This is a genomic window from candidate division WOR-1 bacterium RIFOXYB2_FULL_36_35, from assembly GCA_001771505.1.
GTDB lineage: Bacteria > Margulisbacteria > WOR-1 > XYC2-FULL-46-14 > XYC2-FULL-37-10 > XYB2-FULL-36-35.
Window position 1 is genome coordinate 1 of the sequence record MEUA01000005.1, and the last position, 57,671, is coordinate 57,671.

At 31.0% G+C, this 57,671-nt stretch carries 55 protein-coding genes (1 of these 55 running past the window's edge); all 55 read right to left on the reverse strand.

From position 1 onward, the window contains the following. Positions 1–148: 148 nt before the first annotated feature. Positions 149–1,072: a hypothetical protein gene (locus A2290_03335; protein ID OGC16622.1), complete on the reverse strand. Its 924-nt coding sequence runs from the start codon at positions 1,070–1,072 to the stop codon at positions 149–151. Further along, positions 1,073–2,380: a hypothetical protein gene (locus tag A2290_03340; protein ID OGC16623.1), complete on the reverse strand. Its 1,308-nt coding sequence runs from the start codon at positions 2,378–2,380 to the stop codon at positions 1,073–1,075. It lies immediately after the preceding gene. Positions 2,381–2,396: 16 nt separating this feature from the next. Beyond that, a complete protein-coding gene (locus tag A2290_03345; GenBank protein OGC16624.1) occupies positions 2,397–2,768 on the reverse strand; it encodes a hypothetical protein in 372 nt (123 codons plus the stop codon). Next, positions 2,768–3,490, reverse strand: coding sequence for a hypothetical protein (locus A2290_03350; protein OGC16625.1), 723 nt, complete (start codon positions 3,488–3,490; stop codon positions 2,768–2,770). The genes A2290_03345 and A2290_03350 overlap by 1 nt, the downstream gene beginning before the upstream one ends. Beyond that, positions 3,487–4,455, reverse strand: a complete 969-nt coding sequence (locus A2290_03355; protein ID OGC16626.1) for a hypothetical protein — start codon at positions 4,453–4,455, stop codon at positions 3,487–3,489. The genes A2290_03350 and A2290_03355 overlap by 4 nt, the downstream gene beginning before the upstream one ends. Before the next feature lies 1 nt (position 4,456). Further along, positions 4,457–5,878, reverse strand: coding sequence for a hypothetical protein (locus A2290_03360; GenBank protein OGC16627.1), 1,422 nt, complete (start codon positions 5,876–5,878; stop codon positions 4,457–4,459). A gap of 1 nt (position 5,879) precedes the next feature. Next, complete coding sequence (locus A2290_03365) at positions 5,880–6,935, reverse strand: hypothetical protein (GenBank protein ID OGC16628.1); 1,056 nt, start codon at positions 6,933–6,935, stop codon at positions 5,880–5,882. 10 nt (positions 6,936–6,945) lie between these two features. Continuing rightward, on the reverse strand, positions 6,946–7,608 hold the full coding sequence (locus tag A2290_03370; protein OGC16629.1) for a hypothetical protein: 663 nt from the start codon (positions 7,606–7,608) through the stop codon (positions 6,946–6,948). Further along, positions 7,595–9,067 (reverse strand): magnesium-protoporphyrin IX monomethyl ester oxidative cyclase, encoded by a 1,473-nt coding sequence (locus A2290_03375; protein OGC16630.1) that lies wholly within the window; start codon positions 9,065–9,067, stop codon positions 7,595–7,597. Before A2290_03375 ends, A2290_03370 begins: the two co-directional genes overlap by 14 nt. Beyond that, positions 9,064–10,419 (reverse strand): hypothetical protein, encoded by a 1,356-nt coding sequence (locus A2290_03380; protein OGC16631.1) that lies wholly within the window; start codon positions 10,417–10,419, stop codon positions 9,064–9,066. The genes A2290_03375 and A2290_03380 overlap by 4 nt, the downstream gene beginning before the upstream one ends. Before the next feature lie 5 nt (positions 10,420–10,424). Continuing rightward, on the reverse strand, positions 10,425–11,852 hold the full coding sequence (locus A2290_03385; GenBank protein OGC16632.1) for a hypothetical protein: 1,428 nt from the start codon (positions 11,850–11,852) through the stop codon (positions 10,425–10,427). Between the two features lie 7 nt (positions 11,853–11,859). Next, positions 11,860–12,546: a hypothetical protein gene (locus A2290_03390; GenBank protein OGC16633.1), complete on the reverse strand. Its 687-nt coding sequence runs from the start codon at positions 12,544–12,546 to the stop codon at positions 11,860–11,862. A 4-nt stretch (positions 12,547–12,550) separates the two neighbouring features. Beyond that, positions 12,551–13,471, reverse strand: coding sequence for a hypothetical protein (locus A2290_03395; GenBank protein ID OGC16634.1), 921 nt, complete (start codon positions 13,469–13,471; stop codon positions 12,551–12,553). Continuing rightward, positions 13,464–14,579 (reverse strand): hypothetical protein, encoded by a 1,116-nt coding sequence (locus A2290_03400; protein OGC16686.1) that lies wholly within the window; start codon positions 14,577–14,579, stop codon positions 13,464–13,466. Before A2290_03400 ends, A2290_03395 begins: the two co-directional genes overlap by 8 nt. Positions 14,580–14,586: 7 nt before the next feature. Beyond that, positions 14,587–15,420: a hypothetical protein gene (locus tag A2290_03405; protein ID OGC16635.1), complete on the reverse strand. Its 834-nt coding sequence runs from the start codon at positions 15,418–15,420 to the stop codon at positions 14,587–14,589. Then, the gene (locus A2290_03410) at positions 15,396–16,766 is read right to left on the reverse strand and encodes a hypothetical protein (GenBank protein OGC16636.1); all 1,371 of its coding nucleotides are present in this window, start codon (positions 16,764–16,766) and stop codon (positions 15,396–15,398) included. Before A2290_03410 ends, A2290_03405 begins: the two co-directional genes overlap by 25 nt. Next, positions 16,757–17,584: a hypothetical protein gene (locus A2290_03415; protein ID OGC16637.1), complete on the reverse strand. Its 828-nt coding sequence runs from the start codon at positions 17,582–17,584 to the stop codon at positions 16,757–16,759. Before A2290_03415 ends, A2290_03410 begins: the two co-directional genes overlap by 10 nt. Then, positions 17,577–18,689 (reverse strand): aminotransferase DegT, encoded by a 1,113-nt coding sequence (locus A2290_03420; protein OGC16638.1) that lies wholly within the window; start codon positions 18,687–18,689, stop codon positions 17,577–17,579. Before A2290_03420 ends, A2290_03415 begins: the two co-directional genes overlap by 8 nt. Positions 18,690–18,741: 52 nt before the next feature. Further along, positions 18,742–19,725, reverse strand: a complete 984-nt coding sequence (locus tag A2290_03425) for a hypothetical protein (GenBank protein ID OGC16639.1) — start codon at positions 19,723–19,725, stop codon at positions 18,742–18,744. 27 nt (positions 19,726–19,752) lie between these two features. Further along, positions 19,753–20,598 carry a hypothetical protein gene (locus A2290_03430; GenBank protein OGC16640.1) on the reverse strand — a complete coding sequence of 282 codons (846 nt, stop codon included), beginning with the start codon at positions 20,596–20,598 and terminating at the stop codon, positions 19,753–19,755. Continuing rightward, the gene (locus A2290_03435; GenBank protein OGC16641.1) at positions 20,595–21,821 is read right to left on the reverse strand and encodes a hypothetical protein; all 1,227 of its coding nucleotides are present in this window, start codon (positions 21,819–21,821) and stop codon (positions 20,595–20,597) included. Before A2290_03435 ends, A2290_03430 begins: the two co-directional genes overlap by 4 nt. A 34-nt stretch (positions 21,822–21,855) precedes the next feature. Next, positions 21,856–22,950: a hypothetical protein gene (locus tag A2290_03440; GenBank protein OGC16642.1), complete on the reverse strand. Its 1,095-nt coding sequence runs from the start codon at positions 22,948–22,950 to the stop codon at positions 21,856–21,858. A 48-nt stretch (positions 22,951–22,998) separates the two neighbouring features. Beyond that, the gene (locus A2290_03445) at positions 22,999–23,766 is read right to left on the reverse strand and encodes an imidazole glycerol phosphate synthase subunit HisF (protein ID OGC16643.1); all 768 of its coding nucleotides are present in this window, start codon (positions 23,764–23,766) and stop codon (positions 22,999–23,001) included. Further along, the gene (locus A2290_03450; GenBank protein ID OGC16644.1) at positions 23,760–24,377 is read right to left on the reverse strand and encodes an imidazole glycerol phosphate synthase, glutamine amidotransferase subunit; all 618 of its coding nucleotides are present in this window, start codon (positions 24,375–24,377) and stop codon (positions 23,760–23,762) included. The genes A2290_03445 and A2290_03450 overlap by 7 nt, the downstream gene beginning before the upstream one ends. After that, positions 24,374–25,858 carry a hypothetical protein gene (locus tag A2290_03455; GenBank protein ID OGC16645.1) on the reverse strand — a complete coding sequence of 495 codons (1,485 nt, stop codon included), beginning with the start codon at positions 25,856–25,858 and terminating at the stop codon, positions 24,374–24,376. Before A2290_03455 ends, A2290_03450 begins: the two co-directional genes overlap by 4 nt. Continuing rightward, positions 25,833–26,987 (reverse strand): hypothetical protein, encoded by a 1,155-nt coding sequence (locus tag A2290_03460; protein OGC16646.1) that lies wholly within the window; start codon positions 26,985–26,987, stop codon positions 25,833–25,835. The genes A2290_03455 and A2290_03460 overlap by 26 nt, the downstream gene beginning before the upstream one ends. Then, the gene (locus A2290_03465) at positions 26,987–28,063 is read right to left on the reverse strand and encodes a hypothetical protein (GenBank protein OGC16647.1); all 1,077 of its coding nucleotides are present in this window, start codon (positions 28,061–28,063) and stop codon (positions 26,987–26,989) included. The genes A2290_03460 and A2290_03465 overlap by 1 nt, the downstream gene beginning before the upstream one ends. Before the next feature lie 26 nt (positions 28,064–28,089). Next, positions 28,090–28,983 (reverse strand): hypothetical protein, encoded by an 894-nt coding sequence (locus A2290_03470; protein OGC16648.1) that lies wholly within the window; start codon positions 28,981–28,983, stop codon positions 28,090–28,092. Next, positions 28,961–29,815 (reverse strand): dTDP-4-dehydrorhamnose reductase, encoded by an 855-nt coding sequence (locus A2290_03475; protein OGC16649.1) that lies wholly within the window; start codon positions 29,813–29,815, stop codon positions 28,961–28,963. The genes A2290_03470 and A2290_03475 overlap by 23 nt, the downstream gene beginning before the upstream one ends. Before the next feature lie 24 nt (positions 29,816–29,839). Beyond that, the gene (locus tag A2290_03480; protein ID OGC16650.1) at positions 29,840–31,672 is read right to left on the reverse strand and encodes a hypothetical protein; all 1,833 of its coding nucleotides are present in this window, start codon (positions 31,670–31,672) and stop codon (positions 29,840–29,842) included. Continuing rightward, positions 31,665–32,402, reverse strand: coding sequence for a 3-deoxy-D-manno-octulosonate cytidylyltransferase (locus tag A2290_03485; protein OGC16651.1), 738 nt, complete (start codon positions 32,400–32,402; stop codon positions 31,665–31,667). The genes A2290_03480 and A2290_03485 overlap by 8 nt, the downstream gene beginning before the upstream one ends. A gap of 7 nt (positions 32,403–32,409) precedes the next feature. Next, on the reverse strand, positions 32,410–33,177 hold the full coding sequence (locus A2290_03490; protein OGC16687.1) for a hypothetical protein: 768 nt from the start codon (positions 33,175–33,177) through the stop codon (positions 32,410–32,412). A gap of 18 nt (positions 33,178–33,195) precedes the next feature. Then, positions 33,196–33,951 carry a hypothetical protein gene (locus A2290_03495; GenBank protein OGC16652.1) on the reverse strand — a complete coding sequence of 252 codons (756 nt, stop codon included), beginning with the start codon at positions 33,949–33,951 and terminating at the stop codon, positions 33,196–33,198. Further along, positions 33,944–34,948 (reverse strand): hypothetical protein, encoded by a 1,005-nt coding sequence (locus A2290_03500; protein ID OGC16653.1) that lies wholly within the window; start codon positions 34,946–34,948, stop codon positions 33,944–33,946. The genes A2290_03495 and A2290_03500 overlap by 8 nt, the downstream gene beginning before the upstream one ends. Next, on the reverse strand, positions 34,945–36,660 hold the full coding sequence (locus A2290_03505) for a hypothetical protein (protein OGC16654.1): 1,716 nt from the start codon (positions 36,658–36,660) through the stop codon (positions 34,945–34,947). The genes A2290_03500 and A2290_03505 overlap by 4 nt, the downstream gene beginning before the upstream one ends. Beyond that, a complete protein-coding gene (locus A2290_03510) occupies positions 36,650–38,488 on the reverse strand; it encodes a hypothetical protein (protein OGC16655.1) in 1,839 nt (612 codons plus the stop codon). Before A2290_03510 ends, A2290_03505 begins: the two co-directional genes overlap by 11 nt. Before the next feature lie 10 nt (positions 38,489–38,498). After that, positions 38,499–39,509 carry a hypothetical protein gene (locus tag A2290_03515; GenBank protein ID OGC16656.1) on the reverse strand — a complete coding sequence of 337 codons (1,011 nt, stop codon included), beginning with the start codon at positions 39,507–39,509 and terminating at the stop codon, positions 38,499–38,501. A gap of 61 nt (positions 39,510–39,570) precedes the next feature. Next, a complete protein-coding gene (locus tag A2290_03520) occupies positions 39,571–40,620 on the reverse strand; it encodes a pseudaminic acid synthase (protein OGC16657.1) in 1,050 nt (349 codons plus the stop codon). Then, a complete protein-coding gene (locus A2290_03525) occupies positions 40,617–41,297 on the reverse strand; it encodes a GlcNAc-PI de-N-acetylase (GenBank protein ID OGC16688.1) in 681 nt (226 codons plus the stop codon). The genes A2290_03520 and A2290_03525 overlap by 4 nt, the downstream gene beginning before the upstream one ends. 1 nt (position 41,298) lies before the next feature. Beyond that, positions 41,299–42,150, reverse strand: a complete 852-nt coding sequence (locus tag A2290_03530; protein OGC16658.1) for a hypothetical protein — start codon at positions 42,148–42,150, stop codon at positions 41,299–41,301. Next, entirely contained in the window at positions 42,147–42,665 is a 519-nt protein-coding gene (locus A2290_03535) for a hypothetical protein (GenBank protein ID OGC16659.1), read from the reverse strand. The genes A2290_03530 and A2290_03535 overlap by 4 nt, the downstream gene beginning before the upstream one ends. Next, positions 42,658–43,422 (reverse strand): hypothetical protein, encoded by a 765-nt coding sequence (locus tag A2290_03540; protein OGC16689.1) that lies wholly within the window; start codon positions 43,420–43,422, stop codon positions 42,658–42,660. Before A2290_03540 ends, A2290_03535 begins: the two co-directional genes overlap by 8 nt. Continuing rightward, positions 43,422–44,126 carry an acylneuraminate cytidylyltransferase gene (locus A2290_03545; GenBank protein ID OGC16690.1) on the reverse strand — a complete coding sequence of 235 codons (705 nt, stop codon included), beginning with the start codon at positions 44,124–44,126 and terminating at the stop codon, positions 43,422–43,424. Before A2290_03545 ends, A2290_03540 begins: the two co-directional genes overlap by 1 nt. A 1,799-nt stretch (positions 44,127–45,925) precedes the next feature. Continuing rightward, positions 45,926–47,095, reverse strand: a complete 1,170-nt coding sequence (locus A2290_03550; GenBank protein ID OGC16660.1) for a UDP-4-amino-4,6-dideoxy-N-acetyl-beta-L-altrosamine transaminase — start codon at positions 47,093–47,095, stop codon at positions 45,926–45,928. Continuing rightward, positions 47,096–48,064: a UDP-N-acetylglucosamine 4,6-dehydratase (inverting) gene (locus A2290_03555; GenBank protein OGC16691.1), complete on the reverse strand. Its 969-nt coding sequence runs from the start codon at positions 48,062–48,064 to the stop codon at positions 47,096–47,098. 39 nt (positions 48,065–48,103) lie between these two features. Further along, positions 48,104–49,873, reverse strand: coding sequence for a hypothetical protein (locus tag A2290_03560; GenBank protein OGC16661.1), 1,770 nt, complete (start codon positions 49,871–49,873; stop codon positions 48,104–48,106). Positions 49,874–49,881: 8 nt separating this feature from the next. Then, on the reverse strand, positions 49,882–50,631 hold the full coding sequence (locus tag A2290_03565) for a hypothetical protein (protein OGC16662.1): 750 nt from the start codon (positions 50,629–50,631) through the stop codon (positions 49,882–49,884). Between the two features lie 15 nt (positions 50,632–50,646). After that, complete coding sequence (locus A2290_03570) at positions 50,647–51,936, reverse strand: hypothetical protein (protein OGC16663.1); 1,290 nt, start codon at positions 51,934–51,936, stop codon at positions 50,647–50,649. After that, on the reverse strand, positions 51,914–52,903 hold the full coding sequence (locus A2290_03575; GenBank protein OGC16664.1) for a hypothetical protein: 990 nt from the start codon (positions 52,901–52,903) through the stop codon (positions 51,914–51,916). The genes A2290_03570 and A2290_03575 overlap by 23 nt, the downstream gene beginning before the upstream one ends. Beyond that, positions 52,896–53,627: a hypothetical protein gene (locus A2290_03580; protein ID OGC16692.1), complete on the reverse strand. Its 732-nt coding sequence runs from the start codon at positions 53,625–53,627 to the stop codon at positions 52,896–52,898. The genes A2290_03575 and A2290_03580 overlap by 8 nt, the downstream gene beginning before the upstream one ends. Before the next feature lie 35 nt (positions 53,628–53,662). Beyond that, positions 53,663–54,685 carry a hypothetical protein gene (locus tag A2290_03585; protein ID OGC16665.1) on the reverse strand — a complete coding sequence of 341 codons (1,023 nt, stop codon included), beginning with the start codon at positions 54,683–54,685 and terminating at the stop codon, positions 53,663–53,665. Between the two features lies 1 nt (position 54,686). Beyond that, on the reverse strand, positions 54,687–55,292 hold the full coding sequence (locus tag A2290_03590) for a hypothetical protein (GenBank protein OGC16666.1): 606 nt from the start codon (positions 55,290–55,292) through the stop codon (positions 54,687–54,689). Between the two features lie 3 nt (positions 55,293–55,295). After that, the gene (locus A2290_03595) at positions 55,296–56,375 is read right to left on the reverse strand and encodes a hypothetical protein (protein OGC16667.1); all 1,080 of its coding nucleotides are present in this window, start codon (positions 56,373–56,375) and stop codon (positions 55,296–55,298) included. Then, positions 56,362–57,096, reverse strand: coding sequence for a hypothetical protein (locus tag A2290_03600; protein OGC16668.1), 735 nt, complete (start codon positions 57,094–57,096; stop codon positions 56,362–56,364). The genes A2290_03595 and A2290_03600 overlap by 14 nt, the downstream gene beginning before the upstream one ends. Positions 57,097–57,098: 2 nt before the next feature. After that, positions 57,099–57,671: the end of a hypothetical protein gene (locus tag A2290_03605; GenBank protein OGC16669.1), read on the reverse strand. 801 nt of this gene lie beyond the right edge of the window; 573 of the gene's 1,374 nt are visible here — the last part of the coding sequence; its start codon lies off the right edge, out of view; its stop codon occupies positions 57,099–57,101.

Sequence of the window (57,671 nt, forward strand, 5' to 3'; positions counted from 1 at the left end):
ATTTGAAGAAGAAAGAGTATGATGCTTTAAGGCAAAATATAATAGAAAAAGTTTTCTTTTGTCTGAATGTTGGGTGAGGGCTGTTGTCTGTGATACACAAAAGAGAAAGGCAGGAAAATGTTGCAAAACAAAAGTCAAGTAATTAAAGTTATTTTTGTTCTGAACCCCGCTTAGGATAATCGGGGTTAAAATGTTTTATGATTTCCAAGATGCCTTTATTAATAACAAGTAATATCATTCCAACGTAAGTAATTATTGCCATTGGATGGAAGATGTTTTTATATAAATGTTTTAAAAAATAATAATATGCGGATTTGTGCATGTGATATAAAGTCAAAAACTTCAATTTTAATGAACGAGTCCCTCCCCCCTTCCCCGAGAAATGAATAATCTCACCATCAGGAATAAACCAAATTTCCCAACCGGCATCGTTTACTCTTTTGCAATAATCAGTATCTTCCCAATAAATATAATAATTATCATCCAATTTTCCAACATTATCTATAACTTTTTTTCTTATAAGCATTACCGCGCCGGAAACCCAATCAACACGTTTTACTGAGTTATAATCCCAATTTGTCATCGTATTTTTCCTGGTAAAAACGTTATTTGGAAAGATTCGACTAATAAGTGATGCCCTGCCAAAAAAAGTATCAAAGGGAGAAACAGGAAAAGCGCGGCAATTTCGCTGGAGCTTACCATCAGGTTCAATTATTTTACATGTTAAAACACCAATATTTGGGCTCTCTTCCATATGCTCTATCATTTTCTCTATAGCCTCATTTTTTACCACAGTATCATTATTTAACAACAACAGATATTTACCGCTCGCAGAAGAAATCGCCTGGTTGTTTGCATATGAAAATCCTTTGTTTTGTCTGTTTTCAATAAGTTTAACTTGAGGAAACTTACTTTCAATTAATTGTTTTGTCCCATCCGTAGAATTATTGTCAACTAATATTATCTCAAAAGAAGTTGTTTTTGTCTGATCATAGATAGACTGAATGCAATTTCGAGTCATCTCTTTCGCATTATGATTAACTAAAATTATAGAAACAGTTGGTTGATCCATTTAAACAGTTCCTTTATTGCGATTTACATATAATAAAAATAATTGCTGATAAGCATAAAAAGCAAATATAGCCATAAAAGGAATAAGCGGATATCTATATACTAAACCAATATCAACACAAGTTGCTGCATGTATCACTATATAATAAAAAATAAATAATATTAACAAACTATATTTTCGCCAGGAATTAAATATAGATAATACTATCCCTATAAATCCGGCAGGGAAAATAATCAACCAGCTAATAAACTTATATATTTTGGCAAATTTGTCCATCCCAGAGGTATAAGGGCTTAAATATGTAATAAGCCGTTTTATACTATGAGAAAAATATCCACCCGCATCATTTACAAAATAATTATAAAACTGGGATAAAAAAGCATAAGGGGAACGGGAATTTTTTATCTCTGTCAAAGACATATGATCAACTAAAATCACACTAACCTCACTTGTAAAAAAAGTAAATTCATTAAAAACAATATAGTTACGAACAGCCCAGGGAAGCAAAACTAACAATATTGAAATAAGTAATATTGCCGAGAACTTGAATCTCATTTTGCCTTTGGCAATCCAAAATTGCCACACAATCAAAAAAGGGAAAAACATCAAAAGCGTCACTCGTGTTAAACAAGCAAGCCCTAATATCACCCCCCCACCAAAAATCAGATAAATATTATTATATTTATTCCCTTTTATAATTAGTAAAAAACCAACAATCAAAAGGAAAATATATAATATTTCAGGTCGAATTGAATATGTCCAAAAAACAAGTTCAGGATAAACTGAAGTCGCAAACGCAGCCAATATCGCAATCTTTTCGTCAAACATTTCTTTTGCAAGAAAATAGACCAACAAACAGGTTAGCGCGCCTAATATAAGCTGAGGGATAAAATAAGATAATGTCCCAACGCCAAAAACAAAATAAAAAAACGCCAGAAAGGAGGGATAAAGAGGGGGTATTAGATTATGGTGCCAGTATTTTTGATCATTTATATTTTGCACGCCTCTTGAACAATAAACATCCCTAAAAAAATCAATCATATCATCATCATAAGAAGTCTTTTGTTCATCAAGAATCTCGGGAACATTAAGACTAAAACCTCTTCCTTCAAGGATCGATTTAGCAGTAAAATTATATATTAATTCATCTGACTTATAATAACCATACAATTCAGATCCGGAAATAAAAAATTGCCTGTGAAAAAAATGGGTAACCTGAAAGTACGGGCCTGTTATTCTTAAAGATATAGCCATCAAAAATATTAAGAATATAAGCGCTCCGTTTTTTGTAAATAATCTTTCAAGCATAAGTTTTACCTATTTACTAATTCCTATCATTATTTTTAAAATCATTGTTTTTTAAATCATATTCATTTTTTAAAAGAGCGATATATTGAGCAAGTTCTTTAACCTGATAAGACAAAATCGATATCTTCATCGAAAAGTATATCATCATCAACAAAACAAAAAAGAAACTTAATAAAACTAAAGTCGTCATTGGCAAAGATAATCCCAAAAAAAGCGTAAGATAAAGCAACAGTCTTTTAGAAAAAGTTAAAAGTATAATAATTAAACCGATAGATATCCACCATAAAGTGACTGCCTCACTTATTTTACGCCGCCTCAAAAGCTCAAAGATAAATATTAAAATTGAAAATACAAAAATCAAGATGGCTATCTGCGAGTGAAAAGACACTAATTTACACCTTCCTTTTCGAAGAAAAATCTTAACGCAACCGCCAAAATAGAGACAAAAAGCTTAAACGGATAATAAATCGAAGTTAAAAGAGAATACATCGATTCCCCATGTTGCCTCTCTCGGGAACTTATAGGAATTTCCACTATTTTATACTTTGACAAAGCTAAAAACAATATCAAATCGGCATCCGGAAAATCAGCCGGCATCTCTTTTGATAATAAAGCAATAGTTCTTCTATTAAAAGCCCTGAAACCTGATGTTACATCGGTTATCTTGCATTTCCCCAATAAAGAGACAAGAACAGAAAATATTTTTATCCCGATTTTTCGTGCCCAGTGTGTTTGAACTTTATCCTTTGATAAAAACCTGGAACCTATTACAACATCTATAGAACTATCTTCCATAGCCTTTATGAATTTCAATATCTCATTGGGATCATGCTGTCCATCTCCATCAACAACCACTGCCATGTCAAAATCTTTGATGTTTGCATACTTAAACCCAGCTTGAATTGCAGCCCCAACCCCAAGATTAATAGGATGGGCAATAATCGGCACATTCAAAGATGATACGATTTTAACCGTATTATCTTCGGGGCCATCACAAACAACTACTATATCCAAAACAATATTCACGGATAATTGCCTTATTTTTTTTATAACGTCTTCTATGTTTTTTTCTTCGTTATAAGCAGGAATAATAATTAAAGCTTTTTTCATGTTAATTTCCCTCTTATAGAGAAATGAAAAACTCCTTCAATAGAACCAACGGCCCAGCTAAAAGTTCTGATAAAAAACAAAGCCAAAAAAAGAGGAAAGTAAAATATCGGAGGTTTTATTTCCAAAATATTTTTTATATATATTACTATTAAAAACGTTAAAACCAAAAGCGATAAAAAATAAAAATAACCGGTCAAAAATGAAAACAAAAAAAATAAAAAACCTAATCCAAAAAGTAAAATCTGGAGGCTCATGCTAAAATTTGTTATCTGATCAGCCATAGCTTTTCGTCCATGTTTAATAAACAATTTCCATCCCCATTTTGCCTGATCTTTTTGTTGTTTTATATACGAAAAGATATTACTTCTGTGATAATGCAAAATAATTGCTTCTGGAACATATAATATTCTACCATGCTTTGTTAAACGATAACAGAAATCAACCTCAAAAGCTTGATAGATAAAATCCTCATCAAACTTTACCTTCTTTGCAATTTCACTTTTTAAGCAAAGATTCATGGTAGGAGCTCTTTCAATATATCTTTTAAACTTATGATATCTGTTTTCAAGCTCAAGTCCGATAAGTTTTTGCAGTAAATTTGCGCTTCGAGGCGTTCCGCAAAAGCCGGCAGTTGCTATTATATCCTGATCATAGGAAAAAGGAGCTATCAAGGTTTTAATCCAATTTTTATCAACAACGCAATCAGCATCGGTACAAATAAAATACTCGTTTTTTGAATTTTCCAATGCCAAGTTAAATAGTTTGCTTACTCCTCCCTCCATTCTGTGTAAATTTATTTTATTCTTATATTTTAAAAGTTTCTCATAAGAACCATCGATAGACATATTATCAACTACCAGTATTTCTTTGTAAGGCCAGTCGGCACAAAGAAGAGAATCGAGACATTTATCTATAACATCAGCCTTATTCTTAACCGCAACAAAAACAGTGACAGAATTGTTCATCTTATTTCCTATCGTTTGCCTTAATTTTTAACAATCTTATAAATCCGGCAAAATAACTTTTTAGCATTTCAATGTTCCTGATCCTCTTTATTGCACGAAAAATAGTTTTAGGTCTGAAATAAAACCCTCGAATTGCTTTTTTATAAACAGACATAATATATCCGGGAGGAAGTTGCTTTTGGTAAAAATATACCTCATTGCCGATCGGAGTATTTAGATTATCCCAGGCTTTTTGATTTATTTCATAGTGATCTTCAATTTGACGTCTTACATGGGTTCCAGGTGATGGGAATATAAGATTAAACCCGGCAAAATCAAGATCAAGTTCACGAGAAAGTTTTATCGTCTTTTCCGTAGATTCAACAGTATCTCCAGGATAATTCAAAAGGAAAAAACCTTTTACCTCCATACCAGCATCATTTGCCCATTTAACAGCTTTTTTCACAGCCTCAACTGTTATCTGTTTATTCATCTTCCTTAAAATCTCTTCATCTCCTGACTCAATTCCAAATGAAATACTTTCGCAACCGCTTTTCTTCATTAACTTAAGCATTTCAGGATCGATAGTATCAACTCTTGAGGAACAACGCCAAACAATATTAAGATCTTTTTCAATTAGCAGGTTACAAATGTCCTGTGTCCGTTTTCTATTAATAGTAAACGTACTATCAAAAAACTTGATCTCTTTAACCCCATATTTCTCAACCAAAAGTGTTATCTCATTTACGATCGATTGGGCGCTTCTTAATCGGCATTTCCCCTGCCAAATTACACGATCAGCACAAAAATTACAGTTAAAAAGACACCCTCGGGCAGTAATCAAACCGGCAATCGGTTTTTTAAAAAACAGGCCCGGCGGGGGTGTATATTTTTCTATGTCAATTAAACTATATTCAGGAAAAGGAATTTCATCTAAATTTTGTACCAAAGCCCTCGGTTTTGTCTGAATTAAGTCGTCTCCCCTTCTGTAAATAATTCCATCGATACTTTTAAAATCCCTTTTATTTTTGAAACAATCAATTAATTCCAGAATAGTTATTTCCCCTTCCCCCACCACAGCAATATCAATGGATGGCATTTGAATTAATACTTCTTTTCCTGTTACTGTCGGATGCACCCCCCCAATTATTGTTAATATATCAGGATTATGTTTTTTTACCAGTTCTGAAAGCCTAATGGTTCCAAGCGCGGTTTGAGCCACAGCGCTAAAACCAACAGCTTCATAAACCTCAGTTTTAATAAGTGAAATCATCTTTTCTTCAATGCAGGGAGTAATCTGCCCGTCTAATATTGCAACCTCATGGCCGGCATTTTTTAGAACAGATGCTATATAACACAAACCGATTGGAATATCATTATCCTTATCCGACAAAAGATGCGTATCATGCCTCAACATTGGAGACATAACTAATAAAATTTTCATTCTATTTAAATCCTTTTTCAAAACCTATAGGGAGATTTAGCTGATTAAAAGTCCTGCTCATATGTTTTTCAATAAACTCTCTATCTTCTCCCGCTAAACACTTTTTATGGTAAGTACTAAAATAATTTATCTCCAAAGCTCTTTCACGAATTACCCTAAGCGGCTCATTGAAAATATTTCCTAAAGAAATATGTATAAAAGGACAAGCCAGTACATCACCATAAGGGGTAATATATAAAGCCTCTTTAACAGCTCCACACCCCCATTCTACATAATTTGAGTCGACATCTCTTCTTAAGAAACCATGCTTTTCCCTTAATTTCCCAAGATATCTTAAATCTTCTTGAGTTAACAACAAATCTTCTTTTGCGTCCCATTTGCCTGAAGGGGCAGCCAATATAGTATTAAGCAAAATCTTTTTAGTTGATGCAAAGTCAATAAGTCGTAAAAAACCTTCTGATCTGATATTATCGTGAGAAAGGGTTGTATTTACTATGACTCCTATCCCCAAACTTTCCGCGAGTAAAATAGCGTCTATAACTTTATCATAAGTACCTTTCGCATTGCGAAATCTATCATGTTCTTCTGCTATGCCGCTATCCAAACTTATGGCAAGATTATCAAGACCAAAAGCTCTTAATCTTTTTAAATTGCTTTGATTAATTAATGTAGCATTTGTAGTTAGGGCAATTAAGTTCATTGAAGGTCTGCATGCTTTTATAATTTTTTCCGTTAGATCTAAAAAGAGAAACGGTTCCCCTCCCTGCAACCCAAAGTCTATTGCGCCAAGCTCCATGGCTTCACTCGCAACACGCTTATAATCTTCAACCTGCATTCTTTTTGTGTAAGCAGGCTTTTTAAGCTTTTCGGCAAAGCAGTGTTCACATTTTAAATTGCAGGAATAATCAACTATAAACTCAATATATTTTAATGGCCTCTTTTTAAACGCTAAAATAGAAATATAATTTTTAAACAAACGTAAAAGAAAAACCGGTTTTCTTATTTTAAAACCATGTTTTAACCTAAGATACACTTCAATGATTTTACGCCTTAACATAATTTATTACTCACTTTTTGCTTAACAAATAAAAGACCGAACCGCCTAAAAATTTTACATTTTCGAGCTTTTGCTCAATGTCAATTAACCATCTAGGAGGATGCTTGATAATAGAATGGATAATAAACGCATATCTTTTTTCAAGCAATTTAAAATCATAGGATAATATTCTTTCGGCCTTTGATTGAACAAACAATCCTTCATTTTTTGCAAGCAACTGAAACAGATAAATATAAAAATTAAATATGTTTGGCTCTATAATAATCCATCGTCCTCCAACATCAAGAAAATTGCCGATATTATTTACTGCAATATCTAAATTTTTGAAATGATGCAACACATCTATTGAAATCACAAGGTCAAATTTGTCTCCTTCTCTATCTAACTCCGCGTTAAAAACCTTAAAAGTTAAATTAGGTCGTTTATAGCTTTTGCCTGCATATTCTATAAAACCTCTATTTATATCAAAAGCCTTAATTTTGCAATCTTCAAAATGTTGTGATATTAAAAAGCTTAAGGCGCCTGTTCCACAGCCGATCTCAGCAATTTTTAGCTCTTGATTGTTTTTGATCTTGCAAATTAAATTCTTTACAACTTCAAAACGCCTTCTCAAAAGATGCCCTGACCTTAAATTTTCATAATCAACAGCCGTTGATTCATCATACTCTTTCATTCTCATCTCTCCGATTAAAAAAAGGAATCCGTCTTCCCAATAAATACAAGAAATAGTTCATTCCACCAAGCAAAACGCGATACATCTCATTTATATCCCTGTTTCTAAGCAAAGTATTGAATATATATTTAAAAGAAAGATAATACTTTATCATCAATTTATCTCTAACTTTCTCCAAATATTCCGCCGATAAATTTTCATACTTTACCAAAGTCGTTAATTGTCCCTGAGTATTAAACCATTTATCAAAATTCTCAGATACAAGGAATCCATTTTCTTTTGCTAAGTTATAAAATTTCGTCCCGGGGAAAGGGACTGCCTGCTGAAAAAAGACCATATCCGGTTCTAATTTCTTCGCAAATTCATAAGTTTCATGGATCGTATCTTTTGTCTCTCCCGGCAAACCGATCATAAAACAACCAAAAACCTTCAAATCAACTCTTTTAGTATTATTGGCAAAATCAATGCTATCTTTCAACGTAATTTTTTTCTCTACACCGTCTAATATTTTTTGATTGCCGGATTCATATCCGACAACCACCAACCTACAACCTGCGCTTTTCATAAGTTTTAATGTTTCATAATCAACATCCGCTCTAACATTGGCAGACCAACACAATTTTATTTTTTTCCTAATAATTTCTTCACATATCGCTTGTACTCTTTTTTTATCAACAGTAAAAGTATCATCTTCGATAAAAACCTCTTTAATCTGGGGAAGCTCTTGTGAAATATACTCCAACTCATAAACAAAATTATCAACACTTCTGGTTCTGAAACTATGGCCTCCTGCCGTCTGAGGGGTAAAACAAAAAGAACAGTTAAACGGACATCCTCTTGAACTTAACACCTGAATCATCGGATGACGAGCTAAAGAATAAAAATAATCGTTAAAATCTAAATACTCTTTATAGACTTTTGATACAAAGGGAATGTCGTCAAGATTGCAAATAAACGCCCTATGCTGATTTATAACAATCTTTCCGTTTTCTCTCCAGGCTATTCCGGGTACTTTATAAGGAGAAATAAAATTTTTGGCCAAATCAATGATTGTATAGTCATATTCACCAAAAGCGACAAAATCAATATCCGATGATTTCTCCAAAAGCTCTTTTGTAAAAACAGAAGCATGATTTCCTGCCACAACAATCTTCCCCTTAAAACCATTCTCCCTGCATAAAGCAAAAAAAGCCAAATCGCTTGAAACAGTTGGGGTCGATAATTCGGCAACCAAAAGATCGGGCCGCGTAGCAACAATCTCCTGTATAGTTTGGTTAAAGCTTAAATTTTTGGCAATAGCATCAATCAAACTTATATCAAACCCTGCCTGTTTGGCAACACCTGTAGCATATGCCAGCCAATATGGATAATAAAGCGTTCCACTCTTTGACTTTTCGGGCCAGCGACTGGCCCTGCTGATTTTATATTTAAAAGGCAAGTTTAAAAATAATATTCTCATTTTTTAATAAAATTATTTATTATATTTTTTAATCTTTTGATGCCGCTTATCATAATGGACGGATGCAATAATATCTTTTTTAACACCAAATACATATTTATTAATCTAAATTTTAAAAATAATTTAAATAGTCTGTCGTTAGAAAGGGTTTTGGATAAAATGATAGCCTTTTTATGGTTTTCATAATAAGAAACACTTAAACGACTCCAATCCATGTCATCTGAAACCAATCCTCTTTCTTTTGCTATTTCCCAAATTGGCGTTCCTGGGAAAGGAGTTAGTACATAAGCATCAGCAATATCCAACCCGCTCTTTTTTATAAAATTTAGTGTTTCTAATATTTCTGTCTCAGTTTCATCAGGTGAACCGATAACAAAAGAAGCATTTGGAGAAATTTTATATTTTTTAAGTAATTTAATCGCTCTAATATTATCTTCGAGTGTAACACTATTTCCTTTTAGATAATTAAGCACTCTTTTAGAACCTGATTCCAATCCCATGCCAACAGAAAAAACATTCATCTCTTTTAACAGATGAACAATATCATCGGTTAAAATATTTGCTCTTGCATTTGCAGTAAATTTAACCTTTCTATAATAAGGCTTTTTTTTCAATAATTCTACAATATTTATAAGCCGTTTTTTATTCGCCATCATAAGATCATCATAGAAATTGACAATTTCAACTTTATATAAATTAACAAGTTCATCAATCTCTTCTACAACATATTCAGCGGAAAAATATCTTACTTTATCCCAATATCGGGAAGAGGCACAAAATATGCATCGGTAAGGACATCCACGAGAAGAAAATACATAAGTATTTTTTTCAATATTAAACAAATCTCTGGAAGGAAAGGGAATCTTGTCCAATGGCTCAATCAATTTTCTTTTTTCCGTAAAATTTAATTTTCCATTCTCCCAAAACACAATTCCATGAATTTTTTTTAATTCATCTGCAACAAAAGAATTTCTATTTAAAAATGCCTTAATTAGGTCAACAATCGTATCTTCAGCTTCACCTATTACACCTATATCCATATCTTCAGAAAGAGAGGTAGGTAGCATAGAAATATGGATTCCTCCAACAATAACAGGGATATTCTTTAACTTGGCTACTTTAGAATACCTTTTTGCAAGGTTAAAATTTTGGGTTACCGATGTAATGCCAACAATGTCAGGCTGAAATTCATTTATCTCAGTCTCAACATCTTTCTCAATTACTTTGAATTTTAAAAAATCACTGCCAAAACATTTCCTCAAATAACTTACTAAATATCCCAATCCCAACGGAGGATATCGGCCTTCTATCCCAGAATATGGATTAATAGCATTTATCAGCAAGATTTTCATGGTTTTTATTTTAATTCACTCACAGTTAATTTGAAAAGCTCTAATATTCCATTTATACTAATGGATTTAAGTAGCATATTTAATGATAAGTATATAAATATTCCTGAAATTAAGCTAATAAATAAGTTGATTTCTACAAAATACAAGAACAACGCCATAATTATTGCTGAAAAAAGATATTTTAGGATATTTTGATGTAGGGGTATAAAAAACAGATTTTTTGAAAAATAATAAAATATGATTCCCCAAACAATTATTTCCGTAAATATAGTTGAAACTGCTGCCCCAATAAATCCATAATTTGGAATTAAATACAAGTTTAATAATATATTAATAAAAGCGCCAGCCGCCATACTATGTAAATATTCTTTCTGCCGTCCTGCAGCCAACAAAGAAAAAGTAAAAGGAACACTGGTATAGACGGTTAATATCGTCCAAATCAATATACGAAAAACCCAAGCGGCAGAATAATATTTATGACCGAAAACAAGCAAAACTATTGATTCACTTAAAATCATCCCTCCAATTGCAATAGGAATTCCCAAAAATAAATTGAAATTATATATTGCCGAAACTAATCTCTTCATTTTTTCCATGTTGTTATTATATAAACGCGAGAGAACGGGAAAAATTGATTTACCCAGAACGGTCGAAAAGAGAAGCAAAGCAAATATAATTTTATAGGCGGCATTATACAACCCCACACTTTCCACATTACGCATTATTCCTAACATAACAGTGTCTATAGTAAAATATACTTGGAGTAAAATGTAAGAAATCCCGAGAGGCGCCGCTTCAATAAAATATTGTTTCCATTTGTGAACGTTAATTTCATTAACCTTAAAAGGAATAAAACGCAAAAAGAGCGCCAGAATCAAAATCAAGGCAACAGTTATACTGATTACAAATTCAAGAAAAGGGACTTTTATAAGATCGTTCGCACTTTTTACAAATAAAACAATAAATAACATAAGCAACAATCTATTTATGATCTTCTCCAATCCAACACACTCAAACTTTTCAATGCCTTGAAAAATCCATTCGGGCGATATATTCTTTGAAATAATAAGCAAAAACGTCACTACAAACAGCACTTTCAATTCAAACGGCATGGGAAGCAGCAAAACAATAATTATTGACAACAAATAAACCACTATTCCCCAAGTAATTCTTAACAATGCTATATTTATAGACAAGTGTTCAATCTTTATTTTATCTTTGGCCGTTTCTCTCGTGCCATATGTTGAAAATCCAGCATCGACAATTAATAAAAGATATATAAATATAGCTTGAACAAAGTTGAGTAGACCAAAGGCTTTGACCCCTAAAACTCGGGCCAAATATATTACAATGATCAAGCTAAGGACTCCACTTGCAAGTTCACTAAAAAACAACCAAAAAAAATTTCTAGTAATCTGTCTGGCTATTCCCATCTTATAATTAATTATCCTTTTTAAGCAAAAACAGGAATTGATTCCCAAACATTTCCTTGAAAAATCGCTTAAATATTTTATCCATTTTTAAATAATAGACCAGTTTATTTAATCCTTTAGGCAAACTTATAAAAACATCGTATTTTTCTATCTTATATCCCGCACTAATTATCATCCTCACCGCACTATTAAAAGTAAAGAACCTGATATGCCCGTCATCTAATAATCCTGATTCTTCATAGTTAAATCTTCCAAGCAACAACTTAAACCTTATAGACCAATGAGCAATATTCGGAAGAGAGACTATTAAGAGCCCATCATCTTTAATATATTTATGAAGTTTTTTTAATATCTTAATGGGCTGAAAAAGATGTTCCAAAACATCCGCACAAACAATTACATCAAATTGTTTTTCAGAATAAGGCAAAACAATATCTTCTATATTTCCAATAATGACATGATCAAGAACCTTTTTTGCGCTTTGTGCCGCAACATCAGATATCTCTATGCCAAAAACTTTGTTGTTGTTTTTCTTAAGTTCTGCGCCCAAATATCCTGTCGCGCAACCAACATCCAAAACAGTCTTCTCTTTCCCCACAAAATCAATAATAGATTGATGTACCCCTCCCGGGCATAAAAACAACTTATAATTATTCGCTTTACTTTTATAATACTCTTGAGCTTGCGCTACCATTAACTTACTCCCAATCCTTTTTCCTCGAAAACAAAGAAAAAATCATCTTATATAAAACAGCCATCATAAAAAAAGAAACTTCTCTGAAAAAAGAAAGAAGAAACCGCTGATACAGAGGCATTTTTAAATAATTAATCTGAAAATATCTTTCACTCTCCAAATAGCTCTTTTTTCTTTTATGAAGCGGTATCAATGCGCTATCCTTTGTAACTTTGTGAAAAATCACGCTTTTTGGAACTACATATGTAGCATATTGATATTTTAATAATTTTTCTGCAATAATACACTCTTCCCAGCCTAAAAATGTGTTTTCATCAAACATTCCTATTTTTGCAAGAATATCTGAACTAAACAACATACAACAACCCGGAATAGCATATACTTTAAAAGGCTTTTCTCCTTTTTGCAAAACAGGTTCTACCGCCATTTTAGTCTTTACAAAAATCTCCCTTAAAGGAGTTAAAAAAGCAATGTATGAAAAAAAATTAATCCTTTTTAAAAAATATCCCTGCCAATGAAGGCGTTTATTATCTTCTATTATTTTAGGGCCAACCAATGCAACATTTGAATTATTAAAGACTTCCAGCAATAAAGGGAGAAAATCAGGACTAACAAGCGTATCATTATTTAAGGCTAATATATATTTACTTTTATATTTTGACAGAGCAAACCTTATTCCTATATTATTCCCGCGGGCAAAACCTAAATTCTCTTTATTTTCAATAATATCAACCCTATCCTCAAATTCGCTGTTCTGTTTGAGCCATTCTTTTATTTTTAAGATTGAATCATTAAAAGAGCCATTATCCACTAATACTATTTTATAATCACTAAAGTCCATTTTAAAAAGCGATTCCATGCAATAAATAGTATCTTGGTACCCGTTATAATTTAATATAATTATAGAAATATCTGAACTATTCATTTTTATTTTTCAATATACGCTGATAAGCCTTTAGTGTAGAGGCTGCCGCCTTATCCCACGTATAATTTTTGAGGATATGTTCTTTAAGCTTTGGGTTTAAGGGGGCATTATAAGCTTTTAAAACAGCATCTCTTATGGAAGATATATCAGAAGGATCACAATAATAAGCCATATCAAGAAAATATTCTTTCGTGTATCCACGATTGGTTATTACAACATTGCAATCAGCCAAAGCTCCTTCCAAACAAGACAGACCGGTTGTTTCTCCCCAACTCGGCAAAACAATTGTTTTTGCTCCCCAATAAATTGAAACAAGTTCTTCCTGAGTAGTTTTATCAAGCAAAAACATTTTCCCTTTATTTTGATCACACATCTGTTTTAATCTTCTGTAATAACCTATATGAGTATTGGCAACACTGCCAATCATAATCAAAGGGATTTCGGTATCTTGAATTGCTTTTATAAGGTCATACTGATTTTTTCTGACAATATAGTTAGCAACACACAGAATATAATCTTTTACGCCAAACTTTTCAACAAAAGAATCATCTCTTTTTGTAAAAATAAGATCTACGGCATTAGGCACTATTTCAAAATCTTTTATCTCTTCATACTTTTCTTTGATTTTTTCAAGTTCCATATAAGAATTGGGTAAAATGATATCTGCTCCCATAATTACACTCTTTTGCTGCTCAATAAATCCCATCGTCAACTGTTTCCACATAGCTTTTAATTGTCTAAAATCCATTATTGTTCTATATATACATTTTATTTTTTCCCTATTATCTTTATTGAATCTTTTTAAAATAACTCCCTTGATTCCATATGTAGCCTTGGTATCAAGTTCATTATAATCAGAATAAATAGTAGAAAGAGCAATCGGCTTATTTTGCCTTCTCGCGTTAATATATTGAAGATAGGTTTCATGCACTCTGGTAACATTAAAAAGATGGACAAGATCATATTTATCAAGATTAGGTTCAAGATCAAGAGAAATATCGACAGAAAGCTCAAGCTTCTCCAAAAATTCTTTTGTCTTTTTCATTTGGATGGTATCTCCACCAGGCGCGGAAAAAGCATCAACTCGATTTTGCATTAAGACTTTCATTTTATCTCTAATCACTCCAAGCATGTAGCATGACAGGCTTCCCCCATTTTTCTTCTATCCCTTTTGTCAATATTTTATATCCAGGATTTATTTTCAGGAGAAAGGATGAAATCATCTCTGCATCTTCTTTTTTATGATAAGTTGTAATTGCTATTTTTGGTCTGTTTTTCTCTATTGTACGAACAGCCCCTTCAAGCATTTGAAGCTCAAACCCTTCAAGATCCGCTTTTAAATAATTTACATCAATCTCCTTTTCAAAAAACAGACTATCAATAGTAGAAATAGATATTCGATTTGATAAGTTATTTTTATTATCTTTTGACAAAGTTATAGATGAAAAAATCCCATTATTTGATATTACCCCTTCCCCTGTTTTATTAGACACAGCAACAGGCAAAAGAACAATATTGTCAATATTTTTAAAGCTCAATCTCATGGATTCAATAAATTCAGGTAATGGTTCAATCGCATAAACTCTTTTGCATCTGTCAGCTATCAACATGCCAAATAATCCTTCGGCAGCTCCACAATCCACAACTATATCTTCCTTAGAAACCTTTGTTTCATCAACCTCATAATAATGCCAATCATTTGGATAAAACAGTTCAGCAATTACCTGATATAACATTTTAAGGCTTGCGTTTTTAGGGTAATAAAAAGGTTTTTCAAAATTATTAAAATATATTTCAATGTCATTTTCTCTAATGTTTAAGCTTTTAATGACCTTTTTTGCTTTTCTCACATATGGCAGACCAAAGATTCTTTCAAGTAATGCAAAAAACGAAACTCCATTTTTGTTACCATCAAGCCACTGTTTTAAGATTGTAAAGCGTCCGAACATAATATTTTATCTCCCAATGAGTCATGACGTTTAGTTTCTTTATAAATTTTACCAGAAAAATAATATAAAAAGATAAAGAAAAACATTCCATCAACAAAATAATTACCATACCTAATAAGCCTTAATAGAATCAGGACAAAAATACCATTATTGATGATTGACATGCGATTATAATAATCAAAATTATTATCTGTTTTTTTGCTACTGTTTTTTGGAAAAATAAAAAATTTAATCAAAAAATAAAGAAGAATGATTACTCCAAAAAGCCCTGTTTCTGTTAATAACCTTAAAAACATTGAATTTGCATCATTTTTTGATACAAACAAGCCCCAGCCATGCACCAAAAAATCCCTATTATTTTTAAAAATCTCAGGGCCGATAAATTGCTCAACATATTTATCAAAAGCCTCAGGATAAGTGCCAAGTCCTGTGCCAAATAATGGAGTATTTTTTAATGACTCTATGGTAACTCCAAAATTTGCATACCAAATAAAGACACTTGCATCAACCAACATATTTGATGATTGCAATAATGAAGTTACTCCGTCAACCCTATTCTTAAAATCGGGAATTTTTGAATAAAAATTAGAAGCCAATATTGAAATTAAGATCAACGCTATAGGCAAATAAAAAATCCGTTTATTTTTCAAGCTAAAAAATCGATTTCTATATAAAATAAGAATCAACGCAAAAAACAACCCCATATAACCAGTTGATGAAAATGTCAAGACAAAAGTCGACAAAATAATTATACTTCTAAAGAAATTCATATAAATTGAACTCCGTGTAAGAATATTATTCAACGCAACAAACATTGCAGGTGACAGTATAATTGACAAAACTGAAGGCTCTTGCATAATTGAATCTATTCTTACAAGACCGGACAATCCATAAATAACGCGCTTCCCAGGGATAAAAAAACTCCAGTCATATCCATAACGGAATTTGATTAAAAAAGAAAATTCCTGAATCAGACCTAAAAGACAAACAAAAAAAACCACATTTAAATATATACGAAAGAGATAATCAACATCATAATCATTTATTTTAATAAGCAGATAATAAGCTGATGCAGAAAAAAGGATTCCTAGCTGCTTCAAAACAAGAAGAACGGAAAAACCGCTAAAAGAAATATTAATAATAGAAAGAAAAAAAACAACAGAAAACAAAACAAAAAAAGTTGTATTGATAATTTCTACTCTATTCAAAAAAGCAATAACTAAAAAAACAAAAAATATTATATAAAATAGATAAAAGTCAAAAGCCCCTCGCAATAGAACAAAACTCCCCAAAAACATTGTCAAAACCATAATATAATTAACAATCACCTTAAATTCTAAACGCACAAAATATCCTTCATTCTAGAAAAATACACTTTTAAATTCAGCAGTTTAAACTTAAATAATATTAACAAAGAATAAAACAATCTATGGCCTTTTTTTTTAAAAAATCGATATTTCTCCTGAATCTGCTTCCTCTCTTCTATTGCCTGCTTTTCCTTAGATTCAGACAATCTTTTTTTATGAAATCTAAACTTTGTTATCGGATACTTTAATCTCTTAGCTTTATATCTATCCCCTAATCTCAAAAAAAAGTCATAGTCTGCAGATAGTTTATATCTATCATCAAGATGTCCCACCTGATTAAAAACTTCTTTCCTAAAGAATGTTGTTGGATGAGGAATATAACAATAGTTAGAAAATAATAGCATTTTCCAGTTATAGTTAGGGATTCTATAAATATTTTTTATTTTGGAATTTTCATCAATAGAACAAAAATCACCATAAACCCAATACAACTCATTGTCTTTCATAAACTCATCAACAACTCTTTTCACTACATTATTATAAAAATACAAATCATCAGAATGCAAAGAGGCAATTATTTCACCTTTCGCAACACTTATTCCTTTATTTATTGCATCATATAATCCGTGATCCGGTTCACTTACCCAATAATCAATATTTTTTTCATATTTTTTGATTATATCTAATGTACTATCTGTTGATCCTCCATCAATTATGATATATTCGATATTTGGATAATTTTGATTTATAACGCTTTGTATGGTTTCCTCGAAATATTTTTCACCGTTTAAGACAACTGTGATAATGCTTACAAATGGAGGTTTGTCTATTCTTTTGTATTTTTTATTACTAAACATTATATTTAGTTTTTAATATTAATTTTATGTTTTCACAAATATATTTGATTTCAGATTTTTTCAGGCCTGGATAAGAAGGAAGATTTATTCCTCTCTGATATATTTTATGGGTAATCGGGGTATGTGCCTTATCATACATTGGCATATCAGAAACAGGATAAAAATAAGGTCTACTATCTATCCCATTCTTTCTTAATTCCAAAACAAGCTTATCTCTTTGATCTTTAACAAAACCTTCTATTTCAAGAGAAATCATCCAATAAACATTTTTTGCCCACTTAGAAGTATAATTCAATTTTAATTTATCATGACCGGATAATTGTGCATGGTACAGTTTAAATATTTCTCTTTTGTATTCCAACAACTCATCAATCCTCTCAAGCTGTGCAAAACCTAATGCTGCCTGAAGATTGGTAATGCGATAATTATATCCGATCATACAATGCCAATATCTCTGCTTTTTGCTCATTGCATGATCTCTTAAGTTTTTTGACTTTTCATAAAAAACACTATCATTAGTGGTAATCATGCCACCTTCACCTGAAGTTATTATTTTATTACCATAAAAACTAAATATCGCAGCATCTCCAATGGATCCAACCTTTTTAGTATTGATTTCGGCGCCATGCGCTTCAGCCGCATCCTCAATCACTAAAAGATCATATTTCTTGGCAATTTTTATAACCTCAGACATATTTGCAGGATGACCATACAAGTGAACAGGAATGATAGCCTTAGTCTTTTTGTTTATAGCCCTTGTTATGCTTTTTGGATCAATACATAAGTTATTTTCATCTATATCAACAGTTACAACTTTTGCGCCAGTATAAGTTATAGCATTGGCTGTAGCAATAAAGGTTAGATCAGGAATTATCACTTCATCCCCAGGTTTAATCCCGTAAGCTATCAATGATAAATGCAATGCAGTTGTACCATTAGATACAGCTAAAGCATGCTTTACCCCACAAAACTCAGCAAAATTATTTTCAAATTTATCTATAAATTCGCCACTTGAGGATACCCATCCTGATTTTATCGCTTTGTTAACATATTCAATTTCTTTTTTTGTAATCGAGGGTCTAGAAATTGGTATAAACTTTTCCATTATTCACCTCCAAACAAACTTAAACCGACTAATTTTCGATAAACTCTGTTATCTACAAAATACTTTTATATACATCAAGATATGCCTGGCTAACTTCTTTCCATGTGGGTACTAGATATTTTTTATTTATTCTATCAGGACAATTATAAAAAGATTGTATTTGGCATTGCAATTTACTCATATCTTTTAAATCCCCAAATTCAGCATATCCATCATATAATCCCCTTGCCCATCCCAAATCAGGCAAAAAGACCGGACACCCTAATGCAAAAGCCTCCAAAGTTGCGTAATTAAAAGACTCTGTCTTGCTCAAGAGAATAAAACCTCTCGCTCTTTTCAAATATTCAATTTTTTCTGCTTCTCCTACAAATCCTTTATAAATAACATTTTTATTATCAACAAGAGATAAAAATTCAAGATAATAAGGATCATTCTTCCCATATGGTTTTCCAAGAAATATTATTGGTAAATTTAACTTCTTTGCTATTTTGCCTAAAAGAACGTTATTTTTCCTTTCATGAATTGTACTAATACTGATTAAATAATTAGATCGTACAGGGAGGTTCTTTTCTATAAAATATTTATCATCAATTCCATGCGAAATAACATAAGACTTATCTAACTCCGCATTAAAAAGATAATTTCCCATTAGTTTATCAGGGTTTGAAGGATAAATATAAGCGTCTGCAATAATGGGATACTTAAAGCCTAGACTGGTTGCATAGTTAGCAAATACTCTATTAAAAGCTTTTATGAACAATTTTCTGCCGAATAATTCTTTTTTCCCTTTAGAAGTATATCCATCAAGATAAACATAACTAACAATTTTAATGCCTTTTATCTTTGCAAATTTAGCAGCATTACTTGGCAAATAAAACATATTTATTATATCTCCATGCTGCTTTTCATCCCACCATTTTAAAGGCTCCACTTCAACACCCAACTCAGGCAAATGCGTCATTAACCCCTCAACCAGAACCTGCTCTCCCCCATGCGCCCAAGCAAACGGATACTCAACATCAAATAATATTTTCAAATTAATCCCCTTTATAATATTTGCTAACTAATCCATGCGTTTTTGGCAAACACAAACAATCATATGATAAAACAAATTAGGAAATAGTTTTAATAAGATTCTTGCAAGCAAACTTAACTCTGCACGACCATTTTCATAATCCCATTTACCACCAAAAGGAGTAATGTCATGAAAAACTGCATCAGTCTTGAAGGCCGGAAAGATTTCAAGAACTTTAAAACCCGCATTTCTCACATATCTATCAAACGTTTTTAGTGGAATTCTATATTCAAAAAAATAATAACCTTTGTCATTTATTCCGTGCATAAGCTGTAATCCATTTATCTGCTTTTTTAAGAGTGTTATCAAATCATTAAATTTATCTCCGTTTTTTCGCTTTAACATAAAAGATTTTATAAGCTGAAAAGGTTTTTTTATTGTGTAAACTAATTTCCGTACCGGGGTTACTATGGGAACAGTGATTATCAACGTTCCGTCATTTTTAAGTGTTCGATAAGCTTCTTTCAGCGCCAACTCCGGACCATCAACAGAATGTTCTACTGTTCCTAAGGATAAAATCATATCATATTCTTCATCGTTTATTTTTGTGTCCCGAGCATCACCTTGAATTATTTTAATATTTCCATCGTATGTTTTAATTCTGTCAACAGTCTGTTGACTCCAATCTAATCCGGTAATATCATATCCCTTTCTGTGGAAATAGAATACCCATTTGCCAGAACCGCAACCGGACTCCAGTATTTTCATTCCTTTTTTAATATATTTTTCAAATATTGAAAATATTTCAGTAGATGGGCAATCTTTGATATGTTTTTCGATATCCTGGGATGCCCATTGAGTATCAAATTTTTCCTTAATTGGATTAATGTTCATGTAATTAGTAACTCCTTATTATTTAGTAAACTTTTATATATCTGTGCAATTTTTACCCCATATTCACTTATGTCACACATTGCACGTACTTTTAGATAACCTTGTTTACCTAAATCATTTCTCAAACTTGAATCATTAATCAGATCAATAACTTTTTCTGCAATCTTCTCAGGATGCCCCGAAGGAATAAGATACCCGGACAAACCATCTTTGATAAAAAAATCTGATGTTCCTGTTGCAACAATTGGTTTAGAGCAAGCCATTGATTCAATGATATCCCGTCCCCAAGGGTCTCCTGCCAAAGAAGGTCTAACAATAATATCTATAGCTTCAAGAATATTAAATACTTCATATGAATAAGGTACCATCATTACATGTTCTCCAATATTATTATCTTTAATATATTTTAACACTTCTTGTCTATAATTACTTCTAAAAACAAGCCTCTTTACAACTCTCTTCCATATTGGCAATTGAGGATAAATACCCAATAGTACAAATAAAAAAGGATATTTTGTCTCTTTTCTATCAATTATTATTTTCAAAGCTTTTAAAAAATCAAAATGCCCTTTTGATTTATGAAATTGTCCCATCATACCAACAAGAACAGTTTCATTTTTAATCTGATTATCTTCCCTAAACGTACTTTGTATTTTATCGATCTTAGAAAAATCAAAGGGATTAGGAATAATATGAAGGTTCGGATGCCCGATAAAATTTTGGGCTTCATTATCACTAATTGTAATAATAGCATCGGAATATTTCATGATTTGATTTATCATATATTTCTGAACTATTCCAAAGCCATATTTTGGAATCATTTCTCTAACATGTGTAACAATTTTTATATTGGAATGTTTCTTAATAAATTTATGAACATGAGGAAAAACACTGCTGTTAACATGTAAAATATCTATTTCTTCTTTTTTTAAAAGCCCAACAAGAGCCTTAGGTTTGTACAATTTTTTAAGATAAAAACTCAAAAGAGAAGTTCTTCCTCCTGCCTGATCGTTATATATATGAGGCATTTTAATCAGCTCTATCTTCTCACAATGTTTAAGAAAATCCTTTTTCATTTGTTCTGATTTACAGGAAGTAATATAAAGATTTTTTTCATATTCATTGTTATCTATAGATTTTATAAGAAGATACAAACTCGTGGTCGCACCCCCATAATATAGGCCATGTCCTAAGTATGCAATTTTCTTTCTGTTTTTTTTCATGTCTTATATCTTAAATATATCAAAAACAAAAAACTTATTTACTGAACAAATTTATAATTTTTTTGCCAAATGCTACTATTTTTTTGTGCCAATAATCATAAGAAGGATAATCATAATGCGATTTTTTCTTGAGATCCATGATTTCTTCAAATACAGTTTCAGAAAACCCCATTTTTTTAAGAAAAAAATCCTTATCTTCTTTTAGTTTTTCGCGCGAATACAATTCTTTAGTTACTTTTTCTAGGGCTTCATCACGAGAAATTTGACCAGAAGAAATCAAGCAAGAAAGAAATGCACGTCGTTTATCCACATTATATTTAGTCGGTAAAATATAAGATTGATAAAACTGTGTTATTTTTGATTCACCATGTTTCCCTCCATAATCACGCCAATCTAATTTATTTTTTAAAATATCAATAGCTTCTTCTTTTTTATAGGAAACATAATTTAAAATAGATATTACTTTGACACTATTAAAATATCTATATCTTATATATTCAAAAAAATTTAACAATGGAAACGTTTTAAGTTTCATACCACTTCCAAATCTTTTATATATTGATTTTATGTTTAAACTGTCATATTTTATATTAAAAAACCAACTTGGAGGCATTATAGATTCAGTTGCAAGATTAGTTCCAGCTAAAAAATATTTTATTTTCTCCCCTCTTGCTATCCTGTCAATTGCTACAACAATTGCATTATCTGAAAGCATTTCAAGATCAACGATAGATGCTCTTAAAAAAGAGATTTGTAAATCTTTAAATTCCTCCCAATCTATAACATACGTATACAAATCAATACCAAGTTTCCTCACGATGTTTTCTATGTTTTTAATTGCTAATTCTGAATTCCATCCATTATCAACATGTACGGCAAGAGGTCTAAGCCCCATATTTTTGACAAGGTAAGCAACATATGAACTATCAACCCCTCCACTTAAGCCAATGATACAATCATATTCTCTACCTTTTCCTGCCTTTTTCATCTCAGAAAGCAGGTGTTTTAATGCTTCATCTTTAAGTTTCTCATCATTAAGGCCTATCTCTCTAAAAAGTTTTTGGTTGTTGTTGCAATAGTTACATATGCCTCTCTCATCAAATTTTATATCAGGATCAGTTGTATCCATAATACACTTTTTGCAAATTTGATAATGACTAGTCTTCATATGTTTTATTTATATATCCTTAAAAATATTTTCCAACTCATCTATTAATGGATAAGTAATTAATACCGCTCGATGCTTACCCTGAAAAACAAATATACTTCCAGCAGCAACAGCAGAAGCGCCCCCATCTTTAATAGCTAATTTAAAATCCTCAGTTTTTGAAGCTCCTCCACAAGCAACAACTGGAATTCGAACTACCTCACTAATAGATTTTATTAATTTTATATCATAACCTTGTCCTGTCCCATCTCTATCTATGGAATTAATAAATAGTTCTCCAGCACCCAAACTTTCTACCTGTTTTGCATGTGTTACAGGATCTAATCCTGTTTTCTGTTTCCCTCCCCTAATGTAGACTTCATGTTTTCCCCACAGATTACTTTTTACATCAATGGAAACAACAACACTTTGGCTTCCAAATATATTAGAAACGGATCTAATAAACTCTTGATTTTCTACTGCATAGCTATTTATAACAACTTTTTCAATGCCTAGATTAAATAATTTTCTTACGTCTTCAATGCTATTGACTCCCCCTCCATACCCTAAGGGCATAAAACATTCGCTTGCTATATCAGACAATAATGAATAATTTGGCTTTTTCCCTTCAATTGTAGCTGTAATATCAAGTATTATCAATTCATCAACTTCTTTGTCATTAAATATATTTACAGCATTTATGGGATCTCCAACATATTTAGGATTGGAAAATTTTATTGTTTTAACTAGTCCATTATTTTTTAATAACAGACAGGGAATAACCCGATTTTTCAACATAATTCAACAAAATTCCTTAATAATTTCATGCCAAACTTATGACTCTTTTCCGGGTGAAATTGAACGCCATAAATATTTTCCTTTTGGACGCTTGAAACAAAATCATAGCCATAAAATGTTTTAGTTAATTCAGCACTAATATCATTACATATAAGGTGATATGAATGCACAAAATAGAACTTGGGATCGCTAAACATTTCACTGAAAAGCAAACTTTTTTTCTGTGGAACAATCTGATTCCATCCCATATGAGGAATTTTTAAGTTTTGGTCATGATCTTTTAAATTAAATCTAACTGTCTCAGCATCAATCCAGCCAAGTCCCGGCAATTCACCTTCTTCACTTTTTTTGGTAAACAACTGCATGCCTAAACAGATGCCTAATATTGGACTTTTTTCTTTAAGAACTTTTTCTTCAAGAATCTCTATCAATCCTAATTGCTTAATCTTCCTCATCCCATTATCAAAAGAACCAACACCTGGAAATATAAACTTGCTCGCTTTTGCAATCACTGAAAGATCAGAAGATATTTGAGCCTCTACCCCGATTTTTTTCAACATATTAAGGATTGAACCAAGATTTCCCATTCCATAATCAATAATAACTATCATTCAATAATTCCTTTAACAGATAAACGTCCATAATAATTCTTCATGAAGGTATTCATGGCTATTAATTTCAAAGGATTTTTAATTAATTTCAGTAAAAATCCTTTGAATAGTAAAAAGAACAGTTTAACCCATAGAAACACTTTAAACATTCGTTTAAACTTATTTGACTCTAATTTTATTAAAGTATTAAAATTTAATGAATAGAAAAATAAAGATAACTTAGATAAATTTGGATGTTTTATTACAATATTTTCATAATAATTCGTATTTGGCTCCGCAATAATTAGTTTTTTGTCTTGATACCATTCAAATATTGGCGTTTTTTTAAACGGCATAAAAATTGTACAAGCAGCAGAATCAACCTTTGCTTTGATATTTAAATCAATTCCTTCCCAAATAGTTTTTTCTGTATCCCCTGGCAAGCCAATCATATTAAATGAATTAGTTCGAATATTATATTTTTTTAATATATGAAAAGCTTTTATAATTTGATCGTTTTTCATTTTACGATTCAGATATTTTTCTCTTATATACTCATTGCCAGATTCAATCCCTAAAGTAATGCTTTCACAACCAGAATTTGTTAATTCTTTAGCAATATCATCATTTATCGCTTCAACTCTTGTTTGACATTCGAATGGAAGATTTACCTTGCTCTTATATAATTCTAAAAGTTTAAAAAGATTGTTTTTATTCATTGTAAAGGTTTCATCTGAAAAAATCACTTTTTTCAATTCAAACTTTGCCTTTACCTCTATAATCTCATCAATAACATTTCCCGGGCTTCTGAACCGCAGATATCCTTTATTTTGATTAAGCATAGCAGCATTACAATAAAAACAATTATAAGGGCACCCTCTTCCAGTTATAAAATTAGCAGAATCCAAGACACCTTCTCTATAATAATATTTTAAAGGTTCTCTATCAGGAAAAGGATATTCATCTAAAGATAAAAAGACTTGTTCTTTCTTACTATTAATAATTTTGCCTTTTAACTTATAAGTTATATTTAGAGAATTTTCTTGAGTTAATTTATTATTTAATATTAATTCAAGATACTGAGGCAACGAAAATTCTCCTTCACCAAGACAGACAGCATCAACATAATCCAACTTAATTATATTCTCCCCTTCTATCATAGAATGAATTCCGCCAAAGATTATGTGAGTTGTATTAAAGTTGGTTTTAATGTATTCTGCCCATGACTTAGATAAATTATAATTCGTACTTAATACCGAAAAGGTTACTACTTCTGGCCGAATTTGCTTCATAATATAATCTAGTTGATGCTGTATAAAATCATATTTTATCGGAAAGTGCATTATCAAAGACAAATCAGGGAAAAAAACAACGCTATCAAATCCAGCTTTTTTGAGGGCTGATGAAATATACAAAGGCCCCAAACTAACCTCTCCACTACCTATTGATATAGGAACAATGTTTAGTATTCTAGGCTTATTTGTTTTTTTGTAACTTTCCATAAATTAATTCCAGTTTTCTATAATTAATATCCCAATTGGCTCTTTCTTGAGCAATTAAAAAATTTCTATGTCCCATTTTTATCCTAAGATTATGATTTGATAATAAATTTATCACTTTTGCAGAAATATCATTTGGACTTCTTGTCGGTACAATGTATCCATTTTCACCATCATTTATCCACTCTAAATAAGAAGGAATATCTGTCGTAACAACAGGCAAAGAACAAGCCATTGCTTCTAAGAGAGATAAAGAAGTTCCATCGCTAAGAGAACAAGAAAGATATATATCTGCACTGTTGAAATACTCAGGCATTTTATCGTTAGGAATTGACTCCGCAAAATAAACATAGTCTCTTATGCCTAAATTAACCGTTAATTGTTCTAACTCCGAACGTAGTGGGCCATCCCCCACTAAAATAATACGAGTATTTGGATATGCTTTTATAATTTTTGGTATGGCTTTTATAAAATCATCCACAGCATAGATAGGGAAAAAAGATCTCGTCATTAATAAAATTTTTTTATCCTCCCAGCCTAAGGCTTTTCTTATAAGGTTGTTTTTTTTATTTGGTTTAAATAAATCCAAATCTATTCCCCAAGGAAAAACTATTATTTTTTCGGAATCATAGTTTGAAAATTCAATAATTTTTTTCTTAACTATTTCACAATCACAAGTAATCATATCTGCTTTTGATAAAACATATTTTGTTTTACTCATCGTTCTTTTACTCTTCTCAGGAAAAACTAATATATCAGACCCCCAAGGCATTAATAAAAATGGATGAAAATCAGAAACTGCAGCTAAGAACCCATCTCCTTGCACCCAACCGGCATGAACAATATCAGGTTTTATTTTTTTTAGTTCTCTTTTAAACTTAATATAGCTTTGCATAAATGCTAACCAACATCTTATTTTTCTGGTAAAAATCGAATATTTTTCTGTCCCCAATAAAACGGCATTAGGATTATAACGAATTATTTTTAGGCCTCTAAGGCCAGAAATATCTTGAGGCAAATCCTTTCCAGCAAAATGAGTAACAAGGTAAACATCATGATCAAATTCACAAAGTTTTTTTAAGAATCTATAATCATGGACAATTAAATCTGAACTAATATAAAGAATACGCATTAATAAAAATCCTTACCACTAACATTTTCCATGATTTCTTTAAACTTTGGAATAAAAATTTGAGAATATTTTTCCATTCCATCTGGAGACAAATGAGTTTCATCTATAAAAAATTCTCGATCAAACTGAAAGTTTTTTTCGATGTCTATAATTGGAACATGACATTTATCTGCAGTTCTTCGAATATTTACATTTTCAATCAAAACACCTTTTTTAAGTTTTTTATATGTTGGTTTATTTTTTATTTCATCATAAACATAATATAAATAGGTAGTTAGTATGGGTAAAATGTTGTGTTCTTTGCATATTCCAATCATGGATCTAATATTTTGATTTTCAACTGTAAGATTAAAATTATTAGAAAATAAGGGATAAGACTTTCTAATTAATCTGTTCAAGTCATAATTTATATTTCCAGTTCCCATATACTTATCTAACAAGTATTCATACAAATGCCAAAATTTAATTTTGGGTAATATATCTCTTGTTATCCTAATCAATTTAGATTCAGATAAATTTCGAAATAAATGGCTATAATCACTTTTAAACTCTGGCGCTAACGCAGGAATAAGATCATTAAGACCAAATCCAAATACAATAGCTTTAGGCTTAAGCTTAACAAGAGTTGTGTAAAGATAAAATATAATATCCATGCTCGTCCATCCACCCCTTGCAACAGGTATAAAAGTATAATTGTCGCCAATCTTTTTATTTAAATAATAAGGCAAAGAATAAAAAACTTCTTTATAATAATATCCTGTGCCAAAAGTGCAGTTACCTAAAAAAATAATTAAATTGTTTTTACTAACTAATTTCTCATCAAACAATAAACCATATGAATTTGTTTTCATCGATGGATATATTAATTTATCATGAGTAATTGGTGATTCAACCTTTTCTTCTGGAATTGTACAATTTGTTTTATATGCGACTGGCAAGTATGGATGAGAAATAAAATGACTTTTATTAAATTCAATCTTATCAACCGGCTCATAAAATCTTCGATTTTTTAGTTTAAAAACTATCCTAAAAACAATTTCACCTAAAACAATTAATAGTAAAATTATTGAAACCATTATATACAACACAATGTAAACCAATTTTATCTCCTTAACAATAAATGTTCGCTTTTGTTTTTTAATTGTCTCAATATCAAGAGGATTAATTTTATTGGATTAAGCAATAATAAACTCCATGACTCCTTAATAACTTCTATTAGTCTACCATTTTTATAATATCCAAGCATAGTTGCTAAATGTATATTGTAAAAAGCTTCTTTTTTTAAGGTGGCAGGTAATAAGGGATTTCTTGCATATGCTTTTGCAATGACCGCTAAACTATCTTTTTTGTAATCTTCAGTGTGTGCCACTAAATAGTCTCTAACAATTCGATACTTTGATAATGTTTCGGCTATATGTTTTATTTGATAATGTTCTGAAATTCTAAGCCACATATCCCAATCAGCAGCACAAAACATTTTTTCATCAAAAAACCCAACAGAAGAAAAACACTCTTTTTTAACAATAACAGTAGGGTTATTAATAAAATTCGATAATAACAATCTTTTAGAAACATATCCTGAGAAACCTGAACATTTATTTTCTGAAATTATTTCTCCTGCGAAATCTATTAAAAATATGTTTGTATAAACCAATCCAACATCCTCATCCATAAAACCTTTTAAACTTTCTTCCAATTTATTTGACAACCATAAATCATCACAATCCAAAAAAGCAATGTATTTGCCCTTCGCTACTTTAATTCCTAAATTTCTTGCACTTGATACTCCACCATTTTCTTTATAAATGTAATAAATTTTATCGCCAAAATTTCTCATGGCATCTCTTGTTCCATCAGTTGAGCCATCATCAACAACAATTATTTCAAAATCACAAAATGTCTGGGCTAAAACACTTTCTACCGCCTGAGCTGTATAAGTTGCATAATTGTATGCAGGGATGACAACACTTACTTCAGACATTTCCTCTCCAATCATTTATATACTCTTTTAAAGCTTCTTCCCAGTCTCTCATTATATTCATTTCCATAAGCTCCAATTTATAGTTTCTAATTCCTTCAGATTCAGCACGAGGAGCAGGCAATGGAAATTCTTCTGAAGAAACAGGTATTACTTTAATATTCTTTCCTATTATTTCTACAATTTTACAGGCAATATCATATCGACTGCAACAACCATTATTTCCAAGATGATATAATCCATAACTACCTGTTTTAATAATTTTTTTAATACCTTCAACCAAATCTTTTGCGAAAGTTGGAGTACCATATTTATCATTTACCGCTTTAATTTCTTTTCTACCTTCCAGGCAAAACTGGATAATTTTCCCAACAAATTTTTTATCCTTTTCTCTTCCGCCACCAATCATCCATCCAGCACGAAAAATATAATATCTGTTCAATAAATTTTGAACAATTTTTTCCCCTTCATACTTCGATTTAGCATAAAAGCTTAGAGGCTCAGGAGAAGAAAATTCTGTCTGTATTTCCATTTTTTTGCCATTAAAAACGCCACCTGTACTTACATAAACCATTTCACAATCAAATTTCTGACAGGCTAAAGCAATATTTTGAGTACCTAAAGTATTAGTTCGATAAGCATGATCAATTTCTGTCTCACATTTATCAACATCTGTTTCTGCCGCAAGATGAAGAACAATATCCGGCTTATTCTTTTTAAAAAGACCAAAAACGTTATCTTTATCTTTAATATCCATTTCAGGCAAATCAGTTAAAACCAAGGCTTCATCACTGAAAACTGCTCCAACATAACTTCCTACCATTCCATTTGCGCCGGTTACTAAAATCATGTATTCCCTCCAATAAATTATCAATTAAGTATAAAAAGGCAATAAAGTTTGTTCTGTTAATGGCGAAAAAAAACTCTCCATCAACTGTCGTCCCCGAATTTTTATTTGATCAAGCTGCTTGTTAGTAAGCGTCAAAATCTTTTTTATTTCTCTTCCAATGTCTTCTGACGTTCGAGCTACAAACTGAGTTTCATCCATTGAGATCCAATCCATAGGATCAAGAGTTAAATCAATATCGCTTCGCACTCTAATTACAGGCAATCCATAAGCGATAGCATCTAAAATTGTAGCTGAGGCTGTTGCAATCAACAACTTAGATTGTGCCATAAGATCATTAATATTTCCTTCTGTAATCTCAAATTTAAAAAAAGAATCAAACGTAACATTTAAAATATCTTGCAATTCTTTCCTAGGCATCATTGGATGAGGCTTTATCAAGACTTTTAAATCCGAAATACTTTTTAATATTTTATAAGATTTTGATAATAATTCAAGAGCTGTAGATCGTAATAATGGAAGAGTTATCAAAATATAGAATTTCTCAATAGAATTACTAATATTTGCCTTTAATAAATATTGATAGCGCAAAGCTGGCCCCTCTGCCAAAACATTTGAAGGATATCCTTCTTTCAAAAGAATCTCTTTGAAAAACTTTCCTGAACAAATTACTTTATCCGGCAATGGTAGAACTTTCAGTTCATTAAATGAGGTATAGCAAGACAATAAAAGAGGAGGAATAGATGTATGTTGAAATCCAAGTAGCTTTGTTTTGGAATAATATTTTAATTTACCCATTATCAAGGGCTTCTCAGATATCATATTCTCAAAAGGTATAATGATTTTTTTTATTATAATTCCATTTTTTCTTAATTTCTCAACAAGAAAATAGTGCATTATAAGACTTGACAAAGACCCTTCAAAAAAATCTCTTTTAAATGCTTGACGAAATATTAGCTTGAGGTTCCAGTCGTTGAATACAAAATCTTTTTTAAACAAATGCCTTGATTTTAATATAATAAAAATAGTTTTTAAATAATCCGCTAAAGAATAAAAATCTTCAGGGATAATAAATTGAGCCTTTGCTTTTCTAAACCACAAGATTGCTTCTTTATATGAACGTTTTATATTGTAAATTATTGGAATAATAGCAACAGTTTCTCCTTTTCTTTTTAAGTTTTCATGGAGGTCAACAAAATAAGAATCTTTAAATAGGCCCTCATCTCCCAAATTTCTTTCTCCTACCCAAGTTCTCAAAATTGTCAATGGTATATTTTTATTAATATGTTTTACACCATAAATACGTGAATATATAACATATATTTTCTCTATAAAACTTCTTTTTGCAAAGCGGATTAAACTTATACAAGATTTCAAATAAAAACTCATCAATGCTTCTTTTTTATAGAATTTTGACACAGTATATTCTTTAAATAACTCAGATTCATAAATTGTCTCCAACAATTCAGGACTTTCAGAGAAAATACAAATGTTTTTATTTCTAATTTCATTTCCTTTTAATTGCTTAATAATATCCAAATAACAAACATACAGAAAAACGGGACTATCCATAACATTTTTTTCTGCTATTTTAGATACCCACCAGTAAAAAGAAGAAAATCGACAGCTCAAATTGCCAATGAAATCAATATATTGTCTACGAAGTTTATATGATGTTGCGTATAAAAAGTCCCCTATGTCAATATAATGAAAATTTGAAGGCAAAGTTTTTTTTAGCTTTAATAATTTCTCATAGTCTCTACCCAAAAAAAAACAGTAAAAATCTCTATCCATATCTTCTTTAGGAAAAGAAGCCTCCTCAGAAATTAATATTAACTTTTTTTTCTTTGAATTAGACATACAGATTTTTTATTTTGTCTTTTTTCATAACATCTCTTACAATTGCCAGGTCTTCTGGTGTATCAACACTGATTTTTGCATCTTTAATTACAACTGCCCTTATTTTAATCCCGTGTTCCAAAATTCTTAAGTATTCATTATACTCTATAACTTCAAGAGGAGTTGGATCCCAAGAAGAATACTGCAACAAAAATTCTTTCCTAAATGGAACAATAAAACACATTTTCAACATTTCTCTTACATTTGTCCTGGCATTGCTTGGCAAATCTGCCCTAGAACAGTATAAAATATTTCCTTCCAAATCCAGTACTGCCTTTATATCAGAAGAACTTTCTTTTTTTGCATAAGATGTAACTCCTACTGAAATGTTAAGAGAAGAGTCTTCTATTAGTGGAGTAATAACCAAATCGATATGATCAGGGCTAACCAAAGGCTCATCACCCTGAACGTTAACAACAATATCACATTCTATTTGTTGACAAGCCTCGGCAAGACGATCAGATCCTGTTTTATGATGTTTTCCTGTCATGATAACTTTAACACCATATTTCTCTCCTGCAACCTTTATCTCGTCACTATCTGTCACCAAATAAACTTCAGAAAGAAGTTTTGACCTTTGAGCTCGTTTGCAAGTATGTATCACCATGGGAATTCCTTCTATGTCTATTAAAGCCTTCCTTGGCAACCTGCTTGATTCAAGCCTTGCCGGAACCATACCTACAATTTTCATTTATCTCTTACACTCCCTTAAAATCTTGAATTATTTTTTTAAAAATCCTAAAAAGCTCGGTTACTTCCAAAGAATAAGTTATAAACTGTATTCCAATTTCCTTAAACCATTTAAGCTGTTCTTGATTGTCAGTAAAAGCTCCAACAGAAATTCCTTTCTCTCTCACCTTAGCAACAGCTCTTAAAACGGCATCTTTTACTTTTGGGTGAGTTATTTGTCCTGGCAAACCAATTGATTGGGAAATATCACAAAGCCCTAAGTAAATAACATCAATATCTTTATCCTCAATAATAGAATCAAGGTTTTCTAGTCCATTTTTACCTTCTACAATAAAAATACTCATAGTCTCTTCATTGGCTTTTTTAGTATGAAGAGTAAGATCAGAGGGTGAATAACCTGCAGAACGAGTGAAAGGAGAAAAGCCACGATTTCCTATGGGAAAATATTTAATAGACTGTAATGCCTTTTCTTTATCTGCCCTGTTTTCAATATGTGGAACCACAACTCCATACGCCCCAATGTCTAAAGCTCGCAGTATATCTGATTCATCGTTTTTTGGGACACGAATAAAAGGTGTACAGCCCTCAACTTCAGATGCTCGAATCATACCCTCTGCAGTTTCAAAACTAATAGGCCCATGTTCCATATCTATTATTACAAAATCCAAGCCCGAAGCTCCCAAAACATTAACAGAAGATTCTGAAGGTAAAATACACCAAGTACCTAAAAGAATTTCTCCTTTTTTTAATTTTTCCTTAATAATATTCTTTCTTATCATATATTTATTTTCTCCTTAAAAAACTTCTATTTTAGAAACATCATCAATTAAGAATTTAGTTAAAGCGCCTAACTGTTCTTTTGGAGTTATCCCAGAAGAAACAGCAATAGATGCTTTTACTTTTGCATTATCACCCATTTTTATATCTGTTATGGCATCCCCGATCATCACACTTTCTTCTTTTTTAATATTCAATTTCTTTGTAATATAATCAATCATGTCTGAAGCAGGCTTAGGATTGTCAACTGCATCACAACCAATAATACAGGCAAATTTATCAGTTAATTTTAAGTAATCCATAGACAACTCAGCCCTTGATGTTTTATCTGTAGTTGCAATGGCTAGTTTGCAAGATTTTGAATGTAAAGAATCAATTAAACTCAACATTCCATTTATTGGTTTTATCAAACCATCCAACTTGTTTTCTGTTTGAACATCAATATCTTTAAAACAATCCAAACAAACTTCATAAGCTTTTTTATACCCTTTTGCCTCTAAATAATCAACAGCCGCCTGCATAACTATTTCTCTCTTTTTGATCCCAACGGGTCCTTCTGGACGAAGACAATTATTTTCTTGGTCAACCCCCATCTCAAAAACAATCCGGTTTGTATCATCTTTTGATAAAAAAAACTTTTCTGATATAAGATAAGCCCGCATCTTTATCATTTGAGACCAATAATGATACAAATCAATTAATGTACCATCCCTGTCAAAAATGACTAAATTAATATTATTAATAATTTCGTTATTAACTTTTAAATTAACCACTAATTGCCTCCAAATTTTGATCGACTAATTTTTTTGCAATCACAAGCCCTTTTTTTAAAATCCTCAAATCACTGTCAAAATCTTTATGATTTATAAATTCAGCAACCAGTTTACGGGCATAAGTCCCAATGGAAACCCCATTAACTTTAACCCCACAAAGATGACAAAGTTCACCTGTTCTACTATTAGTACCACCTGAAGCCAAAATAATAACCGGCAATTTACTTTTTCTTACAATATCAGAAATTGCAACTGCCTGAAGAGTAGTATTGTAATCATCGCTTCCCCCACTCATTGGAACGCCATCTGCTTGAATAATCATTCTATCAGGAGCAAAAGCCAAAGCATCCTTTATTCTCTTCAAAAGATGTATATCAGACAATTGTGAACGATCTAAACACATACTAATATAATTATTTTTTAAATACTTATTCACCAATTTCCAATCCTGCATGACAGAATCATCATCGGAAATAATTGCATGCAATTCAAATGTTTCCACTCCATTTACTAAACAAGCAGGGAGTATTTTATCTAATTCTCTCCTTTTATCAAAAAACTGAACTGCGCTTGAAGGGCAAATTTTTGAACATTCACCACAACCGATACAACGTTTTTCTATTATTTGATGCTCATTACTAATTGCATTTTGAACACACACAGACAAACAAGCCCCGCAATGGAGACACTTGGCCTGGGCAACATTCGCTTTCCTAATATGAGGATCACCACGCATACCAATGCTAACATTAATAAATGGTCTTGTTCTAAGCTCTATTCCAAGTTTTGGCGCAATCTCGTAGGCTTGATTAACTCCAAGGACAGAACTTTTTACTACATCAAGATTTGCTGAAATATCAATACCAAGTGCGCCAGCTAAAGTATAAAGAAGAGACAACTTTCGAACCTCTTCTGCATCTTCATTTCCAGCTCCACACACAATTTTAAAGTATTGACTCTTCTCAAAAATCGATTTTAACTCTTCAAATCTATTCATAAGTAATTATTTATCCCTTTGTAAAACTTCCTATAATTTGTAGGAGTAATAATGTGAATCCCTTCCCCTCCCTTACCACACAGATATTCCTCAATTTCCTCCAAATGCTTTAAATTTCCAAAATGTTTATCCAAAATCACATCTCTATCCCCAGTTTCATCATTTTCTTTATAAAAATGAACATCCCCATCAGCAGTAGCGCGCATATAACCATCAAGTCCTGCGACAAAAATACGTTTTGCTCCAAAAACCCATGATAAAGCAATTAAGAAGATAGAAACAGTTCTGCAATTTGAACTAATTAATCCATCTTTGATATCAAAGGCAACATCATCTAGATCATTATAATAAATAAGTTCATACTCGCGTCTTACATAATCATCAATCATCTCCTTTGGAATATGTTGACCAATTAAAAGCTTAGATTTGAGAGAAACAGTATCCACATAGTCAACAAACCGACGCTTATTGGTAAATAAGTGATAATCAGGAACAAAAAGCCCTCCTAAGTAATTAGCCCCTAAAACTATTGGTTTGTACTTTTCAATAAAAAGAGAAATTAAGTCTTTATACTTTTTTAAACTTGGTCCATTTGCCAAAACCAAAAAATCTGACCCATTATGTCTATTAACATAAGAAATTTTGTCACTGTTTTCGTTTATCCCTTTTTGTTCATTTTCAGCAGGTTTTAAAGCCTTTTTCTTGCCAAATAGTCCATCACGAATAATTTGATCAACAATGTCTTTTTTAAAGCCTATTGGTTTCTTGGCTTTTATGACTTCAAAAATATTCCAGATATCTTCAATGTCATACTCTTTTCGCTCAACCAAATTTTTAGCATAGTTTGGATGACATTCATTAATACCTGAAAGCATATAGGGTAAATTATATCCCCAAAAGTTTTTTTCTTTTAGTTCAACAAAAAATCGATCAATCAAATTTAATACTGGGATTACGTTATACTTGCCTGGCATCATTTGATGAAAATAGGAAAGTAAAATTTCTGTTGGTAAATTACCAGCACCACGCCCCATACCAAAAACAGAAGAATCAACAATATCTACTCCAGCATCAATTGCAGCAAAAGTATTAGCAAAAGACATTAGTAAATTATTATGTGGATGAAATCCTAATTTAAAGTTTCTATCCTTTAACAAAGGGGTAAACAACTCTTTTATTTCATGAGGAAACATGGACCCATAGCTATCAGCTATATATACGTAATCTATCCCCTCTTGATTAATTAAAAAAACTAATTCATTTAACTCGTCAGTAGAATAACTAATGTATCCCATCAAATTTACAGACACTAAAAAGCCAAGTCTTTTTATTTGTCCCGCAATATTAACTGCTTCCTTTGCTTTATCTTTATGAAAGGCCAACCTAATTAATGAAACATTGGTACCAAGATATTGGTTTAAATCATTTAAATCAAACTTACCATAATCAACCATTAAAGCAATTTTTGCCCCATTTATTCCTCCTGTAACACTTTTTATATCTTCAAAAGAAGTAAAACGAAATCTCCCAAACTTTTTAGGATCAAAAAAATGTTCTACTCCATGATAGCCCAATTCTATATAATCAATACCAGCTTTTGAGAGTGCTCGATAGGTTTCACGTACTAATTTGAGATCAAAATCCCAATTGTTAACATATCCCCCATCACGAATGGTACAATCAAGAATTTCTATTTTATTCTTATCCTTCACAGGCTACCTCTTTTCGAACAAACTGGTTCGACAAACTACTTCTTTCTTTATTATATATTGCCCAATAAAACCCTTTCATTGAAAGAAGCTCTTCATGTTTTCCCTCCTCAACAACCTCTCCCTTTTCAAGCACAATAATTTTGTCAGAATCAATCACTGTAGAAAGCCGATGAGCTATAACAATAACAGTTCTATTTCTAGAAATATTATTTATTGCTTTTTGAACTATTGCTTCTGAAATGTTGTCTAAAGAACTTGTAGCTTCATCTAAAATAAGTATTTCAGGTTTATGAACCAAAGCTCTAGCAATTGCAATACGCTGCCTCTGCCCTCCAGATAATTTCATTCCCCTATCTCCAACAACAGTTTCATATCCGTCAGCAAGAGATGCTACAAAGTCATGAACATTCGCATCTTTTGCAGCTTGAATAATCTCATTCATATCAACATTTAGACCAAAAGCAATATTCTCTGCAAGTGACGCATTAAATATAAAGGTATCTTGAGTAACAAATCCTATTTTTGAAAGCCAGGAACTTATTTTACAATCTTTAATATCTATGCCATCAATTAAAATTCTGCCATAATTAACATCAAAAAGCCTTATAATTAAATCTGCAATCGTAGACTTGCCCGCGCCAGAATGACCAACAATAGCAGTCATTTTCCCCTTTTCAAAAGAAAGCTTCAATCCCTTCAACACTCCTTTACGCCCAGGATAAGAAAAACTTACATCCTCAAATTTTATCTCTTTCTTAAATTCTTTTATCTCCTCGGGCCCATCCTTAATTTGCTTAATATTCTTATTTAAAAGTGAGTAAAGAATTTCTACAATAGGCAAAGTTCCCATAATTTGAATTCTCAAATTCCCAAGTTGTGAAAGAGAAGGCATTATTTTTTGAAAAGCATACGCAAATGTCCCAAGTATTGGCAAAATAACTGCAAAATCAGCAGAATATAAAACTTTGGCTAAAATCAGCAATAACGATAAAAGCACGATAGTCATCGTATCCAATAAATACCCTGGTATAAGTGAGAACTCCCTATCTTTTTTTGCCAATTTAAAATAGTCCTGCATAGCTGCAAAAAAGTTCTTTATCCAACGATTTTCAGAAGAAAACACTTTTATTTGTCTTATCCCGCTTATTGTTTCACCAAGTAAAACATTTTGTTTCTCACAAGCCACCACTCGCCCCTTCCCCATGTTGTAAGAAATATTACTTGCTATATACTTAGTTAAATAATAATATAAAACACCGACCAAAATTATCGCGCCTGATGCATAAGGTGAAATCCCGATCAAAATAAACCCAACTGCCAATAATTTAGCAAACTCTGAAAGAGCTTGAGGTAAATAAGTAAGAATACTGCCAAGGGACGATGGCGCAGAATAAACCCGATATATAATTTCTCCTTGTTTATGATCAAGGAAATACTGATAATCTGCAGAAATACATTTTACAAATACTTTTTCTTGAATGTCCTGCCAAACTTTAAAGCCAGCAACAGAACTAACAATGCTCTGTAAATATCCAAACCCATTCTTAAAAATTACTGAAAAAATAAGCAATAGACAAGAGCTAATAAGTTTGTCTTTTATAGGAAAAAAATTTAAAATAAAAGTTATTATCTTGGCAATTCCTCCTGCATCAGCATTAATTCCAACCGCAGAATTTAATATTGAGAATAATATCAATACATTGATACCATCAAAAAAAGAACTCGCAAAAGTTAATATAGTAATTCCAAAAATATAATGCGGATACGGCTTTAAAAAATACCAACATATTTTCAAGCGAGGATTATTTATAAAATTTAAGAATTTCATTATTTAATTGCTAATTCCTTTTCCTGGCTAACATTGTCATATTGCTACTAAGGTTGTTATCAGATAAAAATTCCTGAAATTTTTTCTTAATATTATCTTTAGCATTCAAAATAAATTCCGTAAATTTATCAATATTAAGACCAATTTTCTCTTTGTACTTATTTTCCAAAATATTAACATCCAACTGTCCAGGAGTTTGAACTTCTATCACATCAAAACCACACGCATTTAATAATATAGACAAAGAAAAAATATTAAAATAATTCAAATGATTTGGAGCATTAATATTATCAGACAACCTTCCTAAAAGTAATAGATCAAATCCCAAAATATTAGGAGTTGTAAGATAAAGCAATCCATTTGGCCTTAAATGACTATAAGCCTTTAAAATAAATTCTTTAGGCGAAAACAGGTGTTCTATTAATTCAAAGGCCACAATAACATCCGCCTCAGCTTCATATCCAGAAAATTCCTCAAAGACACCTTCGTAAACATCTATTCCGCGATTTACACACAATTTACAAGCTTGAGTAGACGGCTCAATGTTTAAATGTTTTTTAAAATTACCACTTTTTTCTTTAAGTTTTTCTAAAAAAAGCCCGTTTCCGCCTCCAATCTCAATAATCATTTCTCTATTATCACAATATCTATCCAATAAATTTAAAAACATATTGACCCGGGGTAGGAAAATTTTTTCTTTTCTAATTTCCGCTGTTTTTTCTAGAACTTCTGACATGAATAAACTTATAGATTCTGCTTCAGAATAAAATTTGGCCAAAACTTCTTTTTTGGGCCTTGGGTTCACAAATAATGTATTGCAATCACATCTAAAAAAACTAAAAGATTCTTTTTTAAATTCAATCGTTGCTTTTGTTTCCCCGCATGCAGGACAATCAATATAAACCATTCTATCAATATCAAGTTCATTAGAGTCATTCATAAAGAACTTTTTGATATCTAAATTATGTTTTTCTGTAATCATTTTAAGTGTATCTTTAGGTCTTATTTCTTCTTCTTTCATTCATTTCTTCCTTTGATTTTTATATAGTAAACATTAATATAAAATAATTTATTTTTTTGTTTTACTCAATTACAAGATCCCAAGTTATCGGGGTTCCTTTCTTTGTATTTTTAGAAATTTTTTTACCCAATAAATCATTTATATGTTTTGGAGAAATTCCGCCAGCAGGTCTAATAGATTTTAAATTATCTAAAGTGAATAGATCTCCTGCTTTCATATCATTTACAACATAAAGTGAACGCCTAAATCTCATTGTTTTTTTCTCTTCGGCAGTAGGGATATAATTAACCGTCCCCAATGCTTGCCATGCACGTTCAGACTCAATCACTAAATCATGCATCTCTTGTGGCTCCATTGAAAAGGCTGAATCAATTCCTCCATCAACTCGTGATAACGTAAAGTGCTTCTCAATAACTGTTGCACCTAAAGCAACACTAGCAACAGAAACACCTAGGCCTAAAGTGTGATCAGATATTCCAACAGAACAATTAAATCTAGCCATCATGTCTGGAATTGTTAATAAATTAGAGCTAGATGGAATTGCAGGATAAGAACTTGTACATTTAAGAAGAACAATCTTGTCATTCCCTTCATTTTTACAAGCATCAATAGCTTCTTGAATTTCTTCTATTGTTGCCATCCCTGTAGACATAATTATAGGCTTTCCTGTTGAAGCTATTTTTTTAATTAATGGAATATCAACAATTTCAAAAGAAGCTATTTTATAACAAGGAACATTTAAAGATTCCAAAAAGTTAACTGCAGGTTCATCAAACGGAGTGCTAAACCCAATAATTCCTAATTCTTTACATTTATCAAAAATAGGCTTATGCCATTCCCATGGGGTATAAGCTTCTTTGTATAAATCGTAAAGTTTTTTTCCCTTCCACAGACTATTAGAGTCATTAATAATAAACCCTTCCGCATTTGAATCAAGTGTCATTAAATCTAACGAAAATGTTTGAAGTTTAAGCGCATCTACTTTACACTTTGCGGCTGCTTCAACAATATGCAAAGCTCTTTCAATCGACTGATTGTGATTGCCAGACATTTCAGCAATAATGAAAGGTTTAATTTTTTCCCCAATCTTTATATTAATACGTTCTTTCATAGATTAATGCTCCTCACTAGCTCAAAGGCTTCTGCATATGCCAAGCCAACTTCACACCCACGTTTTTCAGCAAGGATTTCAATCCCTTTAATTGATCTAGGATGTGGCCATTCTTTCAATTCATTTTTATAGGCTTTCATAGCGTCTATTTTTTTCTCAATAGTTTTAGAAATATCCACATAAACATTTGGCTTAAATGTATTAGGCCAGCTCCACTCAGTTGAAGATAATGTTTCAAAACAGTATATTTGCTTCACCATTTCTCCTGCAATTGCTCTACAAGCGGTCAAAACAGCATTAAAGGTTATCTGATGATCTATATTCAAATCCTCCCCGTGATGAGTAAAAATGACATCGGGGATAAACTTGTTTTTTACATTTTCTATAACTTTTACTAAATCTAAAAGTGGAACGGAATCAAAACGATTATCAGGAAAATTTAAAACAAAATTCTTTTTAACTTTTAATATCTTTGCCGCATCATTAATATGATTTTTTAACTCTTTCATTTGTTCAATATCCATGGCCTTTTCTCTGTTTTCATATCTCGAAGTAATTCCTTCTCCTAAAATTAATATGGCAACGTCTATTCCTTTTTTCAGTAATTTTGAAATTGTTCCCCCACAACCTAAAACCTCATCATCAGGGTGTGCAGCTACAACTAAAACATTCTTCATATTAGAAAACATCATTATCCCCCAATTCAAATTTATAATTATTTACATTTTCTAGTAATTGCATATTTGTGTATAGAATAAATTCATTAAACAATATAGGAGAAAATCCCTTTGACCGGAGTTTTTCATTATTTTCTGAGTTTTTGAATGCCCATACATCAACAACACCATTAAATCCTTCCAATAAATTACAATCTGACAACTCAAGAATCTGCTTTTTATTATTATATTCTTTCCAAATAATATAATTATATTCATCAATAATACTTTGATAATAAATTGTTTGAGGCTTAGAGTATCTCCATTTAATAAAATCCAAATTCTTTTGTATCTTAAAATAAATATCTTTTTTAGATTCAATATATTTAAACTGATTAATATCTAATTTTTCATATCCTTCACCTGAAACAAAGCCACTTAATAATTCTAAGCCTCCATAGCTTTTCCACCCTATCCTCTTATGCCCTTTTACAGCTTTAGAATTAGGAACACCAATAACTAAAGGGAACTTAGAATCATTAAGAGAAAATTCTCCCATAGCTTGGAACAAACCTGTCCCTTGAAATCGAGGAATAACTCCCACGTTATTACATAAGGCGCCTTTTATAATTACTCCATCAACTTTTATCAAAATAGGAAGCAATCCATACATAGCAACAGGTTCATCATTTTTGAAAGCTGCATACCATAAATTCGCCCCTATCGGACAGGAAGAGAACCAATCAATCAAATCTTTTTTAAATTCTCTGTTAAAAATCAACTTAAACAGAAGCAATATGTCTGAGCTTTTATTTAATTTTCCAAATTTCATTTTTGATTTATCAAATAAAATAGGGTATTTGTTTTGATTCATAAATTTATCTCTCTTGATTTACGCATAAACTTCTTACAATTCATTGCCATTTTAACAAATGCAACTATTTCTCCATGTTTTACATCAACACAATTAAATAATTCAAAGAAACCAGCATTTCTAAATGATTTAATAGAAGCTAAATTACTACTTTTTATCCTTGCAATAAAAATATCCACATTATTTTCTTCTAAAAATATTTCACAAGACAATTCAATCATCTGTCTTGCATACCCATTTCCTCTCATTTTTGGGACTACATTAATATCAAATTCAGCAACATGATTATTTAATTTATCAAGTCTAACTATTCCAATTTTATTTTTTTCCCCATCTTCTGCAATATAAATAAATCTATTAGGATTTTTCAATGAATCATTAAACCAAATCTTATGATCTTCATAAGATATTATCCCTGAGCAAAAATTAGCGTTTCTTGTTTTTTCGTCGTTTCGCCAAGAAAAAACATCATTACAATCTTCATCTAATACAGTTCTTAAATAAATTTTATTCATAAATATTCTTCAAATTTCTGATATCTCCTACAAAATCATTTAAATTCTTCATTGATGATTTCAATGTTTCTATTGTTAGCATAGATCCATTTTGTATAAAAGACAAAGTAAATTTCATATCGAAGCTCCCCTCTCCGATATGCAAATGTTTATCATAAATTCCTTGAATATCTCCATCTGTTAAATGGTACATTGTAGGTTTTAAAGAAATAAAATTTTTAATGTAGTGGGAGCTATCAATATTATGCGCATTTGCAGAACAGATAGCATGGCCAATATCCAAACAAAATCCAATTTGAACCTCTTTGATTAAAAACTCGATTTCTTCAGGTGTGGTTCCATTGCAGATTAATCCATTATCTAAAGCATAATAAGGCTTATTCTCTATTAATATCCTAGAATCATTAATATATTTCAATTGACTAGCCGTTTCTTTAATATTTCCATCAATTCCAGGATGGAATATTATCCAATGAGCATTTAATTTATCTGCAAAATGCTGAGCTTCATGAGCTAATTCCATGTTTTTATAAAACTTATTTTTTTCAGCTAAATTAAGCCCATCTCTAAAATGAGGAGCATGAATAATAAATGGTATATTTAATTCCTGCCAAACTTTTATATAATTTTCATAAGAATCAGGAATTACATAAAGTTCAATGTAATCATATGTGCTATTCTTATAAAGCTTTATTGCTTCTTCTATATAATTATTATTCGTCGACCATAGTTTCAAACCAAACTTAAATTTCTTCATCATATTGCTAGTCCCTTCTGAACTATATGTGAATTTAACATGGTAAGATGATCATGTTGTTTTAAAAACCTCAACACATCATTTAGTGTAAAATAATTATTTACTGGATAAATCCCATCATATATTTCCCTAATCAACTCAAAATCCTCTTGTGTATCTAACGTAAGCCTATATTTTGAATCGTCTCCATTTCCTATAAATTGTTTTATCTTGAATTTTTCTTCATTCTGATAAATATATGGAGTAACATGCTCTCGCTGGCAGTTCTCTTTGGCAAAATTAAAAGCTTTTTTAAGAGAAGAAAAATTCATGATTTCAACATCAAGGCCTCTTGGAAAAGTACGCTTTATGGTATTAGATAAATAATCTACGGATGGATCCTTTAAAAAGGTTGCTACCATGCTATCAATTATATCCGCATCTACAAAAGGACAATCTGAAGTAATCCGAATTATCACATCAAGATTGTTTTCTTTTGCTGCATAATAGTATCTCGAAAGAACGTCTTCCTCGCTTCCTCTAAAATATTTCAGATTATTTGATTTAGCCAGAGAAACGATAAGATCATCTCTTGCATCAATAGTAGTTGCAATGATTATTTCATGGACATTTTTACAGCCTTTTAATCTGTCAATAATATGTTCAAGAACAGGTTTATTTTGAACAGGAAGCATAATTTTACCCGGCAATCTAGTAGATCCCATTCTTGCCTGAATTATTATTCCAACTTTTCTCTGATTTATATAACCATTAATTAAAAATTCTTGCAATAACTCTATGGAACGATCATCAGGACATTCATCGTATTCTCTTAATAAGTAATAAGGAATATCTTTTAAAGGAGATACTTCACCCAAAATAATCTTATGAGTCATTTCAATTAACTTATCGGGATCATCAAACACTAGTTTATCTTTAAAGATTTTAGAAAAAGGATGATTATAGTGTACTTGATCAAAATAAAGTCCTTCGACACCAGAAATAATGGCAATTGTGGAAGAACTGGTCATACCCTGTGTAACAACAATATCTGAAATGCCTATTACCTTTACATAAGACCAGTCCTTTGGATTTAAGATATAAACATTATTGAGATTATTTAGCTGTGCTATTATTTTATCAAGTTTCTCTCTACAACCATCAGAAAAGCTATGGGTTTGAATTGGAACCTTAGGTTTTAACAAAATTGTAAGATCATTATTCAATAAAGCCATTTTTAATGCTATTTCATAAAAAATGACAAAATGATCTTCTGTCATTTTGCATTCTATCCCAAATGACTCATCAAAAAAACTAACTACTTTTCTTGATACGTCAATCCCTGCATCTGCAAGTATTTTATGCCTAAAAGCCCTTGATTCTTTAATATATCTTTTATTGAAAAATCCTATAGGCAACAACATCTCCTCAGGGCCTTCAACGCCCTTTACATGCGCTTTTCCCCATAAAAAATATTTATCACATCCTAAGAAAGAAAGAACTGATTTATTCAAATCAACAGATAAATCAGACCAGTGAAACAAATAATACTTAGATCCGTAATTCTGGCAAACAATAGACTCTGCAATATGACTAAAACTATAAAAAGAATATCCGAGTTCAGAAGTAATTTTATAATTAGAAAATATTTTTTCATATTGTAAAGCAGAAGCTTTGAAATGATAAAAAACACTGTAAAACAACGTATAGTAGTTAGAATTTATTAAATTAATTAAAATTCTAACGCCAGAAAACACATATTTGGGCAAAACCCTAAAAATAAATTGTTTTAACCCCATTGGCAACGAATTAAACACAAAATGTTCATAATCAGAGTTTATAGCATCATTATATCCGACCAACCTACATCCCTCCAAATAAATACCTCTTGAATAAAGCAATAAATCTTCTTTTTTTATATTTTTATCATCTACAAAAAAATCATCTCCACAACAATGATCTATTCCTGTGTGCAAACCACTAACAGCTTCAGTCATAACCTTAAATTTTTTAACTTTCAAAAAAAGTTTTATTCCGCGAAACAAACTAACACAAAATACAGAATAAACAATTATTAACAAATTAAGAAGTTTTATTACTGTTGATGGTTGATTTTTCCATTTAATTGGCGGTATCGTTTTAAATTTAATTAAGTATTTCTCTGCTGCAAAACGATTTAGAGGATTATCTTCTAAGACTATAACATTATTAATATTATTTTTATATGACATTTCATCTAAACACCTAAGAGCAATAGATAAATATTCAACTATCCATTTTTTCAGCAATGGATTAAAACGGTCAGTATCAAATAATTTATTCATTGATTTTGTAAAATATGAATCTAATAAGGCATTTTTTTCAACAAACTCATTTGTCAATTCTACTAGATCTGAATAAATCCAATTTAAATATTCAATTCTTCGTTTCCCATTAAAACTTCCCAACAAATTTACTTCTGCAAGCAAATCAATTTGAATGGCTTTCCTTATATTTCTAATTTTTCCTCTTATAGTTTCAAGCATCAAAATATCTCTCTTATTTTAAATTTTTCAACAATTTTTTTTGTAACTTTAACAACTCTTTTGATGTCACAATCAGACATTTTAGGATAAAGAGGCAAAGTTATCGAGCACTCATAATATTTTTCCGCATTAAGACAAAGTCCCTTTTTATAACCTATTTTTTTGTAATAAGGCTGATAATATACAGGAATATAATGGACATTTACGCAAATCCCATACTTGAGATACTCATTAAATATTTCTCTTCTAGTAGCGGATAATTTATCAAGATTAAATTTCAAAATATAAAGATGATGTACATGGTCAATATAAGGTTTAATGCTTAAAGGCTGAAGCTCTTCATATCTACAAAAAACCTTATCATACTCATTTGTTATTTGTTTTCTGCGTTTAATAAAAACTGAAAGTCTTTTAAATTGACTAATCCCCAAAGCACTTTGAATATCTGTCAATCTATAATTAAAACCTAGAGCCTGCATCTCATAAAACCATGGTTCTGGATTTATTTTTAATAAATTTGGATCTCTTATTATTCCGTGACTTCTGAACAATTTCAATTTTTTATAAAAATCTTTATTATTAGTTAATACCATTCCCCCTTCACCGGTGGTAATATGTTTTACAGCATGAAAGCTTAAAATCGTAAAATCAGCATATTTCCCTGAGCCAACAATTTCCCCTTTATATTTAGCCCCCAAAGCATGTGCAGCATCTTCAATAATTATAATATTTTTTCTATTTGCAATGCTTCGTATTTCTGACAAATCAGCAGGCTGTCCTGCAAAATCTATAGGTATAATTGCTTTAGTCTTTTTTGATATTTTTTTTTCTATCTCTTTTGGATTTATATTAATAGTATCTTCAAGCACATCAGCAAATATAGGCTTAGCCCCACAATACAATATACAATTAGCAGAAGCAACAAAAGTAATCGGAGACGTTATAACTTCATCTCCCCTTTTGATACCTGCAGCTAAACAAGCAATATGAAGGGCAGATGTCCCGCTATTTACGGCTACAACATATTTTGCTCCGCAATGTTCAGCAACTATTTTTTCAAATTTTTCAATTAAAGGGCCTTGAGTCAAATAAGAAGACTCTAAAGCCAACTTAACAGCTTCAATATCTTGAGCATCTATCCATTGTGTTGCATAAGGAATTTTTTTCACTTAAATATTCGCCATCTCCTGAACTTCTTGAATGCTTAACCACCTATCATTTTTATCACTTGAATACCTAAATCCGTCTGAAACATTTCTGCCTAAAATATGATTATCTTTATCCCACCAATTAAATGCCGGCTGAATAACATAGCAATCATCCAATTCTTTAGTATTTCTAGAATCATCTTCAGAAATCATCACCTCATGCAATTTTTCTCCAGGACGAATTCCAACTATTTTTGTCTTGCAATCTGGAGCAATAGCTTTTGCTATATCTAAAATTTTTACACTTGGAATTTTTGGAATGAAAATTTCTCCACCGCTCATCCGCTCAAATCCACTTACAACAAATCGAACTCCCTGTTCCAAGGTTATAAAAAATCGTGTCATTTCCGCATGAGTAATTGGCAAAACGCCTTCTTCTCTCTTCTTTTTGAAAAAAGGGATAACACTGCCACGACTTCCCACAACATTTCCATAACGAACAACCGCAAATTTTGTACCATCTTTCCCAGCATATGAATTAGCAGCAACAAACAGCTTATCAGAACATAATTTGGTAGCACCATATAAATTAATTGGATTGCAAGCTTTGTCAGTACTTAGAGCTATTACTTTTTTTACCTTTGAATCAAGGGAAGCTTCAATTACATTCATTGCCCCTAAAATATTTGTTTTTATTGCTTCTGTAGGATTGTATTCCATGGCAGGGACCTGCTTTAAAGCTGCTGCATGCACAATATAATCAACTCCATGTAAAGCACGCATTAAACGTTCTCTATCGCGAACGTCTCCAATAAAAAACCTGATATTCTCATATTTATCATATTCCTGTTGCATCTCAAATTGTTTTAGCTCATCACGGCTATAAATTATCAATTTTGCCGGGTCAAATTCATCCAAAACAATTTTTGCAAATTTTTTACCAAAAGAACCTGTTCCTCCCGTAATTAATATGACCTTATCTTTAAATATATTCATCATTTTTCTCCTTATATTAAACTATTTGTTTAATCAATTTTTAATTAAACGCTCAAATTCTTCAATCCATTTCTCATCAGATTCTGATGATACACGTGCAAAATAATTGCAAAATTTTTTGCGCGCGGCTTGTCTTTTTGAATCATTCCACCAGGTTTCAACATCAATATAAATAGAATTAATAGCCATAGCCGCATCTTTCGGCGAATCATAAAGTATTCCTACATTACGCAATTCATCAAAAATAACCCGTGCTTCAGATTTCAACTGATAAGTTTTCGCAAATGAAATTACTGGTTTATTTAAAGCCATTACTTCCATAAAAGAAGTAAAAAGATGATCAAGCACAACAAGACGACAATTATTAATTCTTTCTAAAAATGGAACCGTCATATCTTCTAAAATTATTTCAGGGAACATATCTTTCAAGCGATCAGAACACCCCCAATCAAAATCAATAAAATATAAACGAACACGTAAGTTATGTTTCCTATTTGAATCAAGCATATCCACAAAGCTAAATTGTTCATTTATATAATTTATAAAAGCATCACTATTGAAATATTGAAATCTAAAAAAATATCTGGGCATACTTGTTACCATAAAAAGAATATCTTCTTTTTTATTATTAGCGGACATTTCTTTTACACCTGCCATCTTATTGGCAAAAAAAGGTATGACTTTAGCAGCACAGTCCAATTGCTCCCAACCCCAAGAATAATATTGATCTGTTATTGCTAATTCATGCTTCTCAACTGCCATATAGTTATGAATTCCATATATTCCTCCATGTTGAGTGCCTATTAAAATAGTTTCTTTTTCAGAAGATATAGCGGCCAACTGCTTAAAATATTCATTAGAATACCAGGCGTTTGCACTAAATATCGCTTTCGGATTCACAGGATAATCTTTCTCGACTTCCTTTTTAAGCTTTGGATAACCTTCAAGATAAATTAATGGCAAATCAAATGGAAGCATACCATTAAAAATCGGCTCAAATCCTTCCAAGTTGCAATCAAAAGTTTTTAATTTTTTCCGCATTTCCAGATCAATTAAAATTGATTTACAATCAACTTTCTTATCAACCAAAAGCCTAACATTCTCTCTTTCTTTTTCAAGAATTTTTTTCCCGAAATCAGAAGTAAAATATGGATTAAAGATAAGAAGTGTTTTTTTATTGACGAAAAATTCATGGAAAAACTTTTTTATAAATTGATAAAGGTAAGATTTAAAAGATCTTTTATCCTCTTTTTCAGATTCAATGTATTTTTGGGTTACTTTATAACTTTTTTTTTGGGATTTTTCACCCAATAAATCAAGAATTTTTGTATATAATTGAAGATTATAGGAATCATCACTAATTAATTTAATAAATTCATTGTAATCTTGAGGAATAACAAAAGATTCTTCAGATAATCCAATAGTTACAAGATTTGGATATTTATTTAAGGCTCCCTTTAAAGAAAGGTAACGGTCATAAAGCACATGTACATAATGAAAAAGCCATGGGCCGATTAGAATCCTCCAATATTTTTTACCAAAATTCACCCCATGAATAGTATTTAATTTATCAGCTAGGATTGGAAGCATACACTCATAAAAATCATCAACATATTTAAAAGCAGCATAAAGTCGCTCTTTATCTTCCCAAGGACTTGGCAAAACAACCCCTTTAAGAGGCTCCCAAAAGGATCGACGACGATACAATCGGCATCTCTCCCCCAAAAACACAATTGGTTTTGAAGTATCCCAAAATTCTTCAATTGCTGTAGTTGCTAAAAATTTTTTTTCTTCTGAATTCATTATATTATCTAATTAATAATTAACTGTATTAATTTCCAATTCAATATTACGTTTCCGTTTATTTCTAAACGATCTCCTGATTTGGTTGAAACTGTATATGTTTGAAGATCATTCATATTATTGGATTCAGGCAGATCAAAATCCAACTTCATATTAATTGAATTTATTTCTTTTACATCTATAGATTCACAATATTTTTTAAACTTAGGAAAAGAATAAGTGTTTAAATAGGTATAATTATCAGCCGTCCCTTTAGATGCATTTGAGTAAATTTTAGTTATAAAATCAACATCCCCATCATAAAAAAGTGAAGTTATATAAATTTTATTTTTTGTTGCTTTAATCAATTCAGTAAGAATAGTTTTATAATAAGGCAACCAAGATAATGTTTTGTAATTAATTGTTATATCAAATGCCTTATGATATTTATCGGAAAGCTTCATAATGTCATAAACCTCAAAGTCAATATTTTTATTATTAGTAAAATGCTTTTTCCCTTGATTAATTAGCTCGTCAACATAATCAACACCTGTATAAAATTGATTAGTGTCAAATTCATTAAGAAAATGTATTAATCTTCCATATCCACAACATGCATCCAAAATTTTTTGATTTTTCTTCTCGAAATCTTCCTTAAGCAGAGAGAATAAATAATCCATTTGTTTCTCTTTTCTTAAAGGACAAAAATCATCTTTGTTGTCATACAAAGTTGCTTTAATTACATCTTTATAAATCAGATTTTCAGATCTTTCGTTCATATTAAATACTAAACATCACTTTGCGATACATTTTTTAATTGCCTCAGCTATATCATAAACATCATTAATACTATGAGGGAAACGAACGTGTTCATTGATCAACATTTCATTAAAATAAAGCCTTTCCGCATTTGGACATGTTCCAGAAGAATAATGCATAAAACATTCTTTATTTTCTGTGGCACTAAAAGGATAGCCATTCTTAAATAAATGCTTATTTTGATAAACCGGTTGAAGGTATAATGGCTTTGTATACCCTTGATAAAAGTTGATTCCTTCAGCATTAACTACTTTCACAAACTCACTTCGAGAAACTTTGGCAACTTCTGGCAAGAATCTTACTGGATAAACATAATATGTGCTCTTGCAATCTTTTCGACCTTGAAAAGGAGATAAAAAATCAATCTCTTTTAATTCATTAGTCAAATACTCGACCATTTCTAATCTTTTATCATTTAAATCATCAAGTTTTTTAAGCTGTTCTTTAGCGATTGCAGCTTGAATTTCAGTTAGACGATAATTGAATCCAGCAATATTTGTAATCTTTGCATATTGAGCCGGTCCAACAACCGCTTCACCATGGTTTCTAATTAAGGCTAATCTGTATCTTAATTCTTCACTGTTTGTTACACAAACCCCTCCTTCACCAGTTTGAATGGTCTTATTAACATTCAGGCTAAATACACCAATATCCCCTATCGTTCCCACAAATTTATCTTTGTATTTTGCTCCGTGAGCTTGGGCGCAATCCTCTATTACGCGAAAATCATTTTCTTTTGCTATATTCATTATTTTATCCATATTCGCAGGTATACCAAATTGATGAACCACAAGAATCGCTTTTGTTCTCTTAGTTATAAGCTTTTCTATAGACTTAGGATCAAGAGATCCTGTATCTAATTCAACATCAGCAAAAACAGGAATTGCACCATAAATCATCGGAGCCATTGCACAGGCAGACATAGTATATGGAGAAACAATAACTTCATCACCATAGCCAAGTTCTAAGGCTCCGACAGCTGCATAGAGTCCAGACGTTGCACTGTTAACTGCTACTGCGTAACCACACTTATAATAATCACACCACATTTTTTCCAAAGATTGAACTTCCGTACCACCGTAAAAAGAAAAAGGAGGATCAGGAACATGTGATCCCTCAAAAAGTGATAAATAACCACTATCTAACACTCTTAAAACTGCTTGTTTTTCTTCATTCCCAACCGTAAAGTTATCCATCCATGGTTTGGTTCTAACAGGCGTACCCCCATTAATTGCTAACTCTTCATTTTTTAAATCTAGATGCATATTTTTCACCTTTCCAAATAATATTCATCACTGTCTTTGCTTCATCGATAGAATAATCCTTGATCAAATTAGCTTTTTTCAATTTCAAATACCTGCTTATTACATTTATAGCATTTTGGATGCAAGATGAATTCTTTTTACCTAAGTTTAACCGTCGTGGAATCAACTCACTTTCCATTTTAGAATTTGTAAATTTTTCATCAAAAATATACCTATTCTCGAAATTTTCAATTTTCAATCTTGCTTTCTCAAACTTAAAATCAAAATCAAATAGCTGATAGTACTTTTCATCAAAAGCATGCAAATATATTTTTGCCTTGTTTTTATCAAATAATAGTTCTACGTCTAAAGTTAAATCATTTTGATATTGGGTAGTCATATATCCATAAATTTTTCTGATAAAAAGATTTTCATTAAACAAAAACAAAAGTGTATCTATTACATGTACGCCATTATGTTTCCACCCTCCATAATAAAAGACATCAGCTCTTATCAACTTTCCGAAAACATTCCTTTGAATCATTTTTTTTAAATTGATATATTTTGGATTAAAACGTCTTGAATGATTTATTAAAATAGCAACATTTTTACGTTTAGACAAAAGTTTAATTTTATTAAATTCGTTACTATTAGAACAAATAGGCTTTTCAACAAAAATCACTGAAGGAGTAACCTTATTTATCAGCATCCTATTTATAATTTCAAAATGAGTATTATCAGGAGTACATACGGAAACTACATCAGGTCGATGTTTATTGATGAATGAAATATAATCATTTCCATAACTATCACAATTATAAATTTTTGCCAGCTTTTGGGCTTTATCTAAATCTGTATCAATAAAAGCCACAACGTCAATGTTTGGCACATTATCATAAGCACGGGCATGACTAGATACAGAAGAATCTAAGTCACTATCAAAATATCCAGCAATCTTGCCACAACCAATTATTATTGCTTTAAACATTTTCTCTAAACCTCTTCCATCTTCTCACTACTTTTTGATTTATTTTCTTCAATGCCTCATTCTGATCTAAATAATCCAAAATTTCAGCTAAAGAAAAATAATCCTTTCCTATACTGTTAAAATGTTTAAATATCCTAGATATAAGTTCAAAATCTTCACACGTATCGACTTCCAAATAAATATCTGGATGATAATAATGAGAAGGGGCTTCCAAATTACAAATTCTATATTTATGCTTATTTTGCGTAATGTGTATACTAACGTGCTCCCTTAATGGATCATTTCTTAAAACAAATTCATCGGCTTTTATTAATGCTTTTCCATTATATACTATTACTTCTTGCCCAGGAGGGTAAGTTGTTTTTAGTGAATTTGATACAAAATCATACACATTTTTATATTTTAGATAATAACCAATGAATTCATCAACGATTTGCGGATCTGGAAGAGGAGAATCCCCAAAAAACTCAACATGTACATCTACTTTAAATTTTTTTATTAAAGAAGCAATTCTATTTAAAACATCATTTTCGCTACCTCGGAAATATTTAATGTTATGATTATAACAAAGACTAACAATTTCATCATCGCTTGAACTAGTAGTTGTAGCAACTACTATATCATCTAATAATCTAGACTTTTTTATTCTCTCTATTTGCTGCAAAAGCATGGGTTTACCGGAAATTTCTTTTAAGACTTTTCCTGGCAAACGAGTCGAACCCATCCTTGCTTGAATAGAACCAATTATTCTTAATTTTTTCAATCTAAATATCCTTTTACAAAGTCAACAATTCTTTCTGTAGACCCTTTAAATTTTTCTGCAAAGTTAGATTTGTCGAATTTTATTCCCTTTTCAAATATTTCATTTAAAGATTGTTTATCTTGGACAAGAATTGTAGCCCCTATCCTATTTCCTATAAAACCTTTTTTATCATTAGGACGATAACTTATAACAACATCCCTAAGGACTGCGGCCTCCATAAGCAACATTGACCCCATTCCTATAAAGATATCAGAATATATTATCAATGGATTTAAATCTATTCCGTAAAGTATTGATACATTTTTCCTCTTATATTTATCATACTTATCCATTTTTTCTGAAGGATGCAGTTTTATTAAGAGGTGTTCTTTTTCTCCTATTAGGTCAAGGATATCTTCCAATACTTGGTATTCATCAAAACCTTGGTAATAACTACTGTCCATAGGAAAATCTTTTGCGTATTCTTCTGAAATAAATGTTATTATTTTTTTGTCAGCTAAATTCAAATTCTTCAGCCACTGGTCTTTTCCAATAATATTTGTTGCTTTTGTAACCTTATTTTCTAAAACCGGATTGCCTATTGCATAGATGATATTTCCATCCAAGCCTTCTTTTTTTGCTTCATCTCTGGCATATTCATCGTTTACTAATATAAAATTTGGCAAAACTAAAGCATTTTTTAGTAAAAATCTTTCTTTATACCATGACCAATGATCTATTATAGAAATAACATTAATATTTTTTTCTATTCCAAATTTAATAAAAGCTTTATCGATAGAATTTCCCCAACTTGTGCCGGTAATAATGAGTTTTATGGGTATTTCTTTAAAATTGGCTTCTACAAACTTACCATATTCTTCTTGCGTACTAAAATCGATAACAGTACTTTTTATATTATTTACATCAAATATTTTTTGAGCAAAAGAAGAAGCAACACAGATATAAGGTTCATTTAAAACCTTTATAATTTCGCTTAAATAAGCTGCTGGCCCTGCATCCTTAGTTGAGAAAATTATCACTTTATTTACGTTTGCTCCTTGCTAGTATCAATATGTTCTCATTGTTAAGTAATATTTCATGTTCAATTATATAATTATCTTTTACTTCATTTATCAGCTCATTTCGGCTCCTCACATAGCCAATTGGGTTTTGCGGCAAAAACAAAGATATATATATTTTTTTTGTTTTTTTACGCGTTTTCCTCAAAATATCTTTCCAGTTTTTAATATAAGAAAGTATTTCCATCATTACAATTAAATCCCATTTTCTTTTTGTTTTAACAACTTCATCTACTGTTAATTGCAAAAATTCAATGTCAGGGTGTTTTTGCTTTGTCTTCATTATCGCTGTTTTTGAAATATCAATTCCAACAACTTTATTTCTACCTCTTTTTAAAAATGAAGTAAATGTTCCTTTCCCACAACCAACATCAAGAATAGGATTAAATTCATATTTATTGTTATTAATAATTAATAACGAAATTTGCTTATCTAAATGATTCATTTTCTCCTGAAACCAACTATCGTATCCAAATATATCTTCATTTTTATACATTTCTTCAAACTTGCCAATAAATTTTCTCTTTTTTGAATCAAATATATATTTATGATAAGGTTGACTATTCATAGGTTATTTACCTCCAAGCATTCCCCATGTAATTACTGTATCCTCATTGATATCAAGTTTAACTTTTTTATTCAATGCATCTACTAAGAACTTAGGTGAAATACCCGTTCCTGGCCTTTTACATACTATCATCTCTCTAGTTAAGACTGTCCCTTTTTTTATATCTCTGCTTGCAACCAAACTTCGACGTGCATAACTAACAGCATCATGTTCAGCAGCAACTGGGATTTTATCCGCTCTTCCTTTTGATAATTCTGCATTTCTTATATCTTGGACCATTCGCTTCAATTCAGGAGGATCAACTGACATAAAATGATCTGTCGACATAGAAAGAGATTTATCAATAGTAAAATGCTTTTCAATAACTTTTGCACCAAGCATTACGGATAATGACGGGACTAATGTACCAAGCGAATGATCTGATAATCCAATTGCAATATCAGGAAATTCTTTTTGTAAGGTTTGCATCATATTAAGATTTGCATCTTCATATTTTGTAGGATAACTCAAAATACAATGCAAAATAATTATTTGTTTATTTCCTGTCTCTTCGATAATTTCAACAGCTTCTTTAACTTCATTAAGAGTTGATGCCCCTGTAGAAAGAATTATTGATCTATTTTTTTTTGCAACATATCTTAAAAATTCATGATAAGTTATATCTGCAGAAGCTATTTTATACGCAGGAACATTCAATTCCTCCAGAAAATCAACATTTTCTTTATCGAAAGGAGTTGACAAAAATATAATATTTAATTCTTTTGCTAATTTAACTAAGTTAAAATAAACCGATTTAGGAAGAGAATCAAGTTGCTTAAATTCATCTATTTGAAAACCTTTAGGCCTTGCATTGTTTAAAAACTCATCCATATTATCAACATAGTATTTTGGGGCTGTCTTTGTAACTAAGTTCTCAGCACTATAACTTTGAAATTTAATTGCATCTGCGCCTGATTCAGCAGCTTTGATTATAAGGTTTTCAGCTAATATTGGATCTGAGTTAGCATTTGCTCCAGCCTCAGCAATAATAAAACAAGGATCATTAGGACCAACCCATTTATTCCCGATATTAATTCTTCTCATAAATCCACTCTATATCAAAAGGAAAGGAGTATTGTGGAAACTGTTTCTTTACATTGCCTAAAATAGCTGGACCATACTTATTAATAAGTTGTTTCAATCCGTTTTTCCATTCTTTCTCTTTATCAGTAAGACTTTTGCCATGCTTGTAATATTTAAAAAGTGATTTATTTACATAAAGCCCTTTATACTTTTTAAATAACCTAAAATACAGATCATACTCTTCAAAATACATATCTTCATAATATCCGATTTTTTCAAAGCATTCTTTTCTAATTAAAATGTTAGTTCCTACCATCTTGAACAAATTGAAATCTTCTAAACTTATTCTGACTTGTTTATCAGATTTCTCATAAACAATCGCATAATCAAAATAAACATATCCTATTTGATTGTTTTTATCCAATAAAGGAACAGTTTCATACAATGCTTTATCATCTAAAACATCATCTGCATCTAAACGCATAATATATTTGCCCTTTGAATTTTTTATGGCAATATTTATAGCCGATGACAAGCCTTTATGCTCTTGATGTATTAAATTAATGTGCTTTGAATGCTTTTTTAATAATTCCAAACTTTTATCGGTTGATCCATCATCGACAACTATTACTTCCATCAAATTCAAATCATAAGCTTGAGATATCGCGCTATTTACAGCACGTTCAATATAATTCTCATAATTGTAGTTAGTAATAATTATAGACGCATCAATCTCGCTCACACTTAATTCTCCCCAACATTATAATATCTCGGTTGTTTAACATCTTTTATTAAGCCACTATCTAAAGTTTTTTTGATCTCTTTTACTGCAAAAGGAATGGTTACATTTGTTGCAAAACCTAATTGTTTATTTATCTTTTTAAAAGAAACCAAATAATCTCGAGGATCTGACGAATCTTCATTAATTATAAGTTCAGCATCTTTAACAATACTTTTAACTTTTTTTCCTATTTCAGAAATTCGATAATTCTGATCATCTGATCCCACATTAAATATTTGTCCTTTAATTTTATCTATTGGAGCTTTGAGGCATTTTATATATGCATCTGCAGCATCAGAAGTATGTAATAATGGTCGAAATTGTTTTCCTCCAAAGACAGTTATCTTCCCTTCGGTTACTGCTTTCATAGTCATGGTGTTAACCACCAAATCAAAACGCATTCTGGGAGATAAACCATATAATGTGCTCATTCTTAATATACAAGGAGAAAAATTTTCATCCATTAATGATAAAATAGCCTCTTCAGATTTAATTTTGGACCGCGCATATAATGAAACTGGGTTTAAAGCTGAATT

Coding starts and splice junctions, on each gene's coding strand:
- A2290_03335 (OGC16622.1), bottom strand. CDS start 1,072: ATGGATCAACCAACTGTTTCTATAATTTTAGTTAATCATAATGCGAAA.
- A2290_03340 (OGC16623.1), bottom strand. CDS start 2,380: ATGCTTGAAAGATTATTTACAAAAAACGGAGCGCTTATATTCTTAATA.
- A2290_03350 (OGC16625.1), bottom strand. CDS start 3,490: ATGAAAAAAGCTTTAATTATTATTCCTGCTTATAACGAAGAAAAAAAC.
- A2290_03355 (OGC16626.1), bottom strand. CDS start 4,455: ATGAACAATTCTGTCACTGTTTTTGTTGCGGTTAAGAATAAGGCTGAT.
- A2290_03360 (OGC16627.1), bottom strand. CDS start 5,878: ATGAAAATTTTATTAGTTATGTCTCCAATGTTGAGGCATGATACGCAT.
- A2290_03365 (OGC16628.1), bottom strand. CDS start 6,935: ATGTTAAGGCGTAAAATCATTGAAGTGTATCTTAGGTTAAAACATGGT.
- A2290_03370 (OGC16629.1), bottom strand. CDS start 7,608: ATGAAAGAGTATGATGAATCAACGGCTGTTGATTATGAAAATTTAAGG.
- A2290_03375 (OGC16630.1), bottom strand. CDS start 9,067: ATGAGAATATTATTTTTAAACTTGCCTTTTAAATATAAAATCAGCAGG.
- A2290_03380 (OGC16631.1), bottom strand. CDS start 10,419: ATGAAAATCTTGCTGATAAATGCTATTAATCCATATTCTGGGATAGAA.
- A2290_03385 (OGC16632.1), bottom strand. CDS start 11,852: ATGGGAATAGCCAGACAGATTACTAGAAATTTTTTTTGGTTGTTTTTT.
- A2290_03390 (OGC16633.1), bottom strand. CDS start 12,546: ATGGTAGCGCAAGCTCAAGAGTATTATAAAAGTAAAGCGAATAATTAT.
- A2290_03395 (OGC16634.1), bottom strand. CDS start 13,471: ATGAATAGTTCAGATATTTCTATAATTATATTAAATTATAACGGGTAC.
- A2290_03400 (OGC16686.1), bottom strand. CDS start 14,579: ATGAAAGTCTTAATGCAAAATCGAGTTGATGCTTTTTCCGCGCCTGGT.
- A2290_03405 (OGC16635.1), bottom strand. CDS start 15,420: ATGTTCGGACGCTTTACAATCTTAAAACAGTGGCTTGATGGTAACAAA.
- A2290_03415 (OGC16637.1), bottom strand. CDS start 17,584: ATGTTTAGTAATAAAAAATACAAAAGAATAGACAAACCTCCATTTGTA.
- A2290_03420 (OGC16638.1), bottom strand. CDS start 18,689: ATGGAAAAGTTTATACCAATTTCTAGACCCTCGATTACAAAAAAAGAA.
- A2290_03430 (OGC16640.1), bottom strand. CDS start 20,598: ATGAACATTAATCCAATTAAGGAAAAATTTGATACTCAATGGGCATCC.
- A2290_03435 (OGC16641.1), bottom strand. CDS start 21,821: ATGAAAAAAAACAGAAAGAAAATTGCATACTTAGGACATGGCCTATAT.
- A2290_03440 (OGC16642.1), bottom strand. CDS start 22,950: ATGGATACAACTGATCCTGATATAAAATTTGATGAGAGAGGCATATGT.
- A2290_03445 (OGC16643.1), bottom strand. CDS start 23,766: ATGTTGAAAAATCGGGTTATTCCCTGTCTGTTATTAAAAAATAATGGA.
- A2290_03450 (OGC16644.1), bottom strand. CDS start 24,377: ATGATAGTTATTATTGATTATGGAATGGGAAATCTTGGTTCAATCCTT.
- A2290_03455 (OGC16645.1), bottom strand. CDS start 25,858: ATGGAAAGTTACAAAAAAACAAATAAGCCTAGAATACTAAACATTGTT.
- A2290_03460 (OGC16646.1), bottom strand. CDS start 26,987: ATGCGTATTCTTTATATTAGTTCAGATTTAATTGTCCATGATTATAGA.
- A2290_03465 (OGC16647.1), bottom strand. CDS start 28,063: ATGGTTTCAATAATTTTACTATTAATTGTTTTAGGTGAAATTGTTTTT.
- A2290_03470 (OGC16648.1), bottom strand. CDS start 28,983: ATGATTGGAGAGGAAATGTCTGAAGTAAGTGTTGTCATCCCTGCATAC.
- A2290_03475 (OGC16649.1), bottom strand. CDS start 29,815: ATGATTTTAGTAACCGGCGCAAATGGAATGGTAGGAAGTTATGTTGGA.
- A2290_03480 (OGC16650.1), bottom strand. CDS start 31,672: ATGTCTAATTCAAAGAAAAAAAAGTTAATATTAATTTCTGAGGAGGCT.
- A2290_03485 (OGC16651.1), bottom strand. CDS start 32,402: ATGAAAATTGTAGGTATGGTTCCGGCAAGGCTTGAATCAAGCAGGTTG.
- A2290_03500 (OGC16653.1), bottom strand. CDS start 34,948: ATGAATAGATTTGAAGAGTTAAAATCGATTTTTGAGAAGAGTCAATAC.
- A2290_03510 (OGC16655.1), bottom strand. CDS start 38,488: ATGAAATTCTTAAATTTTATAAATAATCCTCGCTTGAAAATATGTTGG.
- A2290_03515 (OGC16656.1), bottom strand. CDS start 39,509: ATGAAAGAAGAAGAAATAAGACCTAAAGATACACTTAAAATGATTACA.
- A2290_03520 (OGC16657.1), bottom strand. CDS start 40,620: ATGAAAGAACGTATTAATATAAAGATTGGGGAAAAAATTAAACCTTTC.
- A2290_03525 (OGC16688.1), bottom strand. CDS start 41,297: ATGAAGAATGTTTTAGTTGTAGCTGCACACCCTGATGATGAGGTTTTA.
- A2290_03530 (OGC16658.1), bottom strand. CDS start 42,150: ATGAATCAAAACAAATACCCTATTTTATTTGATAAATCAAAAATGAAA.
- A2290_03535 (OGC16659.1), bottom strand. CDS start 42,665: ATGAATAAAATTTATTTAAGAACTGTATTAGATGAAGATTGTAATGAT.
- A2290_03540 (OGC16689.1), bottom strand. CDS start 43,422: ATGAAGAAATTTAAGTTTGGTTTGAAACTATGGTCGACGAATAATAAT.
- A2290_03545 (OGC16690.1), bottom strand. CDS start 44,126: ATGGGATCTACTAGATTGCCGGGTAAAATTATGCTTCCTGTTCAAAAT.
- A2290_03560 (OGC16661.1), bottom strand. CDS start 49,873: ATGAATTCAGAAGAAAAAAAATTTTTAGCAACTACAGCAATTGAAGAA.
- A2290_03565 (OGC16662.1), bottom strand. CDS start 50,631: ATGAACGAAAGATCTGAAAATCTGATTTATAAAGATGTAATTAAAGCA.
- A2290_03570 (OGC16663.1), bottom strand. CDS start 51,936: ATGCATCTAGATTTAAAAAATGAAGAGTTAGCAATTAATGGGGGTACG.
- A2290_03575 (OGC16664.1), bottom strand. CDS start 52,903: ATGTTTAAAGCAATAATAATTGGTTGTGGCAAGATTGCTGGATATTTT.
- A2290_03580 (OGC16692.1), bottom strand. CDS start 53,627: ATGGGTTCGACTCGTTTGCCAGGAAAAGTCTTAAAAGAAATTTCCGGT.
- A2290_03590 (OGC16666.1), bottom strand. CDS start 55,292: ATGAATAGTCAACCTTATCATAAATATATATTTGATTCAAAAAAGAGA.
- A2290_03595 (OGC16667.1), bottom strand. CDS start 56,375: ATGAGAAGAATTAATATCGGGAATAAATGGGTTGGTCCTAATGATCCT.